This window comes from Paraflavitalea devenefica (assembly GCF_011759375.1).
Lineage (GTDB): Bacteria > Bacteroidota > Bacteroidia > Chitinophagales > Chitinophagaceae > Paraflavitalea > Paraflavitalea devenefica.
Genome location: NZ_JAARML010000001.1, coordinates 576,715 through 634,385, shown reverse-complemented (window position 1 = coordinate 634,385; position 57,671 = coordinate 576,715). Strand labels below are relative to the sequence as shown.

Annotated in this window: 47 protein-coding genes (1 of these 47 running past the window's edge); 32 read left to right on the top strand and 15 right to left on the bottom strand. The window is 45.7% G+C overall.

From position 1 onward, the window contains the following. Window positions 1–2: 2 nt before the first annotated feature. Together HB364_RS02440 and HB364_RS02435 are read right to left on the bottom strand one after the other, a co-directional pair. Window positions 3–2,048, bottom strand: a complete 2,046-nt coding sequence (locus HB364_RS02440; RefSeq protein ID WP_167286307.1) for an OPT family oligopeptide transporter — start codon at window positions 2,046–2,048, stop codon at window positions 3–5. An 83-nt stretch (window positions 2,049–2,131) separates the two neighbouring features. Next, on the bottom strand, window positions 2,132–3,859 hold the full coding sequence (locus HB364_RS02435) for a peptide MFS transporter (protein ID WP_167286306.1): 1,728 nt from the start codon (window positions 3,857–3,859) through the stop codon (window positions 2,132–2,134). A 225-nt stretch (window positions 3,860–4,084) separates the two neighbouring features. Here HB364_RS02435 and purD point away from each other — a divergent pair, with 225 nt between their 5' ends. Together purD and HB364_RS02425 are read left to right on the top strand one after the other, a co-directional pair. Next, window positions 4,085–5,365: a phosphoribosylamine--glycine ligase gene (gene purD, locus HB364_RS02430; RefSeq protein WP_167286305.1), complete on the top strand. Its 1,281-nt coding sequence runs from the start codon at window positions 4,085–4,087 to the stop codon at window positions 5,363–5,365. A 10-nt stretch (window positions 5,366–5,375) separates the two neighbouring features. After that, window positions 5,376–6,377, top strand: a complete 1,002-nt coding sequence (locus tag HB364_RS02425; protein ID WP_167286304.1) for a tryptophan 2,3-dioxygenase — start codon at window positions 5,376–5,378, stop codon at window positions 6,375–6,377. Window positions 6,378–6,513: 136 nt separating this feature from the next. Here HB364_RS02425 and HB364_RS02420 read toward each other — a convergent pair whose 3' ends face one another. The 5 genes from HB364_RS02420 to HB364_RS02400 form a co-directional block, all read right to left on the bottom strand. Then, complete coding sequence (locus tag HB364_RS02420) at window positions 6,514–7,467, bottom strand: transketolase family protein (RefSeq protein ID WP_167286303.1); 954 nt, start codon at window positions 7,465–7,467, stop codon at window positions 6,514–6,516. 136 nt (window positions 7,468–7,603) lie between these two features. After that, on the bottom strand, window positions 7,604–8,659 hold the full coding sequence (gene galE, locus HB364_RS02415; RefSeq protein ID WP_167286302.1) for a UDP-glucose 4-epimerase GalE: 1,056 nt from the start codon (window positions 8,657–8,659) through the stop codon (window positions 7,604–7,606). Between the two features lie 206 nt (window positions 8,660–8,865). Then, window positions 8,866–9,738 carry a glucose-1-phosphate thymidylyltransferase RfbA gene (gene rfbA, locus HB364_RS02410; protein WP_167286301.1) on the bottom strand — a complete coding sequence of 291 codons (873 nt, stop codon included), beginning with the start codon at window positions 9,736–9,738 and terminating at the stop codon, window positions 8,866–8,868. A 122-nt stretch (window positions 9,739–9,860) separates the two neighbouring features. After that, the gene (locus tag HB364_RS02405; protein WP_167286300.1) at window positions 9,861–10,877 is read right to left on the bottom strand and encodes an inorganic phosphate transporter; all 1,017 of its coding nucleotides are present in this window, start codon (window positions 10,875–10,877) and stop codon (window positions 9,861–9,863) included. Between the two features lie 6 nt (window positions 10,878–10,883). Then, window positions 10,884–11,531: a DUF47 domain-containing protein gene (locus HB364_RS02400; protein WP_167286299.1), complete on the bottom strand. Its 648-nt coding sequence runs from the start codon at window positions 11,529–11,531 to the stop codon at window positions 10,884–10,886. Window positions 11,532–11,748: 217 nt separating this feature from the next. On the opposite strand from HB364_RS02400, the gene HB364_RS02395 reads away from it, so the two are divergent. The 3 genes from HB364_RS02395 to HB364_RS02385 all read left to right on the top strand — a co-directional run bounded on the left by HB364_RS02395 (window position 11,749) and on the right by HB364_RS02385 (window position 17,469). Then, window positions 11,749–12,969 carry a porin gene (locus HB364_RS02395; protein WP_246228285.1) on the top strand — a complete coding sequence of 407 codons (1,221 nt, stop codon included), beginning with the start codon at window positions 11,749–11,751 and terminating at the stop codon, window positions 12,967–12,969. Between the two features lie 208 nt (window positions 12,970–13,177). Then, on the top strand, window positions 13,178–15,979 hold the full coding sequence (locus HB364_RS02390; RefSeq protein ID WP_167286297.1) for a TonB-dependent receptor: 2,802 nt from the start codon (window positions 13,178–13,180) through the stop codon (window positions 15,977–15,979). Window positions 15,980–16,005: 26 nt separating this feature from the next. Next, window positions 16,006–17,469: a hypothetical protein gene (locus HB364_RS02385; RefSeq protein ID WP_167286296.1), complete on the top strand. Its 1,464-nt coding sequence runs from the start codon at window positions 16,006–16,008 to the stop codon at window positions 17,467–17,469. Between the two features lie 52 nt (window positions 17,470–17,521). Here the strand turns inward: HB364_RS02385 and HB364_RS02380 are convergent, their stop codons facing one another. Further along, complete coding sequence (locus HB364_RS02380) at window positions 17,522–18,739, bottom strand: hypothetical protein (RefSeq protein ID WP_317170664.1); 1,218 nt, start codon at window positions 18,737–18,739, stop codon at window positions 17,522–17,524. Between the two features lie 603 nt (window positions 18,740–19,342). On the opposite strand from HB364_RS02380, the gene HB364_RS02375 reads away from it, so the two are divergent. From HB364_RS02375 to HB364_RS02355, 5 genes are all read left to right on the top strand, one after another. Continuing rightward, on the top strand, window positions 19,343–19,507 hold the full coding sequence (locus HB364_RS02375; protein ID WP_167286295.1) for a hypothetical protein: 165 nt from the start codon (window positions 19,343–19,345) through the stop codon (window positions 19,505–19,507). Between the two features lie 9 nt (window positions 19,508–19,516). Further along, entirely contained in the window at window positions 19,517–19,864 is a 348-nt protein-coding gene (locus HB364_RS02370) for a hypothetical protein (RefSeq protein WP_167286294.1), read from the top strand. 361 nt (window positions 19,865–20,225) lie between these two features. Next, window positions 20,226–20,603, top strand: coding sequence for a hypothetical protein (locus HB364_RS02365; protein WP_167286293.1), 378 nt, complete (start codon window positions 20,226–20,228; stop codon window positions 20,601–20,603). 495 nt (window positions 20,604–21,098) lie between these two features. Continuing rightward, window positions 21,099–21,791 carry a hypothetical protein gene (locus HB364_RS02360; RefSeq protein ID WP_167286292.1) on the top strand — a complete coding sequence of 231 codons (693 nt, stop codon included), beginning with the start codon at window positions 21,099–21,101 and terminating at the stop codon, window positions 21,789–21,791. A gap of 540 nt (window positions 21,792–22,331) precedes the next feature. Beyond that, complete coding sequence (locus tag HB364_RS02355; protein WP_167286291.1) at window positions 22,332–22,523, top strand: hypothetical protein; 192 nt, start codon at window positions 22,332–22,334, stop codon at window positions 22,521–22,523. Between the two features lie 84 nt (window positions 22,524–22,607). Here the strand turns inward: HB364_RS02355 and HB364_RS02350 are convergent, their stop codons facing one another. Continuing rightward, window positions 22,608–23,642, bottom strand: a complete 1,035-nt coding sequence (locus HB364_RS02350; RefSeq protein ID WP_167286290.1) for a glycosyltransferase family protein — start codon at window positions 23,640–23,642, stop codon at window positions 22,608–22,610. Window positions 23,643–23,696: 54 nt separating this feature from the next. Then, window positions 23,697–24,530, bottom strand: a complete 834-nt coding sequence (locus HB364_RS02345; RefSeq protein WP_167286289.1) for a UDP-2,3-diacylglucosamine diphosphatase — start codon at window positions 24,528–24,530, stop codon at window positions 23,697–23,699. A 202-nt stretch (window positions 24,531–24,732) separates the two neighbouring features. Between HB364_RS02345 and HB364_RS02340 the strand changes: the two genes are divergently transcribed. The 10 genes from HB364_RS02340 to HB364_RS02295 all read left to right on the top strand — a co-directional run bounded on the left by HB364_RS02340 (window position 24,733) and on the right by HB364_RS02295 (window position 37,625). Continuing rightward, on the top strand, window positions 24,733–25,302 hold the full coding sequence (locus HB364_RS02340) for a helix-turn-helix domain-containing protein (RefSeq protein ID WP_167286288.1): 570 nt from the start codon (window positions 24,733–24,735) through the stop codon (window positions 25,300–25,302). Between the two features lie 165 nt (window positions 25,303–25,467). Beyond that, window positions 25,468–28,668 (top strand): SusC/RagA family TonB-linked outer membrane protein, encoded by a 3,201-nt coding sequence (locus HB364_RS02335; RefSeq protein WP_167286287.1) that lies wholly within the window; start codon window positions 25,468–25,470, stop codon window positions 28,666–28,668. Between the two features lie 22 nt (window positions 28,669–28,690). Further along, window positions 28,691–30,265 carry a SusD/RagB family nutrient-binding outer membrane lipoprotein gene (locus HB364_RS02330; RefSeq protein ID WP_167286286.1) on the top strand — a complete coding sequence of 525 codons (1,575 nt, stop codon included), beginning with the start codon at window positions 28,691–28,693 and terminating at the stop codon, window positions 30,263–30,265. 237 nt (window positions 30,266–30,502) lie between these two features. Continuing rightward, window positions 30,503–31,582 carry an alkaline phosphatase family protein gene (locus HB364_RS02325; RefSeq protein WP_208419838.1) on the top strand — a complete coding sequence of 360 codons (1,080 nt, stop codon included), beginning with the start codon at window positions 30,503–30,505 and terminating at the stop codon, window positions 31,580–31,582. A 5-nt stretch (window positions 31,583–31,587) separates the two neighbouring features. Beyond that, the gene (locus HB364_RS02320) at window positions 31,588–32,157 is read left to right on the top strand and encodes an HD domain-containing protein (RefSeq protein ID WP_167286285.1); all 570 of its coding nucleotides are present in this window, start codon (window positions 31,588–31,590) and stop codon (window positions 32,155–32,157) included. An 18-nt stretch (window positions 32,158–32,175) separates the two neighbouring features. After that, entirely contained in the window at window positions 32,176–32,856 is a 681-nt protein-coding gene (locus HB364_RS02315) for an HAD-IA family hydrolase (protein ID WP_167286284.1), read from the top strand. 4 nt (window positions 32,857–32,860) lie between these two features. Then, on the top strand, window positions 32,861–34,144 hold the full coding sequence (locus HB364_RS02310; RefSeq protein ID WP_208419837.1) for a DUF5690 family protein: 1,284 nt from the start codon (window positions 32,861–32,863) through the stop codon (window positions 34,142–34,144). Then, window positions 34,144–35,268, top strand: a complete 1,125-nt coding sequence (locus tag HB364_RS02305) for a TIGR03364 family FAD-dependent oxidoreductase (RefSeq protein ID WP_167286283.1) — start codon at window positions 34,144–34,146, stop codon at window positions 35,266–35,268. Before HB364_RS02310 ends, HB364_RS02305 begins: the two co-directional genes overlap by 1 nt. 113 nt (window positions 35,269–35,381) lie before the next feature. Then, window positions 35,382–36,050 carry a phosphatase PAP2 family protein gene (locus HB364_RS02300; RefSeq protein ID WP_167286282.1) on the top strand — a complete coding sequence of 223 codons (669 nt, stop codon included), beginning with the start codon at window positions 35,382–35,384 and terminating at the stop codon, window positions 36,048–36,050. 15 nt (window positions 36,051–36,065) lie between these two features. Beyond that, complete coding sequence (locus HB364_RS02295) at window positions 36,066–37,625, top strand: ArnT family glycosyltransferase (RefSeq protein WP_167286281.1); 1,560 nt, start codon at window positions 36,066–36,068, stop codon at window positions 37,623–37,625. An 18-nt stretch (window positions 37,626–37,643) separates the two neighbouring features. On the opposite strand, the gene HB364_RS02290 is transcribed toward HB364_RS02295, so the two are convergent. Then, on the bottom strand, window positions 37,644–38,699 hold the full coding sequence (locus HB364_RS02290) for a sensor histidine kinase (protein ID WP_167286280.1): 1,056 nt from the start codon (window positions 38,697–38,699) through the stop codon (window positions 37,644–37,646). Between the two features lie 49 nt (window positions 38,700–38,748). Then, window positions 38,749–39,435 carry a response regulator gene (locus HB364_RS02285; protein WP_167286279.1) on the bottom strand — a complete coding sequence of 229 codons (687 nt, stop codon included), beginning with the start codon at window positions 39,433–39,435 and terminating at the stop codon, window positions 38,749–38,751. A gap of 167 nt (window positions 39,436–39,602) precedes the next feature. Between HB364_RS02285 and HB364_RS02280 the strand changes: the two genes are divergently transcribed. The 11 genes from HB364_RS02280 to HB364_RS02230 all read left to right on the top strand — a co-directional run bounded on the left by HB364_RS02280 (window position 39,603) and on the right by HB364_RS02230 (window position 51,224). Then, complete coding sequence (locus HB364_RS02280) at window positions 39,603–41,816, top strand: hypothetical protein (RefSeq protein WP_167286278.1); 2,214 nt, start codon at window positions 39,603–39,605, stop codon at window positions 41,814–41,816. Between the two features lie 135 nt (window positions 41,817–41,951). Beyond that, the gene (locus HB364_RS02275) at window positions 41,952–43,775 is read left to right on the top strand and encodes an ABC transporter ATP-binding protein (RefSeq protein WP_167286277.1); all 1,824 of its coding nucleotides are present in this window, start codon (window positions 41,952–41,954) and stop codon (window positions 43,773–43,775) included. Between the two features lie 58 nt (window positions 43,776–43,833). Beyond that, the gene (locus HB364_RS02270; protein WP_167286276.1) at window positions 43,834–44,037 is read left to right on the top strand and encodes a hypothetical protein; all 204 of its coding nucleotides are present in this window, start codon (window positions 43,834–43,836) and stop codon (window positions 44,035–44,037) included. Between the two features lie 138 nt (window positions 44,038–44,175). Beyond that, window positions 44,176–44,535 carry a hypothetical protein gene (locus HB364_RS02265; protein ID WP_208419836.1) on the top strand — a complete coding sequence of 120 codons (360 nt, stop codon included), beginning with the start codon at window positions 44,176–44,178 and terminating at the stop codon, window positions 44,533–44,535. A 100-nt stretch (window positions 44,536–44,635) separates the two neighbouring features. Further along, window positions 44,636–45,727: a F0F1 ATP synthase subunit A gene (gene atpB, locus HB364_RS02260; RefSeq protein ID WP_167286274.1), complete on the top strand. Its 1,092-nt coding sequence runs from the start codon at window positions 44,636–44,638 to the stop codon at window positions 45,725–45,727. Between the two features lie 49 nt (window positions 45,728–45,776). Continuing rightward, window positions 45,777–46,019 (top strand): ATP synthase F0 subunit C, encoded by a 243-nt coding sequence (gene atpE / locus HB364_RS02255; protein WP_246228284.1) that lies wholly within the window; start codon window positions 45,777–45,779, stop codon window positions 46,017–46,019. Window positions 46,020–46,114: 95 nt separating this feature from the next. Continuing rightward, window positions 46,115–46,609 (top strand): F0F1 ATP synthase subunit B, encoded by a 495-nt coding sequence (gene atpF / locus HB364_RS02250; RefSeq protein ID WP_167286272.1) that lies wholly within the window; start codon window positions 46,115–46,117, stop codon window positions 46,607–46,609. A gap of 88 nt (window positions 46,610–46,697) precedes the next feature. Next, window positions 46,698–47,261, top strand: coding sequence for an ATP synthase F1 subunit delta (gene atpH, locus HB364_RS02245; protein ID WP_167286271.1), 564 nt, complete (start codon window positions 46,698–46,700; stop codon window positions 47,259–47,261). A 29-nt stretch (window positions 47,262–47,290) separates the two neighbouring features. After that, the gene (gene atpA, locus HB364_RS02240) at window positions 47,291–48,868 is read left to right on the top strand and encodes a F0F1 ATP synthase subunit alpha (RefSeq protein WP_167286270.1); all 1,578 of its coding nucleotides are present in this window, start codon (window positions 47,291–47,293) and stop codon (window positions 48,866–48,868) included. Between the two features lie 347 nt (window positions 48,869–49,215). Further along, the gene (locus HB364_RS02235; RefSeq protein ID WP_167286269.1) at window positions 49,216–49,878 is read left to right on the top strand and encodes a T9SS type A sorting domain-containing protein; all 663 of its coding nucleotides are present in this window, start codon (window positions 49,216–49,218) and stop codon (window positions 49,876–49,878) included. A gap of 386 nt (window positions 49,879–50,264) precedes the next feature. Further along, a complete protein-coding gene (locus HB364_RS02230; protein ID WP_167286268.1) occupies window positions 50,265–51,224 on the top strand; it encodes a tetratricopeptide repeat protein in 960 nt (319 codons plus the stop codon). A gap of 6 nt (window positions 51,225–51,230) precedes the next feature. Here HB364_RS02230 and mfd read toward each other — a convergent pair whose 3' ends face one another. Further along, window positions 51,231–54,737 carry a transcription-repair coupling factor gene (gene mfd, locus HB364_RS02225; protein WP_167286267.1) on the bottom strand — a complete coding sequence of 1,169 codons (3,507 nt, stop codon included), beginning with the start codon at window positions 54,735–54,737 and terminating at the stop codon, window positions 51,231–51,233. Window positions 54,738–55,146: 409 nt separating this feature from the next. Between mfd and HB364_RS02220 the strand changes: the two genes are divergently transcribed. Continuing rightward, complete coding sequence (locus HB364_RS02220; RefSeq protein WP_167286266.1) at window positions 55,147–55,905, top strand: ferredoxin--NADP reductase; 759 nt, start codon at window positions 55,147–55,149, stop codon at window positions 55,903–55,905. A gap of 85 nt (window positions 55,906–55,990) precedes the next feature. Here HB364_RS02220 and HB364_RS02215 read toward each other — a convergent pair whose 3' ends face one another. Together HB364_RS02215 and HB364_RS02210 are read right to left on the bottom strand one after the other, a co-directional pair. Further along, complete coding sequence (locus tag HB364_RS02215; RefSeq protein ID WP_167286265.1) at window positions 55,991–56,311, bottom strand: hypothetical protein; 321 nt, start codon at window positions 56,309–56,311, stop codon at window positions 55,991–55,993. A 267-nt stretch (window positions 56,312–56,578) separates the two neighbouring features. Then, on the bottom strand, window positions 56,579–57,671 hold the 3' portion of the coding sequence (locus HB364_RS02210) for a glycine--tRNA ligase (protein WP_167286264.1). The gene runs 347 nt beyond the window's last position; the window shows 1,093 of its 1,440 coding nt (coding positions 348–1,440); the start codon falls outside the window, past its right edge; it ends in the stop codon at window positions 56,579–56,581.

Below are 57,671 nucleotides of genomic sequence, written 5' to 3'. Positions count from 1 at the left end.
TGTTACTCCAGTTTATTTTTTTGCAGGCCTGTCCTATAGAGGATGAATGCCATGATGGCAAAGAATAATACACCGAGGAGGAAGTATCCATTCCGGCCAAGGCTTTCTGTCAATCCATGTTCCATATTGATCTTTTGCAGTCCTGCATTGATGCTGTCACTGGCTGACAGGAAGGCAACAATTACACCGGCCAGCGCACCGCCTGCTACCAGGCCGGTGGCAAAGAGGTTGCCTTTGCGCAGGTCTTCCTCTTCTGCTACTACGGAATCTCCGCGTTTCTTATGTTTCCAGTCTACAATACCCCGGATGGCGCCACCAATAAAGATAGGCAGGGTAGTAGCCAGTGGCAGGTAGATACCAATGGCAAATGATAATGCTTTAATGCCGCACAGCTCCATCATCACAGCAATGGCAACACCTACTAACACAAACTGCCAGTCGAGATTGAAAGACAAAATGCCTTTGATGAGGGTTGCCATTAATGTTCCCTGTGGAGCAGGGTACTTGTCGGTACCAATGGCATGCGTGATACCTTGGTTAACCATTTCTTGTGTTGGTGAATCAAGCACTTTTATTGTTAAACCTATGGCTATGGAGGAAACGATAGCGCCTATGAATAAAGCTATCTGCTGTTTTTTGGGAGTGGCACCTACGAGGTAACCTGTTTTCAGGTCTTGTGAAGTGGCACCTGCATTGGCGGCAGCAATACAGATAAGGCCTCCTACTACCAGCGCCATAGGTTCATACACTTTACCTGTCCAGCCAACAGCAATGAACACGAGGCAGGTGCCCATGAGGGTAGCAATGGTCATACCGCTGATCGGGTTATTGGAAGAACCGATCAAGCCCACAATGCGGGAAGAAACGGTAACGAAGAATGCGCCGAATATAACCACGAGGATACCGATGAGTAATTTACTGCCGATGCCAGTGCCGGGCAGTTGAGGTAAAACAGAAATGAGGAGTACCATGGCCAAACTACCGAGGCCTACAACTTTCATGGAAAGGTCGCGGTCTGTACGTTGCACGCCTGCTGTAGAAGCGCCATTTTTCAATGAGCCAAGGCTTCCTTTGAAAGAAGAGATGATGGTAGGGATGGTTTTAATAAGCGTGATAAATCCGCCTGCTGCCACAGCGCCCGCACCTACCTGGCGTACATAGGCCCGGTATAAAGCGGTAGGCAGGTCGGTAAAGGTATGGGTGGCAGGGTCCCAGCCGCCGGGCCCGCCGGCCTGTGTGACGGAGCTGAGGTAACCTAATTTAACCAACTGGGTGGCCACTACATCCCCGGGTACCAGTGTGGCCAGGAATGGAATGAAAACATACCAGCACAACACACTACCTGCTACCAGTACACCACCAATTTTGGGACCTACAATATAACCTACCCCTAAATATTCCGGCGTGATCTCGGCAGCGGTACGGGCAGAAGGGAAATATTTGTTGGTTTGCTTACTGATGTAAACAGGTGCTTCTGCTACGAAGTGCAGGATCTTTTGCAGGAATGCATAGGCAAAGGCAACGCCCAAACCATAGAAGGCTGTTTTTGCAAAGTCACCGCCCTTCTCCCCTGCTTTGAGCACAGAGGCGCAGGCTGTGCCTTCGGGGTAAGGCAATGTATCATGCTCTTTTACGATCAATGGTTTCCGCAAAGGGATCATCATTAATGTGCCGAGGATACCACCAAAGATGGCCAGGATGAGGATGGTGAAGTAGTTGAAATAATCAGCACTGCTTTTTTCGCTGAGGAAGAGGAATCCGGGTAAAGTAAACACCACACCGGCTGCAATGCTTTCACCGGCGCTACCGGTGGTTTGGATGATGTTGTTCTCAAGAATGGTGGTGCGCAGGAACAACCGGCTGAGGGTGATGGCTATTACCGCAATGGGTATGGAGGCCGAAACAGTGAGGCCTGCTTTTAATGCCAGGTAAACCGTGGATGCGCCAAAAATAATTCCGAAGGCTGAGCCTACGAGGACCGACTTTAAGGTAAACTCGGCCATGTTGGTTTCGGGTGAAACAAACGGCTGAAATTTCTTTTCCGCCATAGAGCAATCAGTTTAAATTAATCGTGTAGTTTTTGTATAGAGAAAGAGCCCACACATGCTAATGTGTGGGCTCTTTAAGTCACTTATTTTACAGTTCCCATGCGCTTTTCCATCCAGTAGGATAGCAGGAACAGCAACAACGCTGCTACACTGCTCATCACTACAAACAGCATGAAGAAGTCGTACAGGTTGTTGATGGTATAACCTGCAAAGTTGGTGGGTCCTTTACTGGGTAATAAAGCGCCCAGTTTGCCGCCAAATTTATTGGCCACGGCATTGGATAAGAACCATACTCCCATCAGCACGGAGGTAAAACGGGCCGGCGCCAGTTTATTCACCAGGGATAATCCAATAGGCGATAAACACAGTTCACCTACTGTATGCAGAAAGTATAAGCCCAGCAGCCAAAGCATGCTTACCGAGCTGGTAACATCTTTTACCCCATAAGCTATGAGTAAATAACCTGCGGCAAGGCTCAATAAACCCAGGGCCTGCTTTTTGGGTGAGGAGGGCTCTATGTTCTTTTTGCCCATCCATTGCCATAGCTGAGACAGGAACGGGGCTGTTAGAATGAGCCACATGGAATTCACGCTGTTGAACCAACTGGCAGGAATTTCTTTCAGGTTGTAAGGTGTTCCCTGAATGTAGTAATAGATGGCCAGCAAGATCGCAGCAATCGCTAAGCCGCCAAACACTCTTTTCAGTTCTACCGGTATGAGCATGATCCGTTGCAGGAAGTAGTATAGTACAGCCGCCAATGCCACTAAGAACAGGATGACTGTTCCAAGCTGCGTGTTTACCGCATAGGAACGGTCCACATTCCGTTCGGCAAATAAGGTTAAGGAAGACCCTGCCTGTTCAAAGGCGGCCCAGAAGAAGATCACAAAGAAAGCAGAGATAAAGATAACCAGTATCCTCCCCCTTTCAGCAGGCGTTAAGGATCGGTCAAAGATGATGAGGCCGGATACGGCTGTAGCCACACTGAAGATAAAAGCGCTGATCCAGTCCTGGCCGGCTATAAACATAAATGCCAGGAACAAAACCACTGCTATGAGCGCCCATAAGCCTACCTGTACCAGGGATGATTGTGTGCTTTCGGGTTTGCGGGCATCTTCATCTGGTTTGACCATTAGTTTATTAGGTAGAATGCCCAGCCCTTTTCCTTCGGGATCAACAATGTATTTGTTTTTTAACCAGATAAAGGTGAGTGTTCCGGCAAACATGGCGAAACCTGCCGACAGGAATCCCCATTTAAAAACGTCCAGGATAGCTTTGCCACTTTCGTCGTACTGGTTGCCCAGGCCACCACATATCAGCGGACCAATAAAAGCGCCCAGGTTAATGCCCATGTAAAAAATGGTATACGCCGAATCCAGCCGCCGGTCGCCCTGGGGATATAACTGGCCTACCAGTGTTGAGATATTCGGCTTGAAAAAACCCATCCCGATGATCAATATAGCAAGACCTACCCACATGATAGCATGCGCCAGGTTGGGATTGGTGTAGTAAGATGCGCTTATAAACATGAGGACCTGGCCTGCCGCCATGAGGAAACCGCCTATGATGATAGACCGCCGGTTGCCCCACAAACGGTCTGCAAAGTAACCACCCAGTATAGGAGTGAGCCATATAAGGCCTGTATAGCTGCCATATACGCCATCCTGGGCATATTTATCATCCATTAGCAAGGCGTTGGTTACATATAAAACCAGTAACGCCCGCATACCATAGTAACTGAAACGTTCCCACATTTCGGTGAAGAACAATACGAAGAGTCCTTTAGGATGTTTGCCGCTGACAGGCTGCGCCATATATGTTGGGGGTTGATTTAGCAATGCTTTGTAAGGATAAGGATTGTGGGGGCATGGACATCCTGTACTATCAAAACGGCAGACCTGACAAAAAAAGGGGTGACCATGCCCTTAGCGGCGTAAAATAGTGATAAATTCCATACCGGAACCCTAAACATCAATTAAAATTCGCCATCCCGGCTGAATCCCCGAAATTCGCAACGTTTAAAATGTACCATGAACACTATGAATATTTTACTCCTGGGCTCCGGAGGCCGTGAACACGCACTGGCCTGGAAACTCTCACAAAGCGCGAAGTGTCAACAGTTATACATTGCTCCGGGCAATGCGGGCACTGCTTTGTGTGGTACCAATATTAACATGTCTGTTACCGATTTTGATGCCATTAAACAGTTTGTGCTGGATAAACAGATCGGTATGGTATTGGTCGGTCCTGAGGAGCCGTTAGTAAAGGGTATTGTAGATATGTTCAGGAAAGATGCTGCCCTGCAGCAGGTGGCTATTATAGGTCCCTCGCAATATGGGGCCCAACTGGAAGGCAGCAAGGCTTTTGCCAAGAAGTTTATGATGCGCCATCATATACCTACGGCTAAGTACCGGGAGTTTGACACTACCAATTACGAGGAAGGCATTCCTTACCTGCAGCAACATTCGTTACCCATTGTATTGAAAGCCGATGGCCTGGCAGCCGGTAAGGGCGTATTGATCTGTCATTCACATGTAGAAGCCATGGCAGAGTTTGAGCTGATGCTGCAGCAAAGCAAGTTTGGCGATGCCGGCAAGAAGGTAGTGGTGGAAGAGTTCCTGGACGGTATCGAATTGAGTGTGTTTGTAGTGACGGATGGCAAACATTATGTACTGCTACCCGAGGCGAAAGATTATAAACGCATTGGTGAAGGCGATACCGGCCTGAATACCGGTGGCATGGGTGCGGTGAGCCCGGTGCCTTTTGCCGATGATGCTTTTATGAAGAAGGTGATTGATAAGGTGGTGGAGCCTACTATTAAAGGAATAGCCCAGGAAAAGATAGATTATAAAGGTTTTGTTTTTGTAGGTCTTATTAAGGTGGGTGATGAGCCGCTGGTGATTGAATACAATTGCCGCATGGGCGATCCGGAAACAGAGGTGGTGATGCCCCGCCTGAAAACAGACCTGGTGGACCTGTTACAGGCTACCGCACAAGGAACTTTGGATACTATTAAGGTGGAGAAAGATCATCGTGCCGCCTGTACCGTTATGGCTGTGAGCGGCGGCTATCCCGGCTCTTATGAAAAAGGTTTCCCCATTGAAGGACTGGATAAACCGCTTCCTGCCGATAGTATTGTTTTTCATGCCGGCACTACCCCGAAAGAGGATGAAGTAGTAACAAGTGGCGGCCGGGTATTGTGCGTTACCTCTTATGATGATACGATCGGCGGAGCTGTGCGTAAATCGAGAAAGGTGTTGCAACAGATCAAGTTTGAGGATATGTATTACAGGAAGGATATAGGGTATGAGTTTGCCTAAAAAAAATCAGATGGCTCAACAGGAAGTACACTATAGCGATTATCTGCAGTTGGATAAGATACTGAATGCCCAGTTGCCAGAAAGTGAACGATTGCAGCAGCCGGCGCATGATGAGATGTTGTTTATTGTTATTCACCAGGCGTATGAATTGTGGTTTAAACAACTGCTGTACGAAGTGGATTCGGTGAGCGCTATTATGAAGAAGCCTTCGGTGAATGATAATTCGCCGGAGCTGCAAACGGTGGTGCATCGCTTATCGCGCATGGTATCTATCCTCAAGGTATTGGTGCACCAGATAGATATTATGGAAACGATGACGCCCATGGACTTCCTTGATTTCCGGGATATGCTGCGCCCTGCTTCCGGTTTCCAAAGCTGGCAGTTTAAGATACTGGAAGCTAAACTGGGATTGAAATACCAACACCGCTTTGGACAAGAATATTATATTTCCCAGTTGCGTCAGCAGCAGGTGGACCTTATTAAAGCTGTAGAAAAAGAAAGGTCATTTGTTGAATTGCTGAATGACTGGCTGGAAAGGATGCCTTTTGTTGATGAAGTGCCGCATTTCTGGAGCGACTATCGTAACATTTATGTTACAAGTCTGGCTACTGCCGAGCAGGAAAACCAGGCTTTTTTTGATGCTGTATTTGCTGATACCACTGCGGGCAATGACAGAAGGTTATCGCCCAAAGCCAGCCGGGCTGCTATGTTTATTATGTTGTACAGGGGTTATCCCATTTTGCAGTTACCCTTCCAGTTGCTGAACAACCTGTTGGAAATAGATGAGCAATTAAGTACCTGGCGTTACCGCCACATGAATATGGTGCATCGTATGATCGGTACCCGTATTGGCACCGGTGGCAGTACCGGCCGTGATTACCTGAAAGGCGCTTTGGACAAGCATTATATTTTTGCCGATATAGCCCGGCTGACGAGCTTTTTGATTGAAAGAAGGAAGTTGCCGGCATTGAGCAAGGAGATGGAGAGAAGGTTGGGGTTTGTGCAGGGGTAAGTGGCACAGAGTAGCCAAAGGCTACGAAATAAAACTGCGAGGCTACAAGCCCTCGCAGAGCGAAAGAAACGTTTGCAAATAAAAAATAAAAGGGGTTAGCAGCGCTAACCCCTTGTGCTATAGACACAGTACTATATTATTTTCTCTTCATTACTTTTTCGGCGGCGGCTATGATGTGTGGTGTAGACAAGCCATATTTCTCCAGCAATTGCGTGGGGGTGCCACTTTCGCCGAAGGTATCGTTGGTGCCGATGTATTCGATAGGAATAGGCAGGTGGCGGGCTGCAACCTGTGCAATGGAATCACCCAAACCTCCCAGCACGTTGTGCTCTTCTACTGTTACCGCGCATTTGGTTTTGGTGATGGATTTAAGTACCGCTTCGGTATCCAGGGGTTTAATGGTGTGGATGTTGATGACTTCCACACTGATGCCTTTTTCCTGGAGGATGACACCTGCTTCAATGGCTTTCCATACCATGTGACCGCAGGCAAAGATGGAAACGTCAGTTCCTTCTGAGAATACCTGCGCTTTACCAATTACAAAGTCTTCCACTTTGGTGAATATAGGCCATACCGGGCGACCAAAACGCAGGTAAACAGGTCCCTGGTAGTCGGCTATCGCTAATGTGGCAGCTTTGGTCTGGTTGTAGTCGCAAGGCACGATCACTGTCATACCTGGCAGCATTTTCATCATGCCAATGTCTTCCAGTATCTGGTGTGTAGCGCCGTCTTCGCCCAGCGTTAAGCCAGCGTGAGAAGCACAGATCTTTACATTTTTGCCGGAATAGGCTACTGACTGACGAATCTGATCATATACACGGCCGGTAGAAAAGTTGGCAAAGGTGGTCGTATAAGGAATTTTACCGCCAATGGTCAATCCGGCTGCTATACCGATCATGTTGGCTTCTGCAATACCGCACTGGATAAAGCGTTCCGGAAATTCTTTGATGAATTGATTGAGTTTTAAGGAACCGGCCAGATCGGCTGTTAAAGCAACGACGTTGGAATTTTTGCGGGCAGCTTCTGCTATACCATCGCCAAAGCCGCTTCTTGTATCTTTTTGCCCGGTGGGCTGTATCTCTTTCAGCATGGTCAAAATTTGGTGGTGCAAATATAAGTCAGAAGTCTGAAGTCGGAGGTCAGAAGTCGGAAAGCCCGGAAGTTTTTTGTTTGTATAGCTTTTTGCGGACTTATGGACTAATGACCTGAGGGTCATCCAGACTGCACTAATTCAGGTCTGCTGGCTTGCTCTGGTAGAATTTTTCATCTGTTTTGAGGCGTTGTTCCCATTTCCAGGCAGTGAGCATCATGTCTTCCAGTGAATATTTAAGCTTCCAGCCCAATGTTTTCACAGCAAAGTCATTGTTGGCATAGATGGCTATTACATCGCCCGGGCGGCGGGGGCCTATTACGTAGTTGAGGTGTACCCCACTTACTTTCTCGAAGGTTTTGATGGCTTCCAGTACCGTGAAGCCATTGCCACTGCCCAGGTTGAATACTTCACAACGCTTGGTGCTCTTACCATCTGCCAGGTATTTTATGGCCAGGGTGTGGGCATGTGCAATATCACTTACATGGATGTAATCCCGTACACAGGAGCCATCCCTGGTATCATAGTCATCACCATATACCTGCATGAGCGGCAGTTTGCCAATAGCAGTTTGTGTGATGGCGGGCACGAGGTTGGCCGGTTTACCGATGGGTAACTCTCCTATCAGGATGGAAGGATGAGCGCCTACCGGATTGAAGTAGCGCAATAAGACGCATTGCGACGGGTTGGCTTTGGAAAATTCATTGATGATCTGCTCACCCATTTGCTTGGTATAGCCATACGGCGATTCGGCAGGTTTGGGCGGCGTATTTTCCGTGACTGGTATTTTATCGGGATTGCCATACACAGTGCAGGAAGAGGAAAATACAAAGTGTGGTATATTGAATTCCTGCACACATTTCAGCAGGTTGATGAGCGATACAAGGTTGTTCTCAAAGTACATGAGGGGCTGCTCCACTGATTCGCCTACTGCTTTGTAGGCGGCAAAATGGATAATGCCGGCAATGTCTTCGTTTTCCTGAAAAATAGCAAAGGTGTCGTCGAAATTGCACAGATCTACTTTATAGTTTTTGATCTTTTTGCCGGTGATCTTTTCGATGCCTTCAAAAATGCGGGGGGAGGAACGTGCGTTATTGTCTACTGAAATAACATCATATCCGTTTTCTACCAGGTCCACTATGGTGTGCGAGCCGATATAGCCACATCCGCCGGTAACAAGAATTTTGCTCATTTTATGGTGAATAGTAAATGGTGCCCTGAAATACTCAAAGACCAGGTTGACAATGTGTTTTCTAAATAATTATATCAAAATCCTGTCGGGGTACGGTATTGTTTCTCAGGAAGTGAATATTGATTGCAAATTAAGATTTATCGTGGAAAATACGGACGCAAGTTTCACTTGAAATCGCAGACAATCGTTTTCATGCGGTGTATTTGTTATTCACTTTTCTCTTTGAGCAGATTCATAAGGTATTGCCCATAGCCGCTTTTCAATAATGGCTGCGCCATTTTTTCCAATTGTTCCCTGGCTATAAATCCTTTCTTATAAGCAATTTCTTCAATACAGGCTATTTTGATGCCTTGCCGTTGTTCTATGACCTGTACAAATTGGGATGCCTGCATGAGGGAATCAAAGGTGCCGGTATCGAGCCAGGCTGTGCCGCGGTCCAGGATGGACACTGTCAGTTTTTTCCTGCGGAGGTATTCTTTATTAACGTCTGTGATCTCATATTCACCTCTTGGACTTGGTTGCAGCTCCCTGGCAATTTTCACTACTTCATTATCGTAGAAGTATAAACCGGGTACTGCATAGTTGCTTTTGGGGCTGGCAGGTTTTTCTTCAATGGAGATGACTTGCTTGTTTTTATCGAATTCCACTACTCCATATCGTTCAGGATCGCTTACATGATAGGCATATACAATACCGCCATCGGGACTGGTATTTTTTTCCAGTTGTTCGCCCAGGCCGGCGCCATAGAAGATGTTATCGCCCAGTACCAGCGCCACATTGTCTTTTCCGATGAAATCGGCCCCGATCACAAAAGCCTGTGCCAGTCCATTGGGAACAGCCTGTTCGGCATAGGTGAATTTTAGCCCCAGTTTGGAGCCATCGCCCAGCAGCCGCTCAAATTGCGGCAGGTCGTAGGGGGTAGAGATGATGAGGATTTCCCGGATACCGGCCAGCATGAGGGTGGATAAAGGGTAATAGATCATGGGCTTGTCGTAAATAGGCATGATCTGTTTGCTGATGGCGTAGGTAATGGGATGTAACCGTGTTCCGGAGCCGCCCGCCAGTATAATTCCTTTCATCTGTTGTTTTTATTAGTGCGCAAAAATCATTGATTATTTGCCAAAATAGCAAAATTTCTAATGATTCCGCACTTTGGAATGTCCTGGTTATCCTGTAATAAGGCCTGGGACCTTGCTGACCTTTATATAAACAGCTTTACAATGTAGTATACTATTGCAGCCAACAGTGCGCTAACGGGAATGGTGAGTATCCAGGCCCACAGGAGGTTGATGGTAACCCCCCAACGAACGGCCGATAAGCGTTTGGTGGCCCCTACGCCCATGATGGCTCCGGCAATGGTATGTGTGGTACTTACTGGTATGGCGAGGTGTTCGGTCAGGAAAAGGGTGGCAGCGCCGGCCGTTTCTGCAGCAACGCCTTCCAGGGGGGTCACTTTGGTGATCCGGGACCCCATGGTTTTAACGATCTTCCAACCGCCGCTCATGGTGCCAAATGCGATAGCGGTAAAACAGGCCAGTGGCACCCAGTCGGGCACATTTTTTACACTATCCAGGTTGCCATTGGCCACCATGGCGGCTGCAATCAATCCCAATACTTTCTGGGCATCATTGCTACCGTGCCCCAGGCTGAATAAGGCGGATGATACCAACTGCAACCTGCGGAACCAACTGTCTGCTTTATAGGGATTGGCCCGGCGGCAAAGGTTGACAATGATAAGGGTAATGATCAGGGCGACCAGCATACCGATGAGCGGGGCGCCGAATATGAAGAGGAAAATAGGAACTACGACACTATAGTTAATGACATCGAACCCTCCCTGTGATAAGCCTCCTACATGGGCCAGGGCGGCGCCCATGAAACCTCCCAGCAGGGTGTGGGATGAAGAAGAAGGGATACCAAACCACCAGGTGAGGAGGTTCCAGGCAATGGCGGCCACCAGTGCGGAAAAGATAACGGGCAGGGTAATGAAATGGGAGTTGATGGATTTGGCGAAAGACATACCGATCTTAAATTCACCAATCCAGTATTTGGCAATGAAAAAAGCTGCAAAGTTGAAGACGGCTGCCCAGACCACGGCTTGAAAAGGGGTCAGTACTTTGGTAGAAACGATAGTGGCGATGGAGTTGGCGGCGTCGTGAAAACCATTAATATAGTCAAAAGCAAGGGCCAGTATGATGATAACAACCAGGAAAGTCATAAACGGTTAAGCGTATTTAATGATGATGGACTCGATCACGTTGCCTGCATCTTCACACTTATCGGTTACGATTTCCATAACCTGGTAGATCTCTCTTTTTTTGATGACCTCTTTGGCATCCGGCTCTGTTTCAAACAGCCGGTCAATACTCATGTCGAAGATGTCATCTGCCTGATTTTCAATGCTGTTTACCTTTACCAGGGCATCGGTGATGGCCCGCATGTTGCGCATGTTACGCAGCTCAAATACGGCGTTTTTGATCTGTTCGGACCCTTGTTCAATCAGGTCGGCCATTTTCTGGATGCCCTGATCGTTGGGGTTTACTTTATAGAAGTTGATCTTTTTGGCGGAAGCGAAGATATAATCGGCAATATCATCGAGGGCGGTAGCGAGGTAGTGGATGTCTTCCCGGTCGAAGGGGGTGATGAAGTTGCGGCCCAATTCAGTGAAGATCTTATGGGTATAGTCGTCATTCACATGCTCCATGTCCTCGATCTGGGCAATGAGGGCAGCCCGTTTGTCATAATCCGGCTCTGTTACCACATCTTTCATCAACCTGCCCATAGCTGCCACTGTTACAGCCACCTGTTCAAACAGTGAATAGAAGATCTTGTCTTTCGGCATGAAAATCTTCATGATAGAGTTCAAACCCATATCTCATTGTAATTTGCTGGCAAAAATAGAACTAATAGCCTGTTGTTATAGATGGGGTAAATTGGTAATAATTTCTTAACAATAGCCTTTTTCTACCAAACTACCTTTGCACGAATGTTATGAATATATGAATTTATTGTTAAGTACCCGGCGGGCAGGGATTTTGGCGGTTTTGCTTTTTCTGTCACAATTCGTTGCTGCTCAGTTTTTAATGGATATGATTGACACTACTACCCATATGGGCAAGGGGTTACTTTCTATTTATAAGAAGTTTGACCAGATCAATATCAGCGGCTATATGCAGCCTCAATACCAGGCGGCAAGCCGTGAGGGGGCGAAAAGTTATAATGGAGGTGATTTTGCGACCCATGCGCGTGACCGGTTTATGCTCAGGCGGGGGCGTATCCGTTTTGACTATGTGCATTATAATGAGCTTGACCAGCCTTCGCTCCAGTTTGTGTTCCAGTTTGATGGTACGGAACGCGGCGTTGCCATCCGGGATTTCTGGGGCAGGTTTTTTGAGAATAAATGGCGCTTGTTTGCACTGACCACCGGCATGTTTGCCCGGCCTTTTGGCTATGAGGTGAATGTTTCGTCATCTGACCGGGAATCGCCGGAAAGGGGCCGCATGTCGCAGATATTGATGAAAAGTGAACGTGACCTGGGGGCGATGGTTTCCCTGGAGCCACGGGGAAGAACGAATGGCTGGCGCTACCTGAAACTGGACCTGGGCTTTTTTAATGGCCAGGGACTGACAGGCCCCAATGAATATGACAGTTATAAGGACCTTATCGGGCGCCTTTCCCTGAAGCCTTATCCTGTTACCGGTAAGCTGCAGGTATCGGCTGGTGTTTCGCTGCTGCAGGGTGGGTTTATTCAAAATACGAAGTACGTATATAATATGGATAGCCACAATGGCCAGAAGGCGTTTGTGGTAGATTCTTCGGAAGGTAACCTTTACGGTAAGGCGCCCCGTGAATACCGCGGGATAGATATGCAATGGAAGCTGAAACATGCCTGGGGCAATACCGAATTACGGGGTGAATACTGGTGGGGCACACAAACGGCTACTGCCAATGAAACGGAAACGCCTGGTTTATTACTGACCGCTCCTTATTATATAAGGAAGTTTGACGGCGCTTTCTTTTATTTTCTGCAACATATCGTTAACAAAAAGCACCAGGTAGGTGTGAAGTATGACTGGTATGATCCGAATACTGCTGTAAAAGGCAGTGAGATCGGGGGAGCCGGCAGTAATGTTACAGCTGCCAACCTCCGTTATGATACCTGGAGCTTTGGGTATAATTATTATTTTAATGACCACCTGAAATTGATGTTGTGGTATGATGTGGTGAAGGCTGAAAAGAATGCTTTGCCTGATTTTGCATCCAATATGGACGCTGATATTTTTACCTGCCGGCTGCAATTCAGATTTTAACAAAATTTGACCGGGACATTGGCTTGTTGCCCCGTTTTATAGGGCCAATACTGTGAATTTCCGGAATTGGTAATAATAAGGAAACATTCTGGTAACATTCGCTTAACATTACTGCTGCCAAAAGATGCAGTTAATAATTCCTTAACATTACGGTAATATGGCGGTAATGCGACGCTGATACTTTTGCCCGCACATTAAATAGACTGTTGTGAGCAAAAAGTACTCCCTCCTGTTTGCCTTAATATTAGTAACGCTTGTTTCTTTTGCACAGACCGGAAAGGTATCCGGTAAAGTCCTGAATAGTAAGAATGAACCCCTGCAGGGTGTATCTATCAAGATCACCGGCGCCCCCGGAGGTACTACTACCGATGTTGAGGGTCGCTTCACCCTTACGCTTTCTACTGATAAAAAATATGAGTTAACCTTTACAGCAGTTGGTTATGCCGCCAAGGTGGTGAGTGATGTGGAGATCACTGCCGGACAGGTGAATGACCTGTCTGTAATTATGGAAAAAGGCGGCGCTGAATTGAGTACGGTTACTGTTACCAGCCGCCGTACACCTGCCCGCCTGGAGACTGTTAATTCTGTGATCGCCTTCCAGAAGAATACGAATACTGTAGCTTCTGTGGTTTCTGCTGAGACGATCCGCCGTTCGCCCGACAGAAATACCGGTGAGGTACTGAAAAGAACACCCGGCGCCAGCTTGCAGGATGGAAAGTTCCTGGTAGTAAGGGGGCTGGCCGACCGGTATAACCAGGCTATGCTGAACGGCATCCTGCTTACCAGTACAGAGCCCGACCGTAAGACTTTCTCTTTCGACCTGATACCGGCCGCGATGATTGATAATATTGTTATTAATAAGGCCTTTGTTCCTGAATATCCCGGCGAATGGGCTGGTGGCCTGATCCAGGTGAATACAAAAGATATTCCTTCTCAAAGCTTTTTCAACGTACAGGTAGGAACCGGGTTTAATACACAAACGATTGGTAAGGATTTTTATAAAGCAAAGGGCGGAAAATGGGATTGGCTGGGTATTGACGATGGTACAAGAGGTTTACCGCCTGGTTATACCACCAAGTCAAATTTTGATATATTGAGTGCTGAGGAAAAAACGGCTATGGGCAAAAAGATGCCTAATGTATGGACTGCTTCTACTGCTACTGCGCCGTTAAATGCTTCTTTCCAGGCCAATGGCGGGTTTACTACCAAATTATTCAATAAGACGGTGGGCGGTATTTTTGGAATCACTTATAATAAGAGTAACCGTTTTATTGATATGCTGAACCAGCGTAATAATATCAGCGGTACAACTGTGAGCAGGAACTATGCTTATAATGACGACAGGTATTCACAGGATGTACTGGCTGGCGCCTTGGCAAGCTTGAGTGTTCAACTCAATGCAAAGAACAAGATTTCTGTAAAGTCCATCATTAATGTTAATTCGGCTAACTATTTTACGAACCGTAATGGTCTTGATTTTGACAGGACCAATGATGTAAGGGCTTCTGAGATTACTTTTAAACAAAACACATTTTTTACTACTCAATTAAGCGGAGAGCATAGCCTGCTTGCTCCCCTGCGATTGAAATGGTATGGCGCCTTTAATATACTGGATGGTTATAGTCCTGATCAACGCCGTATGGTATATGCCCGTACTACGGGTACACAGGATCCCTATGGCCTGTTAATCGCCAATTCACTTTCCCAGGAAACCGGCAGCCGTATTTTCCAGAATCTGAGTGACTATATTTATACAGCCGGTGGCGACCTGAGCTACAATTTCGACTTATTTGGTCAGCGCCAAACTGTGAAGGGCGGTTATATGCTTCAGATTAAAGACCGTTTGTACGACGCCAAGTTATTTGCCAATTACCTGGAACGGGACAATCCTACTTTGAGGCAATTACCGGCTGACCAGGTGTTTGCTCCTGAGAATTTTTTCAATAATGCTTCTGAAACCGATAAGTTTGGTTTTGATGCGATAAAAGGAAACTCCTTCCGCTACCTGGCCAATACCATTTTGAATGCCGGATATATCCAGTTTGATAACCAGTTTTTTGATAATCTCCGTGTGGTGTGGGGTGTACGGGTAGAGAATTATGATCAATTGGTTGGAAGCGTAAAGAAATGGGATGAGCGTCATACACATAGTGAAGTGCTCGACTGGCTGCCTGGCTTAAATGCTACTTATAAGCTGACTCCCAAAACCAATATCCGCTTATCAGGCTCTCAAACAGTGATCAGGCCTGAGCTGCGTGAGCTTTCTTTCCTGAACTTGTATGATTTTGAGCTGAATGCTTCTGTACAGGGTAATCCTGCTCTGAAGAGGACGAAAGCTACGAATGCAGACCTTCGTTACGAGTTGTATCCAAGAGCTGGTGAGGTATTTACTGTAGGTGTGTTCTATAAGTATTTTGACAATGCCATTGAGCAGATCTATAATGAAGGCGGTGGCGGGTCCAGCACGTTCAATTACCAGAACACAGATAAGGCTGTCTCTTATGGCGCCGAGTTGGAGTTCCGTAAGAAGCTCGATTTTGCACCTGCGCTGAAGAATTTCACTTTACAGGCCAATGCCGCTTATATCCATAGCCGTGTACAGGCAAATATACAAGGTATTGAAATTGACCGTCCCATGCAGGGCCAATCGCCTTACCTGCTCAACCTGGGGCTGAATTATGACCTGCAGAAACATGGATTCAATGCTACTTTGTTGTATAACCAGATTGGAGAACGTATTTATCTCGTTGGCGATATTAGTGCCGGCGCAAGTACTCCCAATGTTTATGAAGCTCCCAGACCCGTACTGGATTTCCAGATGGCCAAGAAGTTATTGAAAAATAAGGGGGAGATCCGCGTGAATGTATCAGACATCCTGAACCGTATGCAGTATTTCTATCAGAACCTTGATGACAGTAAGGATTCTTTCCAGAAGAATAAAGACCCGCACAGGTTTACCCGGAAGTTCGGTACCACCATCGGTGTAACATTTAACTATTCTATATTATAATCTCTTTAAAATACAAATACAAGAATATGAAAAAGCAGATTTTTTTTCTCGCCGTATTTTCGGCAGTGCTCATTGCAGGTTGCCGTAAAATAGAAATGGATGGAGAAAAAGAAGTGATTATCGTGCCTGGCGGTAATGGTGGCAATACAGGTGTAACGATTACTTTGACCGGAAGAATTAATGCCGATACCATTTTACGTAAAGCGAATACCTATATTCTGAAAGATAAGGTGTATTTGGTGGGTAATCATACTATGACCATTGAGCCTGGTACAGTGATCAAAGGCGCTTACTCTGGATCTGATGTGGCGGTGCTGGTTGTCAGCCGTGGTTCCAAACTGGTAGCCAACGGAACGGTTGATGAACCTATTGTCTTTACCTCCAACTCTCCCACTCCAAAATCAGGTGACTGGGGTGGTATTGTGATCTGCGGTAACGCCAGTATCAATACATCTTTTACAGGTACCGGCGGTGGGCCTGGCATTTTTGAAGTAGAAGGTGGCATCAATAATGCCAATAGTGACGCGCTGGCAGGTGGCGGTGCTACTCCTAATGACGATGACAGCTCCGGTGTATTAAAATATGTCCGTATTGAATATGCAGGGTACGCCTTCCAGCCCGATAAGGAAGTGAACAGCCTTACAATGGCTGCTGTAGGAAGGAAAACCGTGATTGATCACGTACAGGTGTCCTACGCCAAGGATGATGCGTTTGAGTGGTTTGGCGGTACAGTGAACTGCAAATACCTCATCGCTTATAAAACACAGGATGATGATTTTGATACTGACAATGGTTTCAGTGGCAGTGTACAGTTTGGCCTGGTTATCCGTGACTCTGCGATTGCTGATATTTCAAAGTCAGAAGCCTTTGAAAGCGATAATAATAGCGGTGGTACTACAGTAACACCGCAAACAAAAGCAGTATTCTGCAATATTTCTGCTTTTGGTCCTTTAGCTACATTGAACAATATAGGTAGCACCAACTATCTCGGATCGGCTGCCCAGATCCGGAGATTCTCTTCTATCTCTATTTTTAATACGGCTATTGTTGGTTGGCCTTGCGGTATAGAGCTCAGTGATAAGGACGGTCCTGCAGGTTCTACTGAAAACTTTCTTACAGCAAAGACTTTGCAGTTAAGTGGTATCGTTATTGCCGGTTGCAAGAAAACGATCAATTTTGTATCTGGTGCAGGTTCTGCCGGTACTACATCAGAGGCCACATTGACAACTGAGTTTAATCTGGCTGCCAAGAAGAATAAGGTTTTAACTAATGTAGACGAGATCAGGTATACACGTCCATTTGATTATACCAACCCGGATTATGTACCTTTTGGTAATTCTACGCTCGTTATTCCCAGTGCTTCCAACACTTATTTTGATGATGCTATCCTGGTTGCCCGCAAGCCGTTCATTGAAAAAGTTGACTTCATCGGTGCTATTGCTCCGTCAGGCGCTTATGCCAACTGGCACAAAGGATGGACCAGGTTTTAATAGTTGAAAATATATTTGCTTTGATTAAGAGCCGCTTCCCAGGGAGCGGCTCTTATTTTGGATCGCTGTTATCCCGGGGGTCGTAGTGGTAAACCACTTCGTAAGATGATTTGCGCAGGCTGGCCAGGAGGTGACCGATGGGCAGGTCTTCTTTCTGCGGGGTAGGTTCACAAACGGAATATTTGTTGCCATTGTAGATGATGGGCTTGCCCATCGGCTTATTGAATTGCACTGCAATGGTTACATGCTGAGGGTAGGACAGCACGATCATGGGCAGGTTATAGATCTCTTTTACCAGGCAGAAGAATAAGGCAACCCTGTCCTCACAGTCACTTTGGTCATACAGGAGGGTCTGTTCCGGCGACAGACGTTTCTCCGTACCGAAGTTCCTGGAATCTGTCTCAAATAAAAAAGCGTACCGTGTAAACCGCATAAGGTAGTCTACCCCGTTTTTAGTGCTCATCTTTTTCACGTTTTTCCGGAGTAAGGGAATGAGCGATTGATAGGTTTCCCTGCTGAGCGGAATGTTTAGCTGGGATTCATAATCTACCGTAGGGTAGTTGGTAAAGAGCGTCTTTATCTGGGGATTGAGTTTTACTTTAAAATGGTAGTCGTTGTCATAATAGGTAAAGTGCAGGTCTTTTTCCTGGTAGTCGGTAGGGTTGAATGCTGGTAGTTGCTTGATCTTGTAGGAGAAGATTGCCTGTGCGCTGGGAACTGTCAGGTCTACCACGGTAAATATATCTTTCTTAAAATCCAGGTTCCCGTAATCATGATAATTGAGGCATACGTATTGTTTGCCTTTATTGATCCTGGTAGGAATGTTGTAGATGTTCTCATCGCAACGGATATAGAATAGTATACGGTCTTCTGACAAGGCCAGGATGGCATCATAACCGGATTGGGTGAGCAGAAACCATTTGTATAGCGTATATCTTACATAGTCATCGGCTTTCGGACTTATATACTGGGCTGTTTTGCGTATGAGCTGGTAGAAAAGCCAATCATCGGGCCTGTATTTCTTTTTGTAGCCAAGTAAGGCATTAATGACCGGCTGGTAGTATCCGTTATTGACATTGGTATAGAAGTCCTGGATGGATTGTGGAGATAATGGCCCCTGTACTTCCTGTCGCATGGTTCTATTACAATCAAACTGGATGGCTGCGCCACAAAAATCGAACTGTATGGCAGGCTGAGGGGACGTTTGTGGCAGCGCAGCATACACGATGATGGCAAACAACAAGGATAATATGGTAGACTTACATCTCACGGGCAAGCCTTGTATTCCTAATTTACTAAAAAATCGGGAATAAACCTTGTTAAGGGCATAAACGGCTGTTTATTAGCATCCTGGGGCTGTCTTACCCGTTGTTAACGGTAGGGTAAACTTTTAGTAAAGCCTGCGTAACAGTGGTCTTGTACCTTGCAGTGCCAAGCCGTATTTATGTGAATTGATATAAGAAAACCTCTTTTTAAAGCGTAGAATTTTCTCATGTGACTACAGCCGTACGATTTTCATCGTGACGGCTTTTTTTAGGGGAATTCGAGATAGAATTAATAATTGGACAATTTTGCGGTAATATTCACTTAACAATCGGAGAAGATATTTGGATACTTAACCACATGCCTTACCGATGAAATTGTCTTACCCTTCTCTATCAATCACGTATTACCTTTTGATTGCTTCGTTACTACAACAATGCAACCCCTCCCTAAGGAAAGTATTTTTCTCCTCCGGCGTATAAACAATTCGTTCGAAAAGGCTACAGGGGTTCCTGCGATTAATATTCCCTTATATGAATTGAAGCAGGATGGATTCAGTATCCCTCTTACGCTTCGCTAGGAAATTGCTAAATTCAAAGGCGTTTATGATATGGCAAGTAGGTGGATAGAAATAACACTCGGTATTGCGCCTTATGGTGATCAGTGGCTTGATTATAACTGGAATAGAACGGGAATGCAAGTTGATGAAATTAAACTGGACGGAGAGACGAGGGGTGATATAGGTGGGGGCAAGCATTTTTATCTCTATCATTAAAAACTAACGATGAAATTGAAATTGTGCAATCTTTTTCCGGCAGGTTTATTAGGACTTATCCTAATTGGATGTAACGAAAAGTATAAATGGACAACCGGTCTTTGTGAGAATCGATTTTTTGTTGAAAGATTTAATGTGAATCCGGCCGGTGTAGACGTTCATTATTTGACAGATTCGTCAACATTTAGAATGTATGTGGGGAGGTTTGATAATGAACATGAAAACTTTAGCTATTCCTGTGTGGGGGACAGTATTGTCATAGTTAGACTAGCTGCTGATTCCTCCGGAATACGAAGGGAGGTTGGAAGAAACACCTATAGTATTGCAGCTTTAAAAATAGAATATCCAATCAAATAAAAAGATCGAAACGTTATTCTTTCAGTGTCTTTTACCTTGAAAATATAACAAATTATTTCCAGTTTGCATATAGTTAAAAACAACTGAAATTTATTGGATCATCTTTGTATCTCGTAATTCTACGAGTTTACGTTATTGTGAAATTGATTAGCGTTCCCTACAGCCGTACAATTTCCATCGTGACGGCTTTTTTAATCACGTAATATTAGTGTATGGATTACGACTCATGTCGTGAGTCTGTTAGGAAATCTATCTGGAAATACTGTCTCGGACAAGGCAACTCAAGCAGTTGCTCCGCCCGATCCTGCGACAAATTCTTCTAGAGAGTACTGAAAAGAAAGGAGGATTCTAAACGTGAACTATGAAATTTAATATAGGGAAGATTATTGTGCTTCTGTTACTGCTAATAATTTTTTGGGCAGGGTTCAGGCATTGTGGCCAAAGCAAGCAATTGTCAAGGAACGGCGAATTAACACAAGCTGAAGTACTGAATGTAGTTGCTGGCACCAAAGCGAGTATTTATTACAAGTTTACTGTGAACGGAAGACGCTATGACGATATGCACAGGGCTTTGCTAAGATCAAGCATACGAGATAGTTTGCTGGGGAGAAGCTTTCCGCTGGTATATTTGAAGGATAATCCTACAACTCATCGTTTCTTGCTGGAAGAAAGTGACTTTAATGCGGTGGGAAGGCGGGCGCCCCGACAGTTGCAGTGGGTTTGGAGATATAAAAATTAGCCTAAGCCTATAAGAGGTCCGAAAAACTGAGTAATACCTTTTCTGTAAATCTTACTTCAGCCGCCCAATCTACACCGGGCGGCTTTTTTAATGATTAAAATTACTTTTACACGCCTACCCTTTCCCATACCTCCCAACAGGAGCTTCCATAGTTGATCCATACCCGTTCCGACCCGGAAGCATATAAAAGGCGCATTTTCATAAATATGAAGTCTGGCAAGACATACCGGCAATCAATAACCAATTGTAAATCAAGCGAACAGTCAATCATTACAACCACAAAAGACAGTCCACCCCTTGGTAACCCTTAGTCCTTGCTGGTACCTTTCCTCCCAATCCTAAACATCCGACAAATCCCCGAGCCTGTCCCGCCAGAGCGGGATTCAGACAAATTAGACTCGTCATTAGTATCAGATATTACCATTATATGCATTTCAACCATGCCTGTACGGTTTACAGGATCAGCCGCTCTAACTTTACCACAAATCCGATAACATGGCCAAACAGTGTGGACCCTTATTTTTTGAATGCACCTGGGATGACCTCACCTTCTACAAAATGGAAGGTAAATACTACGTGCGCAAAAAAAGCCGCCTTACCAGGGAAAAGGTGTTGACATATGCTGCTTTTCAGAAAACAAGGCTCTATGCCGATAGACTGGTAACCGCCTCTAAGATCGCCTCTTCCATCTACAGCGACCTACCCATCCACTGGCGCCAGTTCTGGATGTTCCGCGACTTCACGGGTGAGGCTATGACCATGCTCAACAATGGTTCTACTCCCCAGGATGCCTACGACTACCTGTGGGAAACTTATGTACAATACTGGGTACTCTACCAGAAAGAAACAGGCATTCCTCTCCAAACAGGCCGTAAGAAACAACCCTTCAGGCGCAAAAAAGACTATAAAACCCGCATCAAACACCGCACAGGCAACACCAAATGCAGACGCTATCGCCGCCTCATTGGCCGTAAACACTGGAAAAGCAGTTATGATAATACCGCCGAACTGCTGGAAAAGGAACGCAAACGTATAGCCCGTGAGAAAAAACTCCAATGGTTGGAAGAACAAAAGCGCAAGGAACGGAAACAGGAAGACCTGGCCGCCGAAACCTTAGCGAAGGAGGCAGAACGCTGGCGAAAAAGGCAAGCTGTTAAATTAAAGCCGCCAGAGAAATGCGTGGCCTGAAAAATCCGGCAGTACCCAAATACCCCAGCGCCTTGGTAGAATGTAACACCCATGCTTATCTTGTTTCGTAATTATACGTGTTCGTATATGTGGTATTGTGAAGTTTTTGGAGCAATGGGCCTGTTATCCGGTCTTCTTTTACTCAAGAAATATGTTTACTAACATTCATATTTATCATGAAATGAAATAGTTCTCCCTTTTGTGTGTGATAAGCAGGTCGCGGCTTACCTTTGTTGTTCCAATCTGATCACTACAACTATTTATAAGTGAGAGGAATACTCTCATGTGACTGACGCCGTTCGATTTCTATCGTGACGGCTTTTTTTATTTTTTTAATATACCCTTAAAAAGGCCGGGCATTGTTTTAGTAGCAGCCAATTTTTGATGTGATTCTTCCTCAATTTGGGGATTTGCCACCTTTTATCATGCATGCATAAACGCTAACGAATTGTGTTTAAAAGATATAAAAAATATTTCTGGTACGGTGCTTGATTAAGGTTATCCAACACTTAATTGTCTAATTTTTTTAAAGATTAATCTATGAAAACGCTACTCACAGCAGTACTGGCATTGGTTGTAACCGTGTCTATGAGCGCCATTGGTGCAGATCACAAAGTAACACCTGTTTCAGAAGATGGATGTTCTGCCAATTTCCAGGACACTACCAAGAAAGACAAAAAGAAGAAGGACACTACTAAGAAAGACACTTCTCTTGTTGCGTACCACCGCTAAAATCAGTGTTATGAGATCAGAACAGAAAAGTCGTACACGTAATTATGTACGACTTTTTTTATGGACAGGAGAAATGGAATCTGTTTAATTGAACACCAGCTCAGGATAAGGAATATCCAGCTTATATTTCAGGTCCGAGCAACGATACATAAGGATGTTGATGATGGCCTCTGTGGAGTATTGATAATTAACTGTAGGGGTAACAGGATCGTTTACCCAGTTGTTAAAGGTATCGGTGAAGTCATCATCGAGGTTGTCGAGCGTTTTGATGCCTATTTTTTTCAGGGCTGCTGCATTGCATTGCTGCTCATATTGACCCTTGATAGGGATGGCAATCATTTTTTTCTTCAGGTATAAAGCCTCTGCCGGTGTTTCAAAGCCGGCGCCGCAGACGATGCCATGACAGGTGATCAGGCTGCGGTTGAAAATATCTTTATCTACCGGCGTGAGGGTAATGTTCCCTACTGTTTTCCGGGCAGTGGTTTGCCGGGAGAATACTTCAAAGCGGTGATCTTTAAAGGGCGCCAGCAAGGCCAATAATTCATTGTCGCAATAAGAAGGCAGGTAAACCGTGATGTGCCCATCATTGGTTGGCTCCGCTTGCAGTATTTCTGACTTGATAACAGGGGAGAAGATGAAATCATCGTAGGATTCAAAATGTAATCCTATGTACTGTGAAGCTCTTGCATAGTTTGTAAGGATCCACTCTCCTATTTTATTGGGTTTTTCAGGGCGCGGTGTTTTAGCCGACATGAAGCTGGCCTGGTGGCCAAAGTTGACCGAAGGCACTTTTTTGCGGGCGCAGGCAATGGAAGTGATGCATTCAAAATCGTTTAGGACCAGGTCGTACTTTTCTACCGGCAGGTCCCTGGCTTCTTTCATGATCCGGAGGGGGGATATCCTGCTGGTGAGCTTCCAGTAATCGAGGGAGCCTTTGCAGGTATAGAAAAGGCTTAAGCCATTGCTTCTGTATTTAATAGGTGCATTGAGGGTAAGGGTACTGTTGGCCCCGCTGAGAAAGATATCTACGTTGCCGAATTTCTGCAGAAAGGGCAATAGTTCCATCGCCCGGCTGATATGCCCATTGCCTGTTGCCTGTATAGCGTAAAGTATTTTCATGTGTCTTGTCAGATGCTCTGCCCTGTTTTTTTGAGTATAGTGAAATAAAAGTTTTTATATAGCTAATGAGTTAATGTAGAAGCTGATCTCGTCCGTTACCACATTTACTTTCCTGCTCATGTCTGTAGCCGGGACGTGCTGGAAGTCCTTTTCGTCGTATTCAAATATTTTCCACTCGTTGTGGCTGTATTCAAGCGCGGTAAGGTGTTCTACCCAATCGCCGGAATTGAGGTAGGTAACTTTTCCCTGTTCATTTTCTATGATCCTTTTTTGCGGCTGGTGGATATGGCCACAGATCACGTAATCATATTTCTTTTCAATGGCCAGTTCGGCAGCGATCATTTCAAAGTTGTCGATCTTGGCCATTTTGTTTACCTCTGCCATTACTTTTTTGGAGATGGATAGTTTTTCGCGTCCCAGGGATTTGAGGATAAAGTTTACAAAGCGATTGAAGAGGATCAGCATGCCATAGCCGTTACTGCCGAGTTTGGCAATGAATTTGGCGGCGCCATGGGTGGTGTTGTCGAAGACATCACCATGGAAGATCCAGGTCATTTTGTTGTCTATTTCCAGCACCAGTTTATCGGTAAGAGTAAAATTGCTAAGCTGGAAGTCGGCATACTTGCGCAGGAGCTCATCATGGTTACCGGTGATATAAAAAACACGGGTGCCCTTGGTCATGAGGTTGAGTATTTCCTTGATAACGGCCATGTGGGTGGAGGGGAAATAACGCTTGGAGAACTGCCAGCCATCAATGATGTCACCATTGAGGATAAGGATGTTGGGTGCTATACTTTTAAGGTACGCTACCAGTTCCCGGGCACGACAACCATAAGTTCCCAGGTGTACATCGGATATAACCACCACGTCTACCGGACGTTTTTCCATGGAGTTTGGGTTTTGCAAATTTACAATGCGAGCATTACCAGTATCTTAAGTAGCCGTTAAGTAATTGTGTCGTAAATGTGAACAGAATATTAACAAACGAGCCGCTTTTAACGACTGTTTAATGGGAAACTGATGTATTCAGGAGCAACTGGTTTTATATTTTATCTAATATTGTGTTCTACTTAAATGTATCCCCTTAGCCATGCAGGAAGACCTGATATTATTAATCGGAGAAAAGATCAAAGCAAAGCGTACCCAAAAGAATATTACCCTGGAAGAGCTGGCCAACAGGGCCGGTGTTACGAAAGGACTTATTTCCCAGATAGAAAATAACCGTACGGTTCCCTCCCTCCCTGTTTTATTTAATCTTATTCACTCATTGGGAGAAGACCTCAAAAGCTTTTTTGAGGATATGCATGAGCATTTTACAAACGGGCATGTATTAATAATACGTAAAGGAGAAGAGAAGCCTTTTGAAAAGGAACCTGTTAAGGGATTTTCCTATAAGCGTGTCCTTACCAAAAGTATTGCAGCGCAGGCTGTTGATATTGCCATACTGGAATTGAAGAAGGGAGCTGCCCGCAAGCAGATGATACAAACAGATGCCTTTGAATGCAAACATGTATTGAAAGGCAGTATTGAGTATTATATTGAAAAAGAAAAGTTTGAGCTCCATGCCGGCGATACTTTATTTTTTGATGGACGGGCCAAGCACCGGCTGCGCAATATTGGTAATACAGAAGCAGCCATCCTGGTGATCTATTTGTTTTAGAGCCGTTACCTATTAAGTATACACGTGTTTATAAATACTGAACAGTCATTTAGTATTTATAAACAATTAATGCTTTGTTAAAGTCTCCATAACTATTCCTTTACACTGACCTTCTAATTTCGGGTCACAATTTTTACTTCACTTTCTCTTTCAAAAACTGTTATTATGAGTAAATGCTACCTTATCACAAGGGTGGTAACGGCATGCCTGTTATTGGCCTTACCATTGCTTTCTCTTGCGCAAAAACCGGTTTCCGGAAAAGTTATTTCAGTCAAAGATCAAACTCCCGTGCAGGGAGTATCGGTATTTGTTAAAGGATCTACTACCGGTACTTCCACTACTGCCGACGGTTCTTTTTTAATTAATGCCAAAACCGGTGATGTACTGGTATTTAGCGGAGTAGGCTTATTACCCAAAGAAGTAGCCGTGAGTGAAGGCAATAATATGCAGGTAGCGCTTGACCAGGATGCAAGGGCATTGAATGAAGTGGTAGTGACTGCATTGGGCATTAAAAAAGACAAGAAGAAGCTGGGGTATGCTGTGCAGGAGGTAAAAGGAGATGACCTGGTAAAAGCGCGTGAGCCCAATCCCCTTAACTCGCTGGTGGGTAAGGTGGCAGGCCTGACAGTAGGCGCTTCTGCAGAAATGCTGGCTGGCCCGCAACTGGTATTACGGGGACGCGGCATTGGTTTGTTTGTAGTAGATGGTGTACCCATTAATTCTGATACCTGGAATATCAGTCCGGATGATATCGAATCTTATACCATATTAAAAGGCGCTACGGCTTCTGCCCTGTATGGTTCCCGTGGCCTGAATGGCGCCATTATGATCACTACCAAAAGAGGCACCAGGGATAAACGCGGCTTTTCCATCGAATTTAATTCCAGCACGATGATGGAGAAAGGCTTTAATGCCATCCCCAAGGTGCAGGATGAGTATGGCCCCGGCGATCACGGAAAATATGCTTTTAAAGATGGTAAAGGCGGTGGCACCAATGATGGTGACTATGATGTGTGGGGACCCAAGTTTGAAGGTCAGCTTATTCCACAGTATGACAGTCCCGTTGATCCGGTGACCGGCGTGCGCCAGGGAACGCCCTGGGTAGCGCGCGGTAAGGATAACCTGAAGCGTTTTATGCAAACAGGATTGCTATCTACCAATAATATTTCGATCTCTTCCCGTGGTGATAAGTATGACCTGCGTTTTTCACTTTCTCATAGCTACCAGAAGGCGAATGTGCCCAATATGAAAATAAATATCACCAATTTCAATATTTCTGCCGGTTATGATTTCTCCGATAAGGTGCGTATGGAGGGATACCTGAATTATAACCGTCAATATACACCCAATTTCCCCGATGTGAATTATGGTCCCAATAGCATGATTTATAATATCACTATTTGGGCGGGCGCCGACTGGGATGTAGACCAGATGCGCAATTACTGGCAGCCGAATAAAGAAGGCGTGCAAAGTATTTATGCGGAGTACCAGCGTTACCATAATCCCTGGTTCATGGTAAAGGAATGGTTGCGGGGGCATTATAAAACAGATATGAATGGTTATGCCAAGTTCATTTATGAGCCGGTGCGCAATATTGAATTGATAGCCCGTACACAGGTTACTACGTACGACCTGTTCAGGAACGAGAAGATGCCTTTTTCAGCCCACCCTTACGGACGTGAGGAAGGCCGTGGTGATTACCGGGAGGACAGAAGATCACTCTTTGAAAATAATACGGATTTCCTGGCTACCTATACCAACCGTCTCCGTGGCAATATTGATGTTAAGGGATCATTAGGTGGTAATATTCGCAGCTTTAAGTACAATAGCAGTTTTACGACTACTGACTATTTGAATGTTCCGGGCTGGTACAATTTTAACAACAGCCGCAACCCGATCAAGGCTTCTAGTTTTGCATCGGACATGTTGGTGTTAAGTGGATATGGCTACCTGGATGTATCGCTTGATAAATATGCTAATATCTCTTTAACGGGCCGGGTAGATAAGTCTTCCACTTTGCCGGTGGATGATAATGTATCTTTTTATCCTTCAGCGGCAGTAAGTACTGTGCTTAGTGATTATGTTCAGTTGCCGGAGGTTATTTCCTTCCTGAAGATCCGTGGGTCTTATGCGAATGTAAAAGGAGGTTTAACCCAGGCTACTATTGGCGCCACTCCACAGGCCAGTTATCCGCTGGGTTATGGTACTGAGTATTATTCTACTTACGATGGTCCTTCCTATGAGAACTGGGCTGCTTATAATGCAATGCGTGTATATGAAAATCAGCCTGGCGCTTATTTTACCAGCCTGTTAAGCAACACGGATATTAAACCGTTTTCCAGCACTGTTTATGAGACCGGCGCCGATATTCGTTTCCTGAATAACAAAATAGGTATAGACGTAACTTATTTCAGAACGAAAGATGGCCCCCGGATCTTTACATTGCCTTTGTCACAAACTTCAGGTTATACCGGTATTTTGCAGAATGGTATTACCACCAGGAAAACCGGATGGGAAGTGTCGCTGAATGCAACGCCTGTTAGCGCGAAAGGTTTTACCTGGAACACCATGATTAACTGGTCTACCTTTAAAGAGGTGTACACTAAATTCTACGGTGACCAGAAAGAATTGGACATATATACTAAAATTGGTGACCGTGTAGACAAGTTTGTGGGTTCTGCCTTTGTGAAAACACCCGATGGTAAGATCATTAATGATGCCGGTGGCCGTCCTATCCGGAACCCGGTATCGCAGGTGCAGGGATATACCAATCCTGATTGGGTGTGGAGCTTTATCAATAATGTCAGCTATAAAAACTTCAGACTTGGTTTCCAGTTTGACGGACGTGTAGGCGGCAAGATGATCAATTATATCCAGCAGCAGACCTACCGTGGCGGCCGTCATATTAATACAGTATTGGGTAAAATGGGAGAAGCCCGTTACCAGGATTATAAAGGGGTGAAATCATGGGTAGGAGAAGGTGTAGTGATCAGTAACAATACAGCTATTGAGTTTGATAACCTGGGTAATGTTACCAATTATGGTAAGCTGCAATATGCGCCCAATACGACTCCTACTTTTCTGCAGGATTATATCAGCTTTTACTACAATACCAATGAAGCAAACCTGATTGATAAGACTTTTGCCAAACTGCGTGAGGTAACACTTACTTATACCGTTCCCCAGGCCGTGTTGGGTAAGAGTTTTATGAAACAGGCCAGCATTTCTCTCGTAGGACGCAACCTCCTGTACTTCTCAAAGTATAAAGATGTAGATATTGATCAGTATGCAGGCAGCCAGGGAAGCTCCAGCCTGCAAACGCCTACTGCCAAGCGGTATGGCATAAATATCAATATTACCTTTTAACCAACTACAGAAATAAATAATTATGAAACGCAGTAATATAATAATAGTAATATGCCTGGTGGCGTTGGCGGCAGGGAGCTGTCAAAAGAAATACGATGAATATGCTTCTAATCCCAATAAGCCGTCTTCAGTTCCTCCGGGATTGGTGTTGACAGGAATTTTGTCGGATATGAATGCTGACAGGCCCTGGAGCCTGGTTACCCGCTGGTGCCAGTTTGATTGCTGTAATTATAATTATTATGGCGATCAGCGTTATGACTGGACGGGCGCCGGGCTTAATTATTCTACCCTTACCAATGTGATCAAGATGGAAGAAGAGGCAAAGAAAATAAGTGAGTTTGAACAGAAAGGCTATAATGCATTGGGCAAGTTTTTCCGTGCCTGGTTTTTTTACAGGATGACTAACCTGGTAGGAGACCTGCCTTTACAGGACGCGCTGAAAGGGGCCGGTACACCAGCTCCTGCCTATAATACGCAAAAGGATATTTTTATCCAGGTACTCAAATGGCTGGAGGAGGCCAATACCGAAATGGCTGCACTGGTTGCACAGAACGATGGAAAGATTGAAGGGGATATTTATTTCGGCTCTAAAAAGGCCTGGCAACGTGTTATCAATGTATTCAGGCTGCGTGTATTGATCGCTTTAAGTAAAAAGGAAGCGGACGCCGACCTGAAAGTGAAGCAAACATTTGCTGCTATTTTGGGTGATGCTGCCAAGTATCCGATTTTTACAAGTGCAGGGGATGATCTGAAGTATGTTTATAACAACATCAATAAGTATCCAAGCAACCCTGATAACCTGGGATTTGATGCTACGCGGTATAATATGTCAGCTACTTACCTGAATACGCTGGTACAGTTAGAAGACCCAAGGGCATTTGTAACGGCCGAACCTGCTACCAGGCAATTAACTGCCAATAAGAAAACGCCGGCAGATATCACTGCTTATGTAGGCGCGCCATCAGGCGAGGACCTGGCAGCCATGTCGTCCAAGATGTCAAGTGTTGATACCGCTGATTATTCTCTTCGTAGCCGTAGCCGGTATTATGCCAATTATTCCGCAGAGCCGGGTATATTACTGGGGTATACAGAAATGTGTTTTAATATCGCCGAAGCCATTAACAGAGGCTGGGTTGGCGGCAGTGCAGAAGAATGGTATAAAAAGGGGATTAAAACATCACTTGCTTTCTATGCCATACCGGTAGATGCGCCCGGCGTTTTCAATAAAGTATATCCATTCGGTAGTCTCAATGCCGTTACCTATCCGATCAGCTTTGATTTTGAAAATACTTATTATCAGCAAGCTACTGTGAAATATACTGGTAACGATGCTACCGGCCTGCAGCAGATATTGTTGCAGAAGTACCTTGCCTTTTTTCAGAACTCTGGCTGGGAAGCTTACTATAACTGGAGAAGAACCGGTGTACCGGCATTCAACACTGGTACGGGTACGGGCAACAGTAGCCGTATTCCCAAACGGTTCCAGTATCCCACTTCCGAGCGTACTACCAATGCCGATAATTGGGGAAAAGCTGTGAAAAACCAGTTCGGTGGCACCACGGATGATATTAACGGAGATATGTGGCTGATTAAATAATAATTCCTTAATCCTGGGATACTACATCCATTAAAGTTCTTTGTTAGCTTCGGGCCCGGTTTTGATTCTGTACTATCAGACGATAGATCACCAAACCCCCGGGTGAGAACAAAGCCACTTATACCTGTTAGAAAAAGTATTCTACAAATCATAAGCAATCGTAGCAGTTTCTTAATGTTGACGGCGGAGCTTTTCTAAGTTTCGCCCTTTTTTTATTCACTCCACTCATTTAAAATCATGAAAGCAATAGTTGTATCGTTTATAACGACAATGGTTGTTGTAACAGCAATGGCACAACACCATAAGACGGAGAACCTTATTATTGTTACCCTGGATGGCATGCGCTGGCAGGAGGTTTTTAAGGGTGTTGATCCTGTACTGATGAATGATAGCACATTTAACCGCGACAAGGAGGGGGTCAAGGAAAGATTTTGGGCGGAAGATATGGCGGCCAGAAGAAAGAAGTTATTCCCTTTTCTGTGGACTACCATAGCGCAACAAGGCCAATTGTACGGCAATCGCCAGTTTGATAATAAAGTAGACAATGCCAATCCCCATTGGTTCTCTTATCCGGGCTACAATGAGATTTTTACCGGCTATCCCGATACTGCCGTTAACTCCAATGATAAGATCCTGAACAAGCATGAAAATGTATTGGAGTTCATTAACAGGCAAAAAGGGTATACGGGTAAAGTTGCTGCCTTTTCTACCTGGGATGTGTTTCCTTATATTCTTAACGAGCCACGCAGCGGTGTGTATGTAAATGCTGATGTAGATACGCTCTCCTTCAAAGCCCCGGGGCTTCAGTTGCTGAACGATATGCAGTTTTTGACCACCCGGCCTATCGGGGTACGCCCGGATATTATTACTTATATGGCTGCAAGGGAATACCTGAAGGTTTACAAGCCAAAAGTACTGTATATTGCTTTTGACGAAACAGATGACTTTGCCCATGCCGGCATGTACGATCAATATGTAGGCAGCGCCCATGCAGAAGACGCCATGATCCGGGATATCTGGAATACCGTACAATCCATGCCCGGGTATAAAGACAAGACCAGTTTGCTTATTACGGTAGACCATGGCCGCGGTGACAAAGAGAAGGCAAACTGGAAACACCATGGCCGTAAGATTGAGGATGCCCATGAGATCTGGCTGGCAGTAATAGGTCCTGATACAAAACCTGAAGGGGAAGTAAAAACGCCTGTGCAGTTGTATCAAAAACAAATTGCTGCCACGATTGCCCGGTTGCTGGGAATGCATTTTACAGCCAATCACCCCGTAGCTGATCCAATTACTACTGTGTACTCAAATTAATTTGTATGAATAATGAACAGGCCCAGGCCATCGCTACAGCCATTATCAGTTTGTACGAACACCATGGCGGCGCTGAATATGCCGGGGAAAAGGTGACCCAACTGGAACATATGGTGCAGTCGGCCCAACTGGCCGAACAGCAGGGACATGAGGAAGAGGTGATCCTGGCTGCTTTTCTTCATGATATCGGGCATATCTGTGTGTCGGCCCAGGGGGATAATGAAATGGGAGGATATGGTATTAAAGACCATGAGGAAGTGGGCGGCGCCTTCCTGCAGGAGAAGGGTTTTTCGAAACGCCTCATCCGGCTGGTGGAAGCCCATGTAGAAGCCAAGCGTTATCTTACCTGGAAATCACCCGCTTATTATGAGCAGTTGTCGGATGCCAGCAAAAAAACACTGGAGTACCAGGGCGGCCGTATGCGCGATGAGGAAGCGCTGGCTTTTGAACAATACCCGTTGTTTGACCTCATTATTAAGATGCGTTTGTGGGATGAAGAGGCCAAGATAGAAGGATTGCCTGTTCCTGATCTGGCTAAGTACCATGGTATGATCGTGCGTCATTTAGTGCGTTAATAAATTAAAAAGCTTATAATGGCTATTCAACTGGTAGTATTCGATATTGCAGGCACTACGGTGCGCGACAAGGGAAGTGTGGCAGATGCCTTTATGGCCGCTGCGGCGCAATATGGGGTCAGCGTTCCGCGTGAAGAAGTGAATAAAGTGATGGGGTTCCGAAAGAAAGAAGCTATTCGTATATTGCTCGATAAGTTTTACCTTGAACAGGATGATACAGAAGGGCTCATTGAAAAGATCCATGATGCTTTTACGCATAATATGATCAGTTTTTATAAGCAGGATGCGGAGCTTGCTGCCTTGCCCCATGCAGAAGAAACATTTGCCTGGCTGAAACAGCGGGGTATAAAGATTGCGCTGAATACCGGGTTTACAAGGAATATTACAGATACTATTCTGCAACGCCTGCAATGGAAAAGTAATGGTATGATAGATATGGTGATCACGAGCGATGAAGTGCCGGAGGGAAGACCCAAGCCCTATATGATAGCAGCTATTATGAAACAGTTGGACATTGCCGATGCGGGGCAGGTAGCCAAGGTAGGCGATACAGAAGTGGACGTGGAAGAAGGCCGGAATGCAGGGTGCGGACTTGTAGTGGGTGTAACCACCGGCGCTTATACCCGTAGTGAGCTGGAGCAATATAAACCGGATACGATTATTGACAGTCTTGCAGAACTTCCACCATTAATACAATAAACATTTGTCTACTATTACAGCCAATCCAACTGCTCTTTCCAAAAAACAGGTTATTACAGCTATTTACGCTGCAACGGTAGCTTTTCTTACCTATGCTTCTGTGTATGCTTACCGCAAGCCTTTTACAGTAGCCATGTTTGAAGGGCTCAGCTTTTGGGGCGTAAAGTACCAGGTATTGCTTATTATAAGTCAGGGATTGGGCTATATGTGCAGTAAGTTCTATGGTATAAAGTTCATTGCAGAATTGAAAAGGGCAGGACGCTGGAAAACCAGTGCTATCCTGGTAGGGTCGGCCTGGTTCTGTCTGTTGATATTTGGATTGGTGCCTGCTCCCTGGGGTATGCTCTGTATGTTTGGCAATGGTTTTATGCTCGGTTTTATGTGGGGCATTGTATTCAGTTATGTGGAAGGGAGGAAGACTACCGACTTTATAGGCGCCACCATGGCGGTTAGTTTTATTTTTGCCGGTGGCTTTACACGTTCGGTAGCTTTATGGCTGAAAGATAGCTGGGGTGTGCCGGAACAATGGCTGGCTTTTGTAACGGGACTTGTGTTTGTAGTACCGCTGCTCATTTTTATGTACCTGCTGGAACGTATTCCTGCTCCCGACCCGGAGGATATTGCAGAAAGAACGGTACGCCTGCCCATGACCAAAGAGCAGCGTATTCAGTTCCTCCGCTTATTCGGATTTGGCACTATTACGCTCATTGTGATTTATCTCTTTCTTACGATTATGCGGGATGTGCGGGATAATTTTATGTCTAATATCTGGACGGAACTGGGATATGGTCAAAAACCTGCCATTTTCACCAAAACAGAGACGATCACCTCTATCGTTATACTGATTATGATCAGCCTCCTGGTAGGCATACGTAAAAATATACGCGCTTTCCGGCTGGCGCATGTGATGATACTGGCGGGTTTTGTCCTGGCCGGTATTTCATCGGCGTTGTTCCTGGCTGGTATGATGGGCGGGGCCTTGTGGATGCAACTGGCGGGGCTTGGCCTGTATATGGGGTATATCCCGTTCAATTGTATTTTCTTTGAGCGTCTGATCGCATCATTTAAGATCGTTGGCAATGTAGGATTTCTTATTTACCTGGTAGATGCCTACGGTTATGCGGGTAGTATGCTGGTGATGCTTTCGAAAGAAATATTTCAAATAAAATTAACCTGGTCTCAGTTCTATCCTGCCGGTGTAGTGATATTTTCGGTTATCGGAATTGTGGGAACTGTTTTCTCCCTCGTGTATTTTAACCGGAAGTATGAATCTTTAAAACCTGCTTAATGAATCAGCCTTCAGCTATTGTTATCGGAGCCGGTATTGTGGGGTTGGCTACTGCCCGCGCCCTTGCCGTGAAAGGATATGCGGTGAAAGTGTTTGAGCGTACACACAAGGCTGTTGGCGCTTCTGTCCGCAATTTTGGAATGGTATGGCCAATAGGTCAGCCCGGTAAATTATATGACCGTGCCCTGCGCAGCCGGGAAATATGGAAAGAAATAGGCGATGAGGGCGCTTTCTGGTATGATGCACCCGGCAGCCTGCACCTGGCTTATCATCCTGATGAATGGCAGGTGCTACAGGAATTGTATGAACAGTTCCGTACAGAAAGGCCGGTGGAGTTATTAACGGCGCAGGAAGTGGACGAAAGATCAGGCGCTGCCGTGCAGGAACGTTTATTAGGCGGCTTGTACAGCGCGGATGAACTGATCGTTGACCCGCGTGAGGCTGTCGGAGCTATTCCCGCTTACCTGCAGGAAAAGTATGGCGTACAGTTTTTCTGGGGCAAGTGTGTAAGCTATATTTCAGACAATACGGCCTATATAGGCAATGAGGAAGAATATGAAGGCGATGTGATCTTTATTTGCAGCGGCGCTGATTTTGAAACCCTCTATCCTGAGGCGTATGCTACTTATCCACTTACGAAATGTAAGCTGCAGATGATGCGCTTTGCCGCCCAGCCAAACGACTGGCGTATGGGTCCGGCCCTGTGTGGCGGGTTGTCTTTGATCCATTATAAAAGCTTTGCTGCTTCGGCCTCTCTACCTGCTTTAAAGAAGCGTTATGAAGAAGAGATGGCCGATTATCTCGATTGGGGTATTCATGTGATGGTATCACAAAACGGCCGTGGTGAATTGACGGTGGGCGACTCCCACGAATATGGTCCTACACATGATCCTTTTGATAAGGAGTTTATTAATACGATGATCGTAAACTATCTTCAAACATTTGCGCAGTTTAAGGAGGCAAGGATCGTTGAAACCTGGAATGGCATTTATCCCAAACTGACCGATGGTGAAACTGATCTGTTCTTCTCTCCTGAACCGGCTGTATATATTCTGAATGGCCTCAGCGGCGCTGGTATGACGCTTTCTTTCGGACTGGCAGAAGAGGCCACTGCATTTCTATGAATTGGGGCACAACTGACTACGCTTTGTTTTATTCTCAGGTTCATAGTTCAATAATATTGACATAATACAGGGGTTACATCTGTTGAATAGGTTTGTCAAACCTTTAAAACAACATGAACCCAACCATTCGCACCCTGTATGGGAGCCGGCTATTTATCGCCGTCTTCACCATTTACCTGCTCATTGCATTCATTTATTGCAGCCTGTATTCCAAAGCAACCTGCTTTATTAACCTGAATGCTGTACACACTACTTCACTGAACGTTTTCTTTACCTGGTACACGATGCTGGGTGATGGATGTGTGGCCATTGTACTGTTTGTTGCGATGTTGTGCTGCCGGCGGTTTTTACAGGGCGTTCACGTGATAGTCGCTTTCCTCCTTTCCGGCATGGCGGCCCAGATCATTAAACGGCTCACGCATATGCCGCGTCCCAAGGCTTTCCTGCAACCGGAACAGTATAACAGGTTTGTTGAAGGCGTTACGCATGGCGGATGGACCAGTTTTCCTTCGGGGCATACCGCTACGGCTTTTGCAGTAGCTACAATACTGGCGCTTTATGCCCGCAATAAATGGATCTCGCTGCTGTACCTGTTACTGGCTATTAGTGTGGGTTATTCCCGCATTTATCTTGGGCAGCATTTCCTGGAAGATGTGCTGGCGGGCTCCATCGTCGGCGTGTTTTTTGCCGGGTGGACCTTTGTGCTGATACCGGAACTGAAACTCTTTGGACGTAAAGTTGACAGAGAAAGACCAACGCCTTCACTCGCTGCTATACAATAGTTAATTTTACTGTACTTGAATTACCGCAAACAAGTCATAACGCTCATTATTGTTTCTTCGCTGGTACGCATGATCGTAGCGGCTGCTACCGAATTGTCGAATGATGAGGTATATTACTGGACATACGCCCAGTACCTGCAATGGAATTATTTTGATCATCCACCCATGATCGGGTTGCTTATCCGTTTGTTTACGGGCAACCTGTTGTTTGAGCAGGAGTTCTTTATACGGTTGGGATCTATTGCCTGCGCCGCCATTAATACCTGGCAGATGTACCGGCTGGTACGGCAGTTAAAAGATGCTTATACAGGATGGATTGCGGCCTGCCTGTTTACAGCCTCTGTATATGCCGGCATCCTGGCAGGGGTGATGATCCTGCCAGATGCGCCTCAAATGGTATTTTGGTTATGGAGCCTGATCCTGCTGGTACAGATCTTTAAAAGTACCGGTAGCGAAAGAAACCGGAACAGGCGTTTATTGTTGCTGGGAGCAGCCGCCGGCCTTTGTATTATGAGTAAAGTGCATGGCGTGTTTATATGGGGTGGTGCGATGTTATACATCCTCTTGTTTGCCCGTACCCTGCTCAGGAATCCATTTCTTTACCTGGCCTTACTGATCACCGGAATAATGATAGCGCCCATCATCTGGTGGAACCTGAATAATGAGTTTATCACGTTGAATTATCATGGGGACCGGGTGGGCTTTTTTGGTAAGATACAATGGGATACTTTCTTCAGGCAGATCATAGGAGAAATCCTTTATAATAACCCGGTGAACATGGTCTTTATTGTGGCGGGATTAATAGCGATAAGAAGCACTAAGCTCCTCAATGAGTATGGCTGGCAGCGGATATTGTTAATGGTAAGCTTACCGTTGATGGTGGTGGTATGGCTGATGTCGTTGTTTAAGGATACATTACCGCATTGGACCGGGCCCGCCTATACTACGCTGATCCCCCTGGCTGCCGCTTATATTACGCGACGCCTGCCTGCAGGGTCAACTGCGGGTTATATTCCCCGGGCCATAAAAGCTGCCCTGGCATTACCTGCGCTCCTGCTGGTATTATTGATTGCAGGCATTCACTGGCTGCCTGTAAGTATGGGCAGTAAGGATGATCAACATCTTGGAGCGGGCGATCTGTTGCTGGACATGAGCGGCTGGAAACAGTTTGGCCAGGATTTTAATCGCCTGTATCAACAGGATATCGCCGCGGGTACTATGAAGCGTGATGCATTTATGATGGCTGATTACTGGTTTCCTGCGGCCCATCTTGATTATTATGTAGCGCGTCCTGCAGGGATCAATTTTATTGCTGCCGGTTCTTTCAGCAGTATCCATCATTATGCCTGGCTCAATATCTACCGTCCTGCCCCGGAGCCGGGGCAGGATGCTTATTATGTGGCTGTTTCCAATTATTTTGATCCGTTGCCTTCATCCATAATTGCCTCGTTCCGGCAGGCAGAGGGGCCGGTGGTGATCAACCAACGCAGGCAGGGAAAAGTAGTACGGCATTTTTTTATTTATCGCTTAAAGCATTACCAGGGAGGGATACCCCGTAATGGGGTATTGGAATAACGTGGCGCCGGGAATGGCTTAGGCATTTTCCCTTCTTGCTTCGAGGGTAAAACCGATGGTAGTACCTACATCGGGGGTGCTGCGTACGTGAATGCTTTGGCCATGTGCTTCAATGATGTGCTTACAAATGGCCAGGCCCAGGCCGGTACCTCCCTTATCGCGGCTGCGGGCCGTATCTGTGCGGTAAAAACGTTCAAAGATGCGGTTGAGGTGTTCTTCTTCAATGCCAATGCCGTCGTCGCCGATTTCAACCAATACATGCTGGTCATCGGTCTTATAAATACTGGCCACAATGGTGCCATTCGGCTTGCCGTATTTGGTAGCGTTTTCTACCAGGTTAATCAGCACCTGCTTGATCTTTTCTTTATCAGCAAATACCGTTATTGGCGCTTCGCATCCTTTTTTGATGATGGTCTTGACACTCTTCTCCTGGATCTTAATGGAAAGGGAGTCGTAGATCTCACGTATCAGGTCCTGGATGATGAAGTTCTGTTTGTACAATAGCTGCTCCCCGCTTTCCAGCCGGGATATCTCATCCAGGTCATTGACAAGGTTTACCAGCCTGTCTACATTCTTGGCTGTGTTTTCCAGGAATTTCCTGCGGATCTTTTCTTCTTCCATAGCACCTCCCAGCAGGGTATCTACATACCCCTGTATGGCGAAGATGGGTGTCTTGATCTCATGGGCCAGGTTTTGCAGGAATTCTTTGCGGTAGGCCTCATTTTTCTGCAGCATTTCTATTTCCCGGTTGCGCCGTTCGCCCCAGGCTTCCACATCTTCCCGTACTTCATCAATACTTTTTTGAGGAAGGATGTATTTAAAGTAGACCTCTTCTTTTTTAGTGGCCTTGGTTTGATAGATGAGCTTATAGATCAGCTTGATCTTCCGGTAAATGAACTTTTCCAGGGTGAAGATGATAAGTCCATAGCTGCCGGCGAATACAAGGGCCAGGGAACCGATGCCCACCCGCCAGTCGAGCGTGAACAGGGACATACCAATGGCTATTGGCACCGATATAATACCGGCCGTAAAGGCGGCCAACTGGCGGGGGGAAAGATTTTTGGTGGAGAACATGCCCCTTTTTACTTAACGAACGTTTTTATGCGGTACGAATTTAGTGCAATCACACGTCAAATTTGTAACCCACTCCTTTTACGGTGGTAATACAATCAATACCCAGTTTCTGGCGCACTTTACGGATATGCACATCAATGGTACGGTCGCCCACGATCACATCATTGCCCCAAACCTGGTTCAGGATCTCATTCCGCAGGAATACCCGGCCAGGCTTGGAAGCCAGCAGGTATAGCAACTCGAATTCCTTTTTGGCCAATACCACGGCTTTGCCATCCACTTTTGCCTCAAATTTTACAGGGTCAATTTCCAGGTTATCAATGCGGATCACTTTTTCGCCTTCCGGTTCTTTGGCGGCTGTGCGGCGAAAAAGGGCATTTACCCTGCTTACCAGTATTTTAGGGCTTACGGGCTTGCTGATATAGTCATCCGCCCCGGTTTCCAGGCCCCTGACATGGGAACCTTCATCGCTCAGGGCGGTGAGGAAGAGTATCAGGGTATCTTTAAAGTTGGGTTGGGAGCGCAGGATTTCACAAACTTCTACCCCGTTTTTCTTGGGCATCATGATGTCCAGTACAATCAGATCGGGGTTATTAGACCGGGCTTTTGTAAGCGCCTCGTCTCCGTCTTTAGCCGTCACCACATCATAGCCTTCTTTTTGCAGGTTGTATTGTATGATTTCCAGGATATCGGGCTCGTCGTCAGCGATCAGGATCTTCTTGCCTTTAGAATCCATGTTAACAATTAATTTACGCAAAGTTAATTTTCCACTGCATGTAACAAGGGGGGCACCAATTATGAAATTGTTAACAGATATCATACGGCAAGCATTGATTTTCCGTTCTATACAACCAATTGGTAGTATTTTTGCTCTTGAAATTGATGCAGATAGCTGTATACCGTATGAAACCACTTATACTTGCAGGCACTATTTTTTTATTGTTTACAGGCTCCGCCAGCCAGGCTCAAACGGGCGCCCACCCGTTTAAGATTGCGCTGCAGCGGGTGCTTTGGCACGAAAACATTGATAAACAGCAGGTAAAGCTGGTTAGCAACATCGCCAAAACGGTTACCGACGAAGCAGTTTCCCTCCAGATAGCCGACGCCATTGGCCGGCAGGTTGACGAACTCCAGGAGCAACTTGAAAGCGACTCCACGCTTAGCAATATGGGAAAGATCAAGTACCTCCGGAATGTGGAGTCTACACTACAACAATTTGGTGCCACGGGTGGTAAAAAGGATTATCCTGTGGCAGCGGCGCCTGCCCTGGTAAATGCCCTGGCTGCCTGTATTGAACTGGACCGGAAAGGGGAAAGTATCGTGCCGGTTATTGAAGCCAATGACTACGGAGTGGGTAAAACGCTGGTCAATGGCCTGGCCTTTTCGACAGATAATCCCGGGATGCCGGCCTCACGGTTGATCCTTATCCGGAAATATTGCGGCCTCCACCCGGATGAGGTCTTGCAGGAGCTCCGCAAAACACCCAATTTGCCCTTTGCCGATAGCCTGCTCAAAGTAGCTGCCCACCGAGATATACGTAAGTTTTATGATTATGCCCAGGCCAGGGGCGCACTTTCCAACCGCATCAACAATCACCCGGATACCCTGGTGCGTACGATTGGCAAGATGGCCGGCAGCCGTAACGGGCAGCTTTATTTCCCCTTCCTCGATAATCTTATCCGGGGTAAGATCACCCTGCAGGAGATAGACAGCGTAAAAGACAACGATCTTAAGTATTTCAGGCTGCTGGTGAAAACACGCATTGAATATGCCGGGCGCCTATTGCCCCCGGTACGTGATACCCCTACTGAGCTGAAAGCGCTGACAGCCATGATGGCAAGCAAAGCCCGCCAGTTATTTGTACGGGAAATTAACGCCCTGCACGATGTGAATGATCCCAATGTCCGGTTCAGGAGCCTGGAAGGGCTCACCCCCCAGGAACTGTATTACGTGGCTGTGTTGAGTGAAGATGAGATCTATACCTCCAGTTATGTAAGCGGCGTGTATCCGCGTATATTTCAGCGTATGCCCAATCCGCGTGGTGATAGCCTGCTGATGAGTGTGAATGGCGATTATTTCCGGAAGTTCATTAAGATGGCTGCCGGTTATAATACCCTGAACCATTTCCTGGGTACGATGGGCAAGGAAGAAGCAGAAACATTGATGAAAGCCTTTGTGATTGGCCTGGAAAGAAAGAAGAATGACCGCGATGATGACCTGGAAGATGCAGTGGATGTGGCCGATTCCTATAGCAGTATTATGGATAAGAATAAGGAACTGGCTGCTTTTATCCTTAATGAGGTGAAATGGAACCACGATAAGAATGTGCAGGATAATAATAAGCGGGGTATGGTGATCTATGATCTTTTGAGGATACTGTTTGAATCGGCTGATACTTCCCGGAAGATGGACCTGTCGGCCATGCTGGGTATTCCTTCCATTTATGGCCAGGATTACCACTCCCTTACTGATGACAGTGGCAGGGTGATACAACAGGTTTTTTTCTATGGCGACGAGGATAAGGACGGGCAGAACTCCTACATCAATTTCATGGGGATGTTCCGCAACAGGGCCGAATGGAAGGTGGATGACAAGAATCCTGACTGGACAACAATCAGCTCGGTCAAAGGGAAACCGCTGTACATATATGCCAACAAACCATTATATAATCCCAAAGAAGACCTGGATGAGAAGGCGCAGATAAAGCTGATCGAATACCTGGAAAAGAAGAACCTGAAACCAACCGTGGTGGTGCATAGGGGACATAGTTATCACTTGCCCTATACACTCAAAAAGCTATCGCCATATGCACGTATTGTGGTGCTGGGTTCCTGTGGTGGCTATAATAACCTGAATGAAGTGCTCACTATTTGCCGGGATGCGCATATTGTTTCCTCCAAACAGGTGGGCACCAAAACAGTGAATGAACCCATACTGGAGGCCATTAATGCCAACCTCGTTGCAGGCCGGAATATTGATTGGATCAATATGTGGAAAGAGCTGAGCGGCCGCTTTAAGAGCGGCGCCGCCAAAGAAAAATTCGACGATTATATTCCTCCGTATAAAAACCTGGGCGCTATTTTCATTAAGGCTTATCGCAAAGCGATGGGAGAGTAGGGTTCGAGTACACTTTCCGTTAAATTACTGTTACAATTGCAGCCTTATACAGGCGTTGATCAGCTATTTGCGCCGGAGAACCACAAACCCAAAACGCGAAACACGAAACTGTCGTTATCTTTGCCCGCTCCTGTTATGTCAGTAAAAGGTTTAGAGAAAAGAATATTCGATTTCAGCTTGCTTCGCCGGGTGTTCCGGTTTGCAGCGCCGTACAAAAAGAAGTTTTATATTTCTTTGGTATTGGCTATCCTGCTGGCTATCCTTTCTCCCATACGTCCCTGGCTCATACAAGTAACCATTAATGATTGGGTGCCCAAGGGCGCCAAAGCCACCACCTTACTGACAAAAATGGATGTGGTAAATGTGGTGATCTGGATCACCATCATCCAGGTGGGCTTGTTGCTGGTGGAAGTATTGTTCCGGTTTTATTTTTCTTTTCTTACTGCCTGGCTGGGACAAACCGTTGTGAAAGACCTGCGGGTAAAGGTGTACAGGAAGGTATTGGGATTAAACCTGTCACAGTTCGATACTACACCCATAGGCACGCTTACCACCCGCACGATTAATGATATTGAAGCCATCAATGATATTTTTGCAGAAGGACTGATCCCCATTATTGCCGACCTGCTGTCTATTATCGCCATCCTGGTGTTTATGTTCTGGGTAGACTGGCGGCTCACGTTTATCAGCCTGGCCCCTTTCCCCTTCCTGATTATTGCTACTTATTATTTCAAGGAAAGCGTAAACAAGTCGTTCATCCGCGTGCGCAATGCCGTGGCCAGTTTGAATGCCTTTGTACAGGAACATATTACCGGTATGGCTATTGTGCAGGCTTTTGCTGCAGAAGAAAAGGAGTTTAACAAGTTTAAGAAGATCAACCGCGAACACCGCAATGCCAATATCAAGGCCATTTTCGCTTACTCTGTATTTTTTCCGCTGGTGGAAATAGTGCTGGCAGTAGGCACCGGCCTGATGGTATGGTGGGCCGCTACCCATGCACTGGACCTGAAGGGAGTACAGGAAGAGGAGGCGCAAAGCCTGATTGGTAAGATGATCTCCTTTTACCTGTGCCTTAACTTACTGTTCCGTCCGCTGCGGGTAATCGCCGATAAGTTCAACGTATTGCAGATGGGCATGGTGGCCAGTGAGCGGGTATTTAAAGTGCTGGATAATGATGATTATATTCAAACCGAAGGCAGTTACGCGCCGGAGCAGGTGAAAGGAAAGATCGTATTTGATCATGTGTCTTTTGCCTATGTGGAAGACCGGTATGTGCTGAAAGATATTTCTTTTACAGCCATGCCCGGCGAAACGATTGCCATTGTAGGACATACAGGCAGCGGTAAAACTTCTATTATAAGTTTGCTCAACAGGCTCTATCATATCCAAAAAGGTACCCTCAGTATTGATGATGTAAAGATTGAAGCGTATAAGCTGGACGCGTTGCGCAAGAATATTGGGGTAGTGTTACAGGATGTATTCCTTTTCTCGGGTTCTGTGCTGGATAATATCACGCTGCGCAATCCTACTATCAGCCGTGAGCAGGTGATAGCCGCCGCGAAGATGATAGACATGCACGACTTTATTATGCAACTGCCCGGCGGCTATGATTATAATGTGATGGAGAGGGGCAGCAGCCTGTCGCTGGGACAGCGGCAATTATTGTCTTTTATCCGGGCCTTGTTATACAATCCTTCCATACTCATCCTGGATGAAGCCACTTCTTCCGTAGATACGGAAAGCGAAATGCTCATCCAAAACGCCATTGATAAACTGATTGCCGGCAGAACTTCCATCGTCATTGCCCACCGGCTTTCCACCATCCGCAAGGCCAGCAAGATCATTGTACTGGATAAAGGCGAGATCAAAGAGATCGGTAACCACGAAGAGCTGATGAAAAACCAGGGTTTCTATTACAAATTACACCAGATGCAGTTTGAGAAGCAGGGGGTTATGTAAAAGGGAGAATCTCTTATTTTTTGAGGGAAGATGATAAATAATTTAGTAATTTGGTGGTATGAAAACTTATCAATCCGATAAGAAGGAAGATAAAAATCTTGTAGAAGAACCTGCTGTTCAATATGGCTTCAATGAAGAGCAGGAAAAAGCCCGTTTAAAAGAGGCGTTGAAAAGAACCGATACAGAAAAGTTCCACTTTTTAATGACGCTCATGAAAATGGGCAATACAATGCGTAAAGCAGTAATCCATCATAAAAAATAATGTAAGTCTTATCAGATGGATATTTATTCAGACGGTTTCCTCAGTCTTTGGCATCACCTCAATAAAAATAATGTACGGTATATAATGGTCGGTGACTTCGCTACTAATCTACATGGTTTTCAACGTTATACGGGGGATGTGGATTTGTATTTGGAAGATACGCTGGAAAACAGAAAAAAGCTCAGGCAGGCTTTTATTGACCTGGAGTTGGGTGACTTTGAGCCGTTGGAACGGATGGCTTTCATTCCGGGCCGGGTAGATTTCCAGTTGAACAATGGCATAAAGCTCGACATAATGACCTCGCTTAAAGGAGTAGATCTGACGTTCGACGAATGTCTACAAATGGCTCCCATAGCCGAAATAGAAGGATTATTGGTCCCTTTTCTTCATATTAATCACCTGATAGACAATAAGAAGGCTGTCAATAGGCCTAAAGACCAGATTGATGTCATAGAATTGGAGAAAATTAAAGAAATCAGGGAAGGATCAGGTGAATAGACTGTCTAAACTTCCTTTTCCCCATTTATTCAAAATACTTCATTACGGCGCTCATTTTTGACACCCCCTCCTTATCTTTGCGCCAAATTTCAGGAACAGTATGGCTTTCAAACGTTTCAAATCCTTATCAGTAGCGGTTTTCAGCCTGTTTTTAGTGCTTTTATCCGGTTCGGCCATGGCCAACGAAGGGGAAGGTGCTGAAGGCAAGTTTGACCCAGGTAAGGAAATGTTGGATCACATTGCAGACGCACACGAATTTCACTTTTTTACTATAAAACACGAAGGTGGGCACGATTTCCATGCCACCCTGCCTTTACCCGTTCTCCTGTACTCTCCCCAAAGAGGTTTTGACTTTTTCATGTCTTCCAAGTTTCATCACGGTACGGAGGTACACAATGGATATAAACTGGTAGAACATGATATTGTTCCTGTAAAAGAAGACGGCTCCGTAGATGAGAGCGTAAAGGTGTACGATTTCTCACTTACCAAGAATGTGGTACAAATGTTCCTGGCGCTGCTGGTTCTGGTGTTGATCCTCACTCAGATGGCGAAGAAATATAAGTCCGGACAAGGCCTTACTTCCGCCCCCAGAGGACTGCAGAATGCCATCGAGCCGGTTATTCTGTTTATACGTGATGATGTGGCAAAGCCCAACCTGCATCACAAAACAGAAAAATTCCTGCCCTACCTGCTTACCCTGTTCTTTTTCATCCTGATCAATAACCTGTTTGGTTTGCTGCCCGGCAGCGCCAACGTAACCGGTAATATTGCTTTTACAGCAGTACTGGGCTTTATTTCCCTGGTTGTTATCCTGTTTAGCTCCAACGCCCATTTCTGGGGTCATATTTTCTGGTATCCGGGCGTACCTGTAGGCGTTAAGTTCCTGATGCTGCCGGTAGAATTAATGGGTGTGTTTACCAAGCCCTTTGCCCTGATCATACGTCTTTTTGCCAACATGACCGCTGGCCACATCATCATCCTGAGCTTTGTGAGCCTGATCTTTATTTTCACCGAAATGACGAAAACGGCTGGTATTGCTTTTACGCCCGTATCTATTGCCTTTGCAGTGTTCATTTATATGATTGAGATACTGGTTGCTTTTATCCAGGCTTTCATCTTTACCAACCTGACTGCCGTATTCATCAGCCAGGCTATTGGGGATCATCATTTTGAAGAAGATCCTCATCACTAAACAGTAAAAGAATTTCTTTTTAATTATAAAAATCAGAATCATGGATTTAATGAACATCATGTTGGAAGTTTCCGGAAGCTGGTCTCACTTTGGTGGTGCTATCGGTGCTGGTCTTGCTGCCATTGGCGCAGGTATCGGTATCGGTCAGATTGGTAAAGGCGCTACTGAAGCCATTGCCCGTCAGCCGGAAGCTGCAAACGACATCCGTGGTGCTATGATCCTGACAGCAGCCTTCGTAGAAGGTGTTGCGCTGTTCGCAGTAATCGCTGGTTTGCTGGCTGTACTGTCATAGTTCATATCATCTCAACTTAGTACTGCACCTGAAGCACAGGGCGGAGGGTGCAGTTACTTCAAAACACAGCATTAAAGTTTTATAATACTATTTCTATGAGTTTGTTAACTCCCCATCTTGGTTTTTTTGTCTGGACATTGATCGCTTTTGTAGTGGTGTTATTATTACTGAAAAAGTTTGCCTGGAAACCCATCCTGAAGTCGCTGAAGGAAAGGGAAACCGGTATTGCTGATTCACTGGCTTCTGCCGAAAGAGTAAAGGCTGAAATGGCTCAACTGAAGAGCGAAAATGAGGCCCTGCTGGCCAAAGCCCGTGAGGAAAGAGCACAACTGCTGAAGGAAGCCCGCGATACCAAAGACAAGATCATTAATGAAGCTAAAGAACAGGCTAAGGTAGAAGCCAATAAGATCATTATGGATGCACAAACTGCTATCCAACATCAGAAAATGGCTGCCATCACAGACGTAAAGAACCAGGTAGGTCACCTGGTGATTGAAGTAGCCGAGAAAGTGCTGCGCCGTGAACTAGCCGGAAAAGCAGAGCAGGAGACTTTTATTAAAGAACTTGTGAACGAAGTAAAACTGAATTAATTAATAGCTGTGAGCTGTGAGCTGCGAGCCGCGAGCCTTTTGGCTTAGCTCGGAGCCCGGAGCTCGAAGCTCGAAGCTTTAATATATTATGCTTAATCCACGGTTAGCAGGCAGGTACGCGAAGAGTTTGATTGATTTAGCTGTTGAACGCAATCAATTGGAAACCATTTATAATGACATGCTCTTTTTGCAGGCAGTATGCAAAAATAGCCGTGACTTTGTAACCATTTTAAAGAGCCCTGTAATTACAGCCGATAAGAAAGAGAATATACTTCAGGCAGTAACTGCCGGTAAAGTGAGTGAGATTACGGCAGCTTTCAACAGGCTGTTGATTAAAAAAGGGCGTGAAGCTGTATTGCCTGAGATCATTACTGCTGTTATTGAGCAGTATAAAAAGCACAAGAATATTTATACCGTAAAGCTGACCACAGCAAAACCGGTTAGTGATGAACTGCGGAAACAGATCATTACCAGGATCCAGGAGCAAACGGTTATGAAGAATATTGAGTTGGAAACGGCCGTAAAGGATGAGCTTATTGGCGGATTTGTACTGGAGCTGGGTGATACGTTGGTAGATGGCAGCATCGCCTATGACCTGAACAAGATCAAGGCCCAGTTCCTGAACAATGACTTTATTTATAAGATCAGATAAAACAAACAACAAACTATAAACAGTTAGATATGGTAGACATTAAGCCTGATGAAATATCAGCGATATTACGCCAGCAGCTGAGCAACTTCAATGCGGCCGCCGACCTGGAAGAGGTAGGTACCGTACTGCAGGTGGGCGATGGTATTGCCCGTGTTTACGGGTTGAACAATGTAAGTTCCGGGGAATTGGTGGAGTTTGAGAATGGTGTACGTGCTATTGCCCTGAACCTGGAAGAAGACAATGTGGGTGTGGTATTGATGGGTGAAAGCGGTGATATTAAGGAAGGCGCTAAAGTTCGCCGTACCGGAAAGATCGCTTCTATCAATGTAGGCGAAGGCATGCTGGGTCGCGTGGTAAATACATTGGGTGAACCTATTGACGGAAAAGGTCCGCTCACCGGCGAGAAATATGAAATGCCCCTGGAGCGTAAAGCGCCTGGTGTAATTTTCCGTGAGCCGGTAAAGGAGCCTCTCCAGACAGGTTTGAAAGCGATTGACGCGATGATCCCCATCGGCCGCGGACAACGTGAGCTGATCATTGGTGACCGCCAGACCGGTAAAACGGCTATCGCTATTGATACCATTATCAACCAGAAAGAGTTTTTTGAAGCCGGCAAACCGGTTTATTGTATATATGTAGCCATTGGTCAGAAAGCATCTACCATCGCTGGTGTGATGAAGACCCTGGAAGACAATGGCGCTATGGCATTTACTACCATCGTAGCAGCTTCTGCCTCAGATCCTGCTCCGCTGCAGTTCTATGCTCCCTTTGCCGGTGCAGCTATCGGTGAGTTCTTCCGTGATACCGGCCGCCCTGCGCTGATCATTTATGATGACCTGTCAAAGCAGGCGGTGGCTTACCGTGAAGTGTCTCTGTTATTGCGTCGTCCTCCCGGCCGTGAGGCTTATCCTGGTGACGTATTCTACCTGCACAGCCGTTTGCTGGAGCGCGCTGCCAAAGTTATCAGCGATGATGGCGTAGCGAAGAATATGAATGACCTGCCCGAGTCTATCAGGCATATGGTAAAAGGTGGTGGTTCCTTAACAGCCCTGCCGATCATTGAAACACAGGCTGGTGACGTATCTGCTTATATCCCCACTAACGTAATTTCTATCACCGACGGACAGATCTTCCTGGAAGGTAACCTCTTTAACAGTGGTATCCGTCCGGCGATCAACGTAGGTATCTCAGTTAGCCGTGTGGGAGGTAATGCACAGATCAAATCCATGAAGAAGGTAGCAGGTACCCTGAAACTTGACCAGGCCCTGTACCGTGAAATGGAAGCTTTCTCCAAGTTTGGTGGCGACCTCGATGCTGCTACCAAGCTGGTACTGGATAAAGGCGCCCGTAACGTGGAGATCCTGAAGCAACCCCAATACACACCCTTCAGTGTAGAAAAGCAGGTAGCTATTATCTACCTCGGTACACAAGGTTTGCTGCGTGAAGTAGCTGTTAAACGTGTGAAGGAATTTGAAGAACATTTCCTGATGGAAATGGACAACAAGTTGGCCGATGTATTGGCGCAGTTTAAGAAAGGTAACCTGCCTGAAGATGGTCTTAAGAAGATGGTTACACTGGCCAAAGGTTTGATGCCCCAGTACAAGTAATCACTTAGCAAATAGATTTTAGTATAAAAAGAGTCCTTTCGTATTTTTACGAAGGGACTCTTTTATTATTGTAAATCAATCCATAATCGAAATGGGATAGACTTATGTCAAAAAAAGTTGCGAAAGCCTATTGCATAAATCAAATATTGTTTCTTTCTTTGACCCACGATCAACAACGATCTCCCTCCAATCTCCCATACAAACCGTACCTGATTTTTCCCATCCAATTCCGATTTTCAAATTCAGTTTTCAGTTACTAAGCTTTACCCAATTCCCACGAAAATAACCGGTTCGTTTCCAACTCCTGTGGACTAATACATCGTTATTCCGTCCCTAAAATATAAGTTATGAAAACGTACCTATACCTAACTGTTCAAACACGACCCATTATTCTTCAACATATTTTCAGGTGGTTATTATTACCCCTGTTGTTATTAATCTGGTCTTTGACCGGCTTTTCCCAGAACGTAAAAACAGGCAACCACAAGAAAGTGGTTTTAAACTGGAACACGCCTGTAACTGCCAACTACAGCCATTTTGTAATTGAGCGCAGTTTGGACAATGTTGATTTTGCCCAGGTGGGATTGTTGTTTACCGGTGAAGATGAGCCGGCAAGTGGCAACAATAGCTATAGTTTCTCTGACGATGTAAAGAATGTACGGAAAGGGTTTGTTTATTATCGTATCAGTATGGTAGATATGAATGGTAAGATACGGAAGTCGGCTATGCATACAGTATATACGGCAGAGCAAAAGCAAACACCGGTGCTGAAGGTTTCTCCCAATCCCGTGATCAACGACCTGCGTGTTACCCTGCCAACGTCATGGAAAAACAATTTTGTATCTATTGAGTTACTCAATAATAACGGGCAGGTAGTGAAGCATTCACTGAACCAGCAGGCACTGCTGACAGAAACCCTCTCCATAGGAGACCTGGTGGAAGGGATCTACATCCTTCGTGTATCAAACGGCAAAGAGACAATCATACAACGCATTGCAAAGGCGAAATAAGATATTCAACGAATTATTTAAAGGGTACGATCAACAAATGCCGTCCCGGTTCTCCGGGATGGCATTATCGAAGCTTTAACAACAATTTTTCGTACCGGCCTTAGGGTTTTTCTGATTTCACTTGTCATTCTTGTAAAGCGATTATTGCGGAGTGCGTAAATGTGAGCTATCATACTGATTTAAAAGCATCTATATAAAGAGTTTATTTTAAAGGGTACGATCAACAAACACCGTCCCGATTCTTCGGGATGGTTCTTTTAAAAACTGCCATCTGTACCTGTGCAGCTATCAAACCCCGACCAACTGCTTTTGATAAGATATTCAATTTTTTTTAAAGGGTACGATCAACAAACGGCCAGGCTTTTCTAAGCCAGGCCTTATTTTTTATGCAGCAGAACGTATATGTTTGCAATACTATGCGCCAGATCAAGAAACTGTTCCTTGCCTTTACCCTGTTATCTCCCATCCTGTCATGGGCCTGCATCAATGAATATTACAGAACAGAACCTCCCTTTGTCAATAACCAGTTAGACCTGTCTGCTATCCTGTATAGTGAAGGACATACTTATCCTTACTGGAAGAATGGGTTTCAGGACGATATTGTGATGCTGCAACGGAGAGACTCTCTGCTGTCTGTAGGATTGAGCAAGTTGGATTATAAATCATTATCTGATTATGCAGCCTTTGAATTAAGGATCGGCGACAGGAAGAAGGCGGTTGAAATACTGGAGCAATTATATGAACAACATCCCAACGAATACAATATTGTAGCCAACCTGGGCACTGCGTATGAGGTAACAGGCAATAATGAAAAGGCGCTGGCATTACTGAAGAAGGCTGTGCAGATCAATCCACAATCGCATTATGGATCAGAGTGGATACATGTACGTATCCTGGAGCAGAAGATAGCCCGTAAGGATTATGACAAGATCATTAACCTGGGCATACAGGATTTCTCCCAATGGATCATTGATAAGCAATACCGGTTTCCCAGGGATGCTGATTCACTCAAAATGCAGATCGCTTACCAGTTGCATGAACGCATTGCTTTTATTCCTCCGCCCGATGATATCGTGGGCCAACTGGTGCTGGACTTTGCCGATATTGTTGCCAAGACTGCTGAGTCAAGGGACAAGGCTATTCCTTTTTATGAGTATGCTGAGCATTATGGTTCATCCCTGCAAAAAACAGTAGCAGCGCGTAAGCAGGTATTGAAAGAAGAAAAGAAAGAGGTAAAAGATACTTTCCGCTGGGCCAGTGTGGTATGGGCCATTCCCTTGCTTGCCTTTGGCCTCATTCTCGCTGCGTGGCTGCGCAGTATACGGAAGCACAAGTCAGAAGCCTGAGGTCTGCTATTTACTTCCTACTTCCGATTTCGGATCTTCGACTGCTGACTTCACAAAGTTGCGCATCCTGCTCAGGAATTGGGTGAGCTGCTGCATGTCTTTGATATTGTCTGCTATCAGCAGGAACAGTTTACCGGTTTGTTTCAGCTTCGCGTTGTTGGTGTACTTCTGTATATAGGTGAGTATTTCCCGGAAGGTATCAGATTCAAAATAGGGAGAGTCAGCCTTATTGATGAAGAAACATTTTAACGTTTCATCACGGAGTAACATCTTTTCAAAGCCGAGCTCTACTGCCAGTTTACGGCTGCGCACGGTATCGAACAAGTCTTCCACCTGTTTGGGTATGGGGCCAAAGCGGTCCTGCAATTCCTGGGCAAACTCCTGCAGGGCTGCTTCATCCTCGCAATTATCCAGGCGGGTATATAAGGATAAGCGCTCAGTGATACTTTCTACATACGTATCCGGTATCAGTATTTCCAGGTCGGTATCAATGGTACAATCCTGTACGTAGTCTTCCTGTTTGGATATTTCTTCCTTAAAGAGCGCCCTGAATTCAGTCCGTTTTAATTCCTTAATGGCTTCATCCAATATTTTCTGGTACATCTCAAAGCCGATCTCTGCCATGAAACCACTTTGTTCGCCACCCAGCATATTGCCGGCTCCGCGTATATCCAGGTCGCGCATGGCAATCTGGAAACCACTGCCCAGCTCACTGTGCTGCTCCAGGGTTTGTAAACGTTTCCTGGAATCATCGGGCAGGGTGCTTACAGGCGGCGCCATGAGGTAACAGAAGGCTTTCTTATTACTTCTTCCCACCCGTCCACGCAATTGGTGCAGGTCACTCAGGCCAAACTGGTGGGCATTGTTGATGATAATGGTATTTACGTTGGCTATATCCACCCCGCTTTCTACGATGTTGGTACATACCAGTACATCGTATTTCTTGTCAATAAAGTCCATGATACGCTCTTCCAGGTGATGGCCTTCCATCTGTCCGTGTGCAGTGCCGATGCTCAGGTCGGGGCAGAGGCCCTGTATCAGGCCCGCCATTTCGGTGAGGCCCATTACCCGGTTATGGATAAAGAATACCTGTCCGCCGCGTTCTGTTTCAAAATAAATGGCATCCCGGATCACATCCTCATTAAATACGATTACTTCCGTTTGGATGGGTTGCCGGTTGGGCGGCGGCGTATTGATAATGCTCAGGTCCCTGGCTCCCATGAGGCTGAACTGTAAGGTTCTTGGAATGGGCGTAGCGGTGAGTGTAAGACAGTCTACATTTGTGCGGAGGGTCTTGATCTTCTCCTTATGTGCCACACCAAATTTTTGTTCTTCATCAATGACCAGCAGGCCAAGGTCTTTGAACTTTACTTCCTTGCCCAGCAAGCCATGGGTACCGATGATGATATCAACCTTCCCTTCTTCCAGCCGTTTTAAGGTTTCCTTTTTCTCTTTGGAAGATTTAAAACGATTGATGTAATCAACCGTTACCGGGAAGTCTTTTAAGCGTTCTTTGAAAGTTTTGTAATGCTGGAAAGCAAGGATGGTGGTAGGCACCAATACGGCAGCCTGCTTGCCATCGCAACAGGTTTTGAAGGAGGCTCGCACGGCCACCTCTGTTTTACCAAATCCTACATCACCACACACCAGCCTGTCCATGGGAGAGGGCTGTTCCATGTCTTTCTTTACATCGGCCGTAGCTTTGCTCTGGTCGGGCGTATCCTCATAAATGAAGGAAGCTTCCAGCTCTGTTTGCATGTAGTTATCCGGCGTATGCTGAAAGCCCTGCTGTGCTTTACGCTGGGCATAGAGCTTAATGAGGTCAAAGGCAATTTCCTTGACCTTGACCTTTGTTTTTTCCTTGAGCTTGTTCCAGGCATCGCTGCCCAGTTTATTTACTTTGGGAATGGTGCCTTCTTTGCCGGTGTACTTGGATATTTTATGCAGTGAGTTGATGTTCACATACAGAATATCACTGTCTTTATATAGAATGCGTACTGCTTCCTGCAGCTTACCATTGACATCTATTTTCTGTAATCCGCTGTAAGTGCCTACGCCATGATCAATGTGCGTAACATAATCACCCGGTTGCAACTCGCGCAGGGTGCGGAGGGTAAGTGCTTTATTCTTATTATAAGCCTGCTTTACCTTGTACTTATGGTAACGCTGGAAGATCTGGTGGTCGGTATAGCAAACGACTTTAAGGTCTTCATCAATAAATCCCTGGTGAATGGAAGTAGGAACGGGCGTGAAAGGGATCTCTGCTTTCAGGTCCTCAAAAATGCTGTTGAGCCTTTCCAGTTGCCGTGGGTTCTCGGCAAAGAGATAAAGGCCAAATCCTTTACCGGCCCATTGCTTCAGGTCCCTGATCAGCATATCAAACTGGCGGTTGAAGGCCGGCTGATCTTTGGTGTTGAAAAGAATAGTGGAGGCCTCTTCTCCGGTACCGAAGGTTGAGTCGTGGCCAAACTCTATGAGGTGACGTCCCTGTAATTGTTTTTCCAGTGTGGTGGCTGGTACAAAGTCATCGGTTTTGATATTGGCTTTTATCAGCTTGCTCTCGTCCTCGTCAATTTCCTGTACTTTGCTTTTTATATCCCTGCCTTTCCCGGATGTAGCTATTGCATTGGCTGCTGCTGCCTTCGCTTCTTTTTGCAGGTTCAGGAACAGTTCCAGGTCTTCTTCCTGTGTAAGCAGTTTCTCTTTGGTAAGTGCCCAGTCCTGCATCCATACAACGGTATTCTCCGGCAGAAAATCGAACAGGGATGTCTTTTCATCACTGTCAAACTGGGTTTCCACATTGGGAATGATGGTTACCTGCAGCAGTTTCCGTTCACTTAACTGGGATTCGGGATCAAAAATGCGGATAGAGTCTACATCATTGCCAAATAGTTCAACCCGGTAAGGTTTTTCGTTGCCAAAGGAGTAGATATCAAGAATGCCACCGCGCAGGGCAAACTGCCCGGGTTCATATACAAAGTCGGTACGCTGGAAGCCATAGTTCACCAGTTGCTCCATCAGGCCATCTACGTTGATCGTGTCGCCTGCTTTGAGGTAGATGATATTGCCGGAGAGGGAATCGGGTAATACTACTTTTTCAAACAATGCTTCGGGATAGGTGACCAGCAACCCGGTACGGTTGCCTTTACCGGCAGCCTGTGCGGCAAAGCGCGTAAGCGCTTCGGTGCGCAGCATGACGTGGGAAGCATTGAGTAAACGGAAGTTCTTCCTGTTCTTGAAGGAGGAGGGGAAGAAATAGACATTTAAAGCACTGGTAAGGTTCTCTAATGAATTGTGCAGGTAGGCCGCTGCTTCTGCATCCTCACAAATGACCACATGGTTCAGTTGACTGCAGGAAGGATGCTGAAAAATGGTGCTGATGACAAAGGCAGAGGCGCTGCCACGGAGATGGCTGCAGTAGATATGTTGTGGCTGGGCAAAAGAAAGCCTGTCCGCCAGTTGAAAAAGGCGGGGGTTATTTTTATAACTATCCAGCAACGACTGCAAATTCATAACAACGGGCGCAAAGATACGAAAAAGCAGGGAGTACATGAAGGCGAAGGGGAAGTGCGGGTGGATAATAAATGTTAAAATTGCATATGTGTGCCGGTTGCCTGGTAGCCCCGCTGTTTACAGTTGATCGGCTAAATCATTATAGCAATTGATCATCATCAAGTATAGTGTAGACTACTATAATCCTGTTTAAAATTGAAAAATAGTAATGCACCGGACGTGGAAATAAAAGTTGTTTTTTAGTATTGGAGGAAAGAAAAATGGTCTACATTAGCACCCGACCCGATTGCTTGCCATTAAGGCACTAATATAAGAGCAGCTAACAAGCTGCTCTTTTTCTTTGCAGCCGACTCCTGCACTCCCTGCTAATCCGTGTGGTTTTTTGTATATTTAAGGAAACTCATCCAGCATGTTACAACCCTGGCGAACCGGCAAGGTTATACGCATTACCGATGAAACGGCTACTACCAAACGTTTCTGGATACAGGTGCCGGAGCTGGAGTTCTTTGATTTTACACCTGGCCAGTTTGTAACATTAGACCTGCCTATACATGAGAAGCCCAATAAGCGCTGGCGTAGTTATTCCATTGCATCCTGGCCTGATGGCACCAATATATTTGAATTGGTGATCGTATTGCTGGAAGGCGGGGCAGGCACACATTATCTTTTCAATGAGGTGAAAGAAGGTTCTGAGCTAACGTTGCGCGGCCCGCAAGGGGTATTTGTGCTGCCGGAGCCCGTAGACCGTGACCTTTATTTTATTTGCACGGGAACAGGGGTAGCGCCGTTCCGCTCTATGAGCTATCATATCCTGAACCACCAGATACCACACCAAACTATTTACCTGGTCTTTGGCTGCCGCAAATTTGGCGATGCGTTGTATGCTGCCGAATTAAGAGACCTGGAAACGAAGGTGTCCAGCTTCCGCTATATCCCTACTTTTTCCAGGGAAGCGCCTGGTGAGCATTGTACAGGCTATGTTCATGCCGTATATGAAAAAATATGTAATGAAAACAGGTTTCCTGCGCCTGATAATCCGGAGCTGCTGGTGCCTAAGCCTGCTTACTTTTTTTTATGTGGCTGGAAAGATATGATTGACGAAGCCAAGCAGCGTATCCAGGGATTGGGATATGACAAGAAATCCATCCACCAGGAGTTATATGGTTAATATACCAGCATCCTGCTACTGCATACAGCCCTTACAGGAGAATGTCTTTCGCCATTAATGAAGTGTGATAAAAAGGAAACAGGTATTAATTCTTGGATCCGCTGCTGGTTTGTTGCGCCATTTTGCGTTTGGCGAGATCCTGCATTTTGGGATTGTTGCTGTCGTCTTTGGCAGTAATAGGAATAACGGGAATATGAAATTCTTTTAACCTTTGTTCGAGCGCTACTTTTTCTTTCTGAAGGTCCAGAATGTCGGCATGATTGCTCAGCATTTCGTTCTCTAATTCCAATACTTTCCTTTTCTGTGATTTAAGTTGACTACCTCGGAGTGTGAAACCTGTCAGGAAAGATAATAGAATCAAGCCGCCAAACAGGTATACATTCACAGGAATTACAATTGCAAGCATATATTGCTTTTTAGGGTAAAGAACCTCTGGTTTTAAAATGCGAATTATCCTGCTACAAGGAACTGAATACCAATTATTCATAAGTCTATGACCTATGTTCAAAAAGGCGGTTTCCCTATAACGGATAACAGGTTAAATTATTATACGCGCTACTAATACATACAAGCTTTACCGATGCGCAGTTGTTTCATAGGACAGATGTTCAAAGAGAGGAGTGAGGTGTTCCAGGAATTACATTTTATCAGCGTGTACAAACCAAATATAGACCTAAATAATTTGATTTAAAACAATTTCCCTGATTTTATTTACCGGGATTCGCTCCTGTTGCATGGTATCCCGGTACCGGATGGTAACAGTATTGTCTTCTTTCGTCTGGTGATCAACGGTTACGCAGAAGGGGGTGCCGATGGCGTCCATCCTGCGGTAGCGCTTACCGATGGCATCTTTTTCTTCATAGAAGCAATAAAAATGCGATTTGCATTCATCCATGATCTGCCGGGCTATTTCCGGTAGACCATCTTTTTTAAGCAGCGGAAGCACGGCCAGCTTGATGGGCGCTAATTTGGGCGGAAATTTTAATACGACCCGGCTATCCTGTTTTTCAGGTGTGCTCAGGTCTTCTTCCATATAGGCCTCGCTGAGTATCAGCAATACCGTTCTGTCGAGCCCGATGGAGGTCTCAATCACATAAGGAACATAATTCTGATTGATCTCATTATCGAAGTACTGGAGCTTCTTTTTGCTGTATTTCTGGTGCTGGCTAAGGTCAAAATCGCCCCTGGAGTGAATGCCCTCTACTTCTTTAAAGCCGATGGGGAATTCATATTCTATATCGCAGGCCGCTTTGGCATAGTGGGCCAGTTTTACATGGTCATGGTAGCGGTATTTTTCGGGTGATACGCCCAGGCTAAGGTGCCATTTGAGGCGCTCGGCTTTCCAGTATTCATACCATTCGCCTTCTGTGCCAGGGCGGATGAAGAACTGCATTTCCATTTGCTCAAACTCCCGCATGCGGAAAACGAACTGGCGGGCTACAATTTCATTCCGGAATGCTTTACCCACCTGGGCAATACCAAAAGGTATTTTCATGCGGCCGGTCTTCTGCACGTTCAGGAAGTTCACGAAAATGCCCTGTGCCGTTTCGGGACGCAGGTAAATTTCGCTCGCCTCATCAGTCACGCTGCCCAACTGGGTAGAGAACATGAGGTTGAACTGACGTACATCGGTCCAGTTGGAGGTGCCGCTGACAGTACATTTTATCTTGTTGTCCTCGATGAGCTTTTTAAGTCCGGCCATATCATCTTTACCCAGCAGGCTTTCCATGGTAGCCAGCAGGGCGTCGGCGGCTTCTTTTTTGCCC

Coding starts and splice junctions, on each gene's coding strand:
- HB364_RS02440 (WP_167286307.1), bottom strand. CDS start 2,048: ATGGCGGAAAAGAAATTTCAGCCGTTTGTTTCACCCGAAACCAACATG.
- HB364_RS02435 (WP_167286306.1), bottom strand. CDS start 3,859: ATGGCGCAGCCTGTCAGCGGCAAACATCCTAAAGGACTCTTCGTATTG.
- purD (WP_167286305.1), top strand. CDS start 4,085: ATGAATATTTTACTCCTGGGCTCCGGAGGCCGTGAACACGCACTGGCC.
- HB364_RS02425 (WP_167286304.1), top strand. CDS start 5,376: ATGGCTCAACAGGAAGTACACTATAGCGATTATCTGCAGTTGGATAAG.
- HB364_RS02420 (WP_167286303.1), bottom strand. CDS start 7,467: ATGCTGAAAGAGATACAGCCCACCGGGCAAAAAGATACAAGAAGCGGC.
- galE (WP_167286302.1), bottom strand. CDS start 8,659: ATGAGCAAAATTCTTGTTACCGGCGGATGTGGCTATATCGGCTCGCAC.
- rfbA (WP_167286301.1), bottom strand. CDS start 9,738: ATGAAAGGAATTATACTGGCGGGCGGCTCCGGAACACGGTTACATCCC.
- HB364_RS02405 (WP_167286300.1), bottom strand. CDS start 10,877: ATGACTTTCCTGGTTGTTATCATCATACTGGCCCTTGCTTTTGACTAT.
- HB364_RS02400 (WP_167286299.1), bottom strand. CDS start 11,531: ATGGGTTTGAACTCTATCATGAAGATTTTCATGCCGAAAGACAAGATC.
- HB364_RS02395 (WP_246228285.1), top strand. CDS start 11,749: ATGATTGACACTACTACCCATATGGGCAAGGGGTTACTTTCTATTTAT.
- HB364_RS02385 (WP_167286296.1), top strand. CDS start 16,006: ATGAAAAAGCAGATTTTTTTTCTCGCCGTATTTTCGGCAGTGCTCATT.
- HB364_RS02375 (WP_167286295.1), top strand. CDS start 19,343: ATGGCAAGTAGGTGGATAGAAATAACACTCGGTATTGCGCCTTATGGT.
- HB364_RS02370 (WP_167286294.1), top strand. CDS start 19,517: ATGAAATTGAAATTGTGCAATCTTTTTCCGGCAGGTTTATTAGGACTT.
- HB364_RS02365 (WP_167286293.1), top strand. CDS start 20,226: ATGAAATTTAATATAGGGAAGATTATTGTGCTTCTGTTACTGCTAATA.
- HB364_RS02360 (WP_167286292.1), top strand. CDS start 21,099: ATGGCCAAACAGTGTGGACCCTTATTTTTTGAATGCACCTGGGATGAC.
- HB364_RS02355 (WP_167286291.1), top strand. CDS start 22,332: ATGAAAACGCTACTCACAGCAGTACTGGCATTGGTTGTAACCGTGTCT.
- HB364_RS02350 (WP_167286290.1), bottom strand. CDS start 23,642: ATGAAAATACTTTACGCTATACAGGCAACAGGCAATGGGCATATCAGC.
- HB364_RS02345 (WP_167286289.1), bottom strand. CDS start 24,530: ATGGAAAAACGTCCGGTAGACGTGGTGGTTATATCCGATGTACACCTG.
- HB364_RS02340 (WP_167286288.1), top strand. CDS start 24,733: ATGCAGGAAGACCTGATATTATTAATCGGAGAAAAGATCAAAGCAAAG.
- HB364_RS02335 (WP_167286287.1), top strand. CDS start 25,468: ATGAGTAAATGCTACCTTATCACAAGGGTGGTAACGGCATGCCTGTTA.
- HB364_RS02330 (WP_167286286.1), top strand. CDS start 28,691: ATGAAACGCAGTAATATAATAATAGTAATATGCCTGGTGGCGTTGGCG.
- HB364_RS02325 (WP_208419838.1), top strand. CDS start 30,503: ATGAAAGCAATAGTTGTATCGTTTATAACGACAATGGTTGTTGTAACA.
- HB364_RS02320 (WP_167286285.1), top strand. CDS start 31,588: ATGAATAATGAACAGGCCCAGGCCATCGCTACAGCCATTATCAGTTTG.
- HB364_RS02315 (WP_167286284.1), top strand. CDS start 32,176: ATGGCTATTCAACTGGTAGTATTCGATATTGCAGGCACTACGGTGCGC.
- HB364_RS02305 (WP_167286283.1), top strand. CDS start 34,144: ATGAATCAGCCTTCAGCTATTGTTATCGGAGCCGGTATTGTGGGGTTG.
- HB364_RS02300 (WP_167286282.1), top strand. CDS start 35,382: ATGAACCCAACCATTCGCACCCTGTATGGGAGCCGGCTATTTATCGCC.
- HB364_RS02290 (WP_167286280.1), bottom strand. CDS start 38,699: ATGTTCTCCACCAAAAATCTTTCCCCCCGCCAGTTGGCCGCCTTTACG.
- HB364_RS02285 (WP_167286279.1), bottom strand. CDS start 39,435: ATGGATTCTAAAGGCAAGAAGATCCTGATCGCTGACGACGAGCCCGAT.
- HB364_RS02280 (WP_167286278.1), top strand. CDS start 39,603: ATGAAACCACTTATACTTGCAGGCACTATTTTTTTATTGTTTACAGGC.
- HB364_RS02275 (WP_167286277.1), top strand. CDS start 41,952: ATGTCAGTAAAAGGTTTAGAGAAAAGAATATTCGATTTCAGCTTGCTT.
- HB364_RS02270 (WP_167286276.1), top strand. CDS start 43,834: ATGAAAACTTATCAATCCGATAAGAAGGAAGATAAAAATCTTGTAGAA.
- atpB (WP_167286274.1), top strand. CDS start 44,636: ATGGCTTTCAAACGTTTCAAATCCTTATCAGTAGCGGTTTTCAGCCTG.
- atpE (WP_246228284.1), top strand. CDS start 45,777: ATGAACATCATGTTGGAAGTTTCCGGAAGCTGGTCTCACTTTGGTGGT.
- atpF (WP_167286272.1), top strand. CDS start 46,115: ATGAGTTTGTTAACTCCCCATCTTGGTTTTTTTGTCTGGACATTGATC.
- atpH (WP_167286271.1), top strand. CDS start 46,698: ATGCTTAATCCACGGTTAGCAGGCAGGTACGCGAAGAGTTTGATTGAT.
- atpA (WP_167286270.1), top strand. CDS start 47,291: ATGGTAGACATTAAGCCTGATGAAATATCAGCGATATTACGCCAGCAG.
- HB364_RS02235 (WP_167286269.1), top strand. CDS start 49,216: ATGAAAACGTACCTATACCTAACTGTTCAAACACGACCCATTATTCTT.
- HB364_RS02230 (WP_167286268.1), top strand. CDS start 50,265: ATGCAGCAGAACGTATATGTTTGCAATACTATGCGCCAGATCAAGAAA.
- mfd (WP_167286267.1), bottom strand. CDS start 54,737: ATGAATTTGCAGTCGTTGCTGGATAGTTATAAAAATAACCCCCGCCTT.
- HB364_RS02220 (WP_167286266.1), top strand. CDS start 55,147: ATGTTACAACCCTGGCGAACCGGCAAGGTTATACGCATTACCGATGAA.
- HB364_RS02215 (WP_167286265.1), bottom strand. CDS start 56,311: ATGCTTGCAATTGTAATTCCTGTGAATGTATACCTGTTTGGCGGCTTG.